This window comes from Kitasatospora sp. NPDC001547 (genome assembly GCF_042894165.1).
Taxonomy (GTDB): domain Bacteria; phylum Actinomycetota; class Actinomycetes; order Streptomycetales; family Streptomycetaceae; genus Kitasatospora.
Genome location: NZ_JBIAVL010000018.1, coordinates 57,672 through 115,342, shown reverse-complemented (window position 1 = coordinate 115,342; position 57,671 = coordinate 57,672). Strand labels below are relative to the sequence as shown.

General features: G+C 74.2%; 39 protein-coding genes and 1 pseudogene (2 of these 40 cut by a window edge). 27 read left to right on the top strand and 13 right to left on the bottom strand.

Annotation, left to right across the window (positions count from 1 at the left end; genetic code table 11):
• From fdhD to ACFY0X_RS28160, 3 genes are all read left to right on the top strand, one after another.
• A protein-coding gene (fdhD, locus tag ACFY0X_RS28170) for a formate dehydrogenase accessory sulfurtransferase FdhD (RefSeq protein ID WP_387758662.1) crosses the window boundary here: on the top strand, nucleotide 1 shows a 1-nt sliver of it. 920 nt of this gene lie to the left of the window's left edge; just 1 of its 921 coding nucleotides falls inside the window; its start codon lies beyond the left edge, outside the window; only part of the stop codon is in view: it crosses the left edge, with 1 base visible at nucleotide 1.
• On the top strand, nucleotides 2–919 hold the full coding sequence (locus ACFY0X_RS28165) for a LysR family transcriptional regulator (RefSeq protein ID WP_387758660.1): 918 nt from the start codon (nucleotides 2–4) through the stop codon (nucleotides 917–919). It begins immediately after the preceding gene.
• A 157-nt stretch (nucleotides 920–1,076) separates the two neighbouring features.
• Entirely contained in the window at nucleotides 1,077–3,398 is a 2,322-nt protein-coding gene (locus ACFY0X_RS28160; RefSeq protein ID WP_387758658.1) for an FdhF/YdeP family oxidoreductase, read from the top strand.
• A 33-nt stretch (nucleotides 3,399–3,431) separates the two neighbouring features.
• Here ACFY0X_RS28160 and ACFY0X_RS28155 read toward each other — a convergent pair whose 3' ends face one another.
• On the bottom strand, nucleotides 3,432–4,733 hold the full coding sequence (locus tag ACFY0X_RS28155) for a YhgE/Pip domain-containing protein (protein WP_387758656.1): 1,302 nt from the start codon (nucleotides 4,731–4,733) through the stop codon (nucleotides 3,432–3,434).
• A gap of 418 nt (nucleotides 4,734–5,151) precedes the next feature.
• Between ACFY0X_RS28155 and ACFY0X_RS28150 the strand changes: the two genes are divergently transcribed.
• The 3 genes from ACFY0X_RS28150 (at nucleotide 5,152) to ACFY0X_RS28140 (ending at nucleotide 8,196) form a co-directional block, all read left to right on the top strand.
• A complete protein-coding gene (locus ACFY0X_RS28150; RefSeq protein WP_387758654.1) occupies nucleotides 5,152–5,961 on the top strand; it encodes a DUF4232 domain-containing protein in 810 nt (269 codons plus the stop codon).
• A 109-nt stretch (nucleotides 5,962–6,070) separates the two neighbouring features.
• Nucleotides 6,071–7,435 carry a helix-turn-helix domain-containing protein gene (locus ACFY0X_RS28145; RefSeq protein ID WP_387758652.1) on the top strand — a complete coding sequence of 455 codons (1,365 nt, stop codon included), beginning with the start codon at nucleotides 6,071–6,073 and terminating at the stop codon, nucleotides 7,433–7,435.
• Between the two features lie 53 nt (nucleotides 7,436–7,488).
• Nucleotides 7,489–8,196, top strand: coding sequence for a TetR/AcrR family transcriptional regulator (locus ACFY0X_RS28140; protein ID WP_387758651.1), 708 nt, complete (start codon nucleotides 7,489–7,491; stop codon nucleotides 8,194–8,196).
• A gap of 162 nt (nucleotides 8,197–8,358) precedes the next feature.
• On the opposite strand, the gene ACFY0X_RS28135 is transcribed toward ACFY0X_RS28140, so the two are convergent.
• The 3 genes from ACFY0X_RS28135 to ACFY0X_RS28125 all read right to left on the bottom strand — a co-directional run bounded on the left by ACFY0X_RS28135 (nucleotide 8,359) and on the right by ACFY0X_RS28125 (nucleotide 12,892).
• Complete coding sequence (locus tag ACFY0X_RS28135; protein WP_387758649.1) at nucleotides 8,359–9,996, bottom strand: amidohydrolase; 1,638 nt, start codon at nucleotides 9,994–9,996, stop codon at nucleotides 8,359–8,361.
• Between the two features lie 52 nt (nucleotides 9,997–10,048).
• Complete coding sequence (locus ACFY0X_RS28130) at nucleotides 10,049–11,476, bottom strand: APC family permease (protein ID WP_387758648.1); 1,428 nt, start codon at nucleotides 11,474–11,476, stop codon at nucleotides 10,049–10,051.
• A 432-nt stretch (nucleotides 11,477–11,908) separates the two neighbouring features.
• A complete protein-coding gene (locus tag ACFY0X_RS28125) occupies nucleotides 11,909–12,892 on the bottom strand; it encodes a LuxR C-terminal-related transcriptional regulator (RefSeq protein ID WP_387758646.1) in 984 nt (327 codons plus the stop codon).
• Between the two features lie 338 nt (nucleotides 12,893–13,230).
• Between ACFY0X_RS28125 and ACFY0X_RS28120 the strand changes: the two genes are divergently transcribed.
• The 12 genes and pseudogenes from ACFY0X_RS28120 (at nucleotide 13,231) to ACFY0X_RS28065 (ending at nucleotide 40,668) form a co-directional block, all read left to right on the top strand.
• Nucleotides 13,231–14,535: an IS256 family transposase gene (locus ACFY0X_RS28120; RefSeq protein WP_387758645.1), complete on the top strand. Its 1,305-nt coding sequence runs from the start codon at nucleotides 13,231–13,233 to the stop codon at nucleotides 14,533–14,535.
• Nucleotides 14,536–14,720: 185 nt separating this feature from the next.
• Nucleotides 14,721–14,879: a hypothetical protein gene (locus ACFY0X_RS28115; protein WP_387758644.1), complete on the top strand. Its 159-nt coding sequence runs from the start codon at nucleotides 14,721–14,723 to the stop codon at nucleotides 14,877–14,879.
• A gap of 69 nt (nucleotides 14,880–14,948) precedes the next feature.
• A complete protein-coding gene (locus ACFY0X_RS28110; RefSeq protein ID WP_387758642.1) occupies nucleotides 14,949–15,161 on the top strand; it encodes an MbtH family protein in 213 nt (70 codons plus the stop codon).
• 498 nt (nucleotides 15,162–15,659) lie between these two features.
• Nucleotides 15,660–25,415 (top strand): amino acid adenylation domain-containing protein, encoded by a 9,756-nt coding sequence (locus ACFY0X_RS28105; protein ID WP_387758641.1) that lies wholly within the window; start codon nucleotides 15,660–15,662, stop codon nucleotides 25,413–25,415.
• 140 nt (nucleotides 25,416–25,555) lie between these two features.
• Nucleotides 25,556–32,626: pseudogene (locus ACFY0X_RS28100) on the top strand (amino acid adenylation domain-containing protein); the annotation flags it as partial.
• A gap of 111 nt (nucleotides 32,627–32,737) precedes the next feature.
• Nucleotides 32,738–33,784 (top strand): SAM-dependent methyltransferase, encoded by a 1,047-nt coding sequence (locus tag ACFY0X_RS28095; protein ID WP_387758639.1) that lies wholly within the window; start codon nucleotides 32,738–32,740, stop codon nucleotides 33,782–33,784.
• Nucleotides 33,784–34,812, top strand: coding sequence for a pyridoxal phosphate-dependent aminotransferase (locus ACFY0X_RS28090; protein WP_387758638.1), 1,029 nt, complete (start codon nucleotides 33,784–33,786; stop codon nucleotides 34,810–34,812). The genes ACFY0X_RS28095 and ACFY0X_RS28090 overlap by 1 nt, the downstream gene beginning before the upstream one ends.
• A 198-nt stretch (nucleotides 34,813–35,010) precedes the next feature.
• On the top strand, nucleotides 35,011–36,276 hold the full coding sequence (locus tag ACFY0X_RS28085; RefSeq protein WP_387758636.1) for an MFS transporter: 1,266 nt from the start codon (nucleotides 35,011–35,013) through the stop codon (nucleotides 36,274–36,276).
• Nucleotides 36,277–36,380: 104 nt separating this feature from the next.
• Nucleotides 36,381–37,478 carry a 4-hydroxyphenylpyruvate dioxygenase gene (gene hppD, locus ACFY0X_RS28080; protein WP_387758634.1) on the top strand — a complete coding sequence of 366 codons (1,098 nt, stop codon included), beginning with the start codon at nucleotides 36,381–36,383 and terminating at the stop codon, nucleotides 37,476–37,478.
• Entirely contained in the window at nucleotides 37,475–38,626 is a 1,152-nt protein-coding gene (locus ACFY0X_RS28075) for an alpha-hydroxy acid oxidase (protein ID WP_387758633.1), read from the top strand. The genes hppD and ACFY0X_RS28075 overlap by 4 nt, the downstream gene beginning before the upstream one ends.
• Nucleotides 38,627–38,691: 65 nt before the next feature.
• Complete coding sequence (locus ACFY0X_RS28070; RefSeq protein ID WP_387758711.1) at nucleotides 38,692–39,921, top strand: aminotransferase class I/II-fold pyridoxal phosphate-dependent enzyme; 1,230 nt, start codon at nucleotides 38,692–38,694, stop codon at nucleotides 39,919–39,921.
• 108 nt (nucleotides 39,922–40,029) lie between these two features.
• Nucleotides 40,030–40,668, top strand: a complete 639-nt coding sequence (locus tag ACFY0X_RS28065) for a class I SAM-dependent methyltransferase (protein ID WP_387758631.1) — start codon at nucleotides 40,030–40,032, stop codon at nucleotides 40,666–40,668.
• A 68-nt stretch (nucleotides 40,669–40,736) separates the two neighbouring features.
• Here the strand turns inward: ACFY0X_RS28065 and ACFY0X_RS28060 are convergent, their stop codons facing one another.
• Genes ACFY0X_RS28060 through ACFY0X_RS28020 form a run of 9 tightly spaced genes read right to left on the bottom strand, consistent with a single transcriptional unit; the run spans nucleotide 40,737 to nucleotide 48,909 of the window.
• Nucleotides 40,737–41,732 (bottom strand): aminotransferase class I/II-fold pyridoxal phosphate-dependent enzyme, encoded by a 996-nt coding sequence (locus ACFY0X_RS28060; protein WP_387758630.1) that lies wholly within the window; start codon nucleotides 41,730–41,732, stop codon nucleotides 40,737–40,739.
• The gene (locus ACFY0X_RS28055; RefSeq protein ID WP_387758629.1) at nucleotides 41,732–43,102 is read right to left on the bottom strand and encodes a nucleotidyltransferase family protein; all 1,371 of its coding nucleotides are present in this window, start codon (nucleotides 43,100–43,102) and stop codon (nucleotides 41,732–41,734) included. The genes ACFY0X_RS28060 and ACFY0X_RS28055 overlap by 1 nt, the downstream gene beginning before the upstream one ends.
• Nucleotides 43,092–43,592, bottom strand: coding sequence for a CYTH domain-containing protein (locus tag ACFY0X_RS28050; RefSeq protein ID WP_387758628.1), 501 nt, complete (start codon nucleotides 43,590–43,592; stop codon nucleotides 43,092–43,094). Before ACFY0X_RS28050 ends, ACFY0X_RS28055 begins: the two co-directional genes overlap by 11 nt.
• A 31-nt stretch (nucleotides 43,593–43,623) precedes the next feature.
• A complete protein-coding gene (locus ACFY0X_RS28045; RefSeq protein WP_387758626.1) occupies nucleotides 43,624–44,283 on the bottom strand; it encodes a hypothetical protein in 660 nt (219 codons plus the stop codon).
• A gap of 5 nt (nucleotides 44,284–44,288) precedes the next feature.
• Nucleotides 44,289–44,960 (bottom strand): MOSC domain-containing protein, encoded by a 672-nt coding sequence (locus tag ACFY0X_RS28040; protein WP_387758625.1) that lies wholly within the window; start codon nucleotides 44,958–44,960, stop codon nucleotides 44,289–44,291.
• On the bottom strand, nucleotides 44,957–45,904 hold the full coding sequence (locus ACFY0X_RS28035; protein ID WP_387758623.1) for a nucleoside-diphosphate kinase: 948 nt from the start codon (nucleotides 45,902–45,904) through the stop codon (nucleotides 44,957–44,959). Before ACFY0X_RS28035 ends, ACFY0X_RS28040 begins: the two co-directional genes overlap by 4 nt.
• Nucleotides 45,905–45,920: 16 nt before the next feature.
• Nucleotides 45,921–46,928 (bottom strand): acetylxylan esterase, encoded by a 1,008-nt coding sequence (locus ACFY0X_RS28030; RefSeq protein ID WP_387758621.1) that lies wholly within the window; start codon nucleotides 46,926–46,928, stop codon nucleotides 45,921–45,923.
• A complete protein-coding gene (locus ACFY0X_RS28025; protein WP_387758619.1) occupies nucleotides 46,925–47,896 on the bottom strand; it encodes a nucleoside-diphosphate kinase in 972 nt (323 codons plus the stop codon). Before ACFY0X_RS28025 ends, ACFY0X_RS28030 begins: the two co-directional genes overlap by 4 nt.
• A gap of 32 nt (nucleotides 47,897–47,928) precedes the next feature.
• Nucleotides 47,929–48,909: a diiron oxygenase gene (locus tag ACFY0X_RS28020; protein ID WP_387758618.1), complete on the bottom strand. Its 981-nt coding sequence runs from the start codon at nucleotides 48,907–48,909 to the stop codon at nucleotides 47,929–47,931.
• A 627-nt stretch (nucleotides 48,910–49,536) separates the two neighbouring features.
• On the opposite strand from ACFY0X_RS28020, the gene asnB reads away from it, so the two are divergent.
• From asnB to ACFY0X_RS27975, 9 genes are all read left to right on the top strand, one after another.
• Nucleotides 49,537–51,753, top strand: a complete 2,217-nt coding sequence (gene asnB, locus ACFY0X_RS28015; protein ID WP_387758616.1) for an asparagine synthase (glutamine-hydrolyzing) — start codon at nucleotides 49,537–49,539, stop codon at nucleotides 51,751–51,753.
• Complete coding sequence (locus ACFY0X_RS28010) at nucleotides 51,750–52,538, top strand: type II CAAX prenyl endopeptidase Rce1 family protein (RefSeq protein ID WP_387758615.1); 789 nt, start codon at nucleotides 51,750–51,752, stop codon at nucleotides 52,536–52,538. The genes asnB and ACFY0X_RS28010 overlap by 4 nt, the downstream gene beginning before the upstream one ends.
• On the top strand, nucleotides 52,531–53,307 hold the full coding sequence (locus tag ACFY0X_RS28005) for a hypothetical protein (protein ID WP_387758614.1): 777 nt from the start codon (nucleotides 52,531–52,533) through the stop codon (nucleotides 53,305–53,307). The genes ACFY0X_RS28010 and ACFY0X_RS28005 overlap by 8 nt, the downstream gene beginning before the upstream one ends.
• On the top strand, nucleotides 53,307–53,588 hold the full coding sequence (locus ACFY0X_RS28000; RefSeq protein WP_387758612.1) for a PqqD family protein: 282 nt from the start codon (nucleotides 53,307–53,309) through the stop codon (nucleotides 53,586–53,588). Before ACFY0X_RS28005 ends, ACFY0X_RS28000 begins: the two co-directional genes overlap by 1 nt.
• A 57-nt stretch (nucleotides 53,589–53,645) precedes the next feature.
• On the top strand, nucleotides 53,646–54,911 hold the full coding sequence (locus ACFY0X_RS27995; RefSeq protein WP_387758610.1) for a hypothetical protein: 1,266 nt from the start codon (nucleotides 53,646–53,648) through the stop codon (nucleotides 54,909–54,911).
• A gap of 27 nt (nucleotides 54,912–54,938) precedes the next feature.
• Nucleotides 54,939–55,130: a (2Fe-2S)-binding protein gene (locus tag ACFY0X_RS27990; RefSeq protein WP_387758608.1), complete on the top strand. Its 192-nt coding sequence runs from the start codon at nucleotides 54,939–54,941 to the stop codon at nucleotides 55,128–55,130.
• 28 nt (nucleotides 55,131–55,158) lie between these two features.
• On the top strand, nucleotides 55,159–55,674 hold the full coding sequence (locus ACFY0X_RS27985; protein WP_387758607.1) for a hypothetical protein: 516 nt from the start codon (nucleotides 55,159–55,161) through the stop codon (nucleotides 55,672–55,674).
• A 12-nt stretch (nucleotides 55,675–55,686) separates the two neighbouring features.
• Nucleotides 55,687–56,955 carry an MFS transporter gene (locus tag ACFY0X_RS27980; protein ID WP_387758606.1) on the top strand — a complete coding sequence of 423 codons (1,269 nt, stop codon included), beginning with the start codon at nucleotides 55,687–55,689 and terminating at the stop codon, nucleotides 56,953–56,955.
• Between the two features lie 293 nt (nucleotides 56,956–57,248).
• Nucleotides 57,249–57,671: the 5' end (the start) of a lantibiotic dehydratase gene (locus ACFY0X_RS27975; protein ID WP_387758605.1), read on the top strand. The gene runs 2,187 nt beyond the window's last position; 423 of the gene's 2,610 nt are visible here — the first part of the coding sequence; the start codon lies at nucleotides 57,249–57,251; its stop codon lies off the right edge, out of view.

The window sequence follows — 57,671 nt, the reverse complement described above, 5'->3', positions numbered from 1 at the left end:
GATGCTCTTCCGCCAGCTCGAGTACCTCGTCGCGCTCGCCCGCGAACGCCACTTCGCCCGCGCCGCCGAGGCCTGCCACGTCTCCCAGCCCGCCCTCTCCGAGGCCCTGCGCAAGCTGGAGGACGAGCTGAAGGTGTTGCTGGTGCGGCGCGGCCGCAGCTACCAGGGGCTGACCGCCGAGGGCGAGCGGATCGTGCTCCGGGCGCAGCGGATCCTGGCCGACCGGGACGCCCTGCGGGACGAGGTGGACGCGCTGCGCACCGGCCTGAGCGGACGGCTGCGGATCGGCTCCGTACCGACCGCCTCGGGCGCCGTCCCGCTGCTCACCGGGCCGTTCTGCGCCGCCCACCCGCTGGCCGCCGTGGAACTCTCCACCGACCTGCGCTCCGAGGAACTCCTGCGCCAGGTAAGGAACTTCGAGATCGACGCGGGCATCACCTACCTGTCCGGGCCGGGCACCGACGACCTGCGCACGCTTCCGCTCTACGAGGAGCGGTACGTCCTGCTGACCGGCCCGGCCGACGAGCTGGCCCGCCACCCCCGGGCGACCTGGGAGGAGGCCTCCCGGCTGCCGCTGTGCCTGCTGCACCCGGGCATGCAGGGCCGCCGGGTGCTGGACGAGGTGTTCGCGGGCTTCGGGCTGGAGCCGACGCCCCGGGTCGAGACGGACTCGGTGGCCTCGCTCTTCGCCCACGTCCGCACCGGCCACTGGGCGAGCATCGTGCCGTACGCCTGGCTGCACGTGTTCGGCGTGCCGCACGGGATGCGGGCCGTTCCGCTGGCGGAGCCGGCGCACAGCACGCCGATCGGGCTGGTGATCGCCGCCCGGGAGCCGGGCTCGGTGATGGCCCGCGCGCTGCTGGAGGTCGCCCGGCGCACCGAGGTGGCCGCCCTCCTCGGCAGCCTGCCGGAGGCGTGAGCACCCGGCACAGGAGCCCGGCCGCCCCGCGTCCGAACGCCCCGACCGCCCCGCGTCCGACAGCTCCGGCCGCCCGACGCGCGGCGCCCGACCACCCGGCGTAGCCTCGACCCCGACACGCCGGGTGTCCGACCTCCTGCGACGGAAGGCGACCACCGTGACCACCTCCGACGACGCCCTCACCACTCCCCCGCCGGAGCCGACGGAGGACGTCGGCCCCTCCCCCGCCGGCCGGCCCCACGCCGAGCCGTACCACCACCCGGCCGCCGGCTGGGGCGCCGCCAAGAGCGTCACCCGCTTCCTGGTCCGCGAGGGCGCGTACCTGGACGGGCCGCGGGCGGTGATGCGGATGAACCACGAGGACGGCGGCTTCGACTGCTCCGGCTGCGCCTGGCCCGACGACACCAAGGGCCTGCACCTGGACATCTGCGAGAACGGCATCAAGCACGTCACCTGGGAGATGACCCGCAAGCGGGTCGGCCGGGAGTTCTTCGCCGCCCACACGGTGACCGAGCTGTCCGGGTGGAGCGACTTCGCGCTGGAGGACCAGGGCCGCCTCACCGAGCCGATGGTCTACGACCCGGCCACCGACCACTACGTCCCGATCACCTGGAAGGACGCCTTCGAGCTGGTCGGCCACACCCTGCGCGGGCTGGACGATCCGAATCGGGCCGCGTTCTACACCTCCGGCCGGCTCGGCAACGAGGCGACCTTCCTCTACCAGCTGATGGCCCGCGAGCTGGGCACCAACAACCTGCCCGACTGCTCGAACATGTGCCACGAGGCCAGCGGCCGGGCCATGCAGGCCGCGCTCGGCACCGGGAAGGGGACGGTCGACCTCAAGGACTGGGAGGTGACCGACGCGCTGTTCATCCTGGGCGTCAACGCGGCCTCCAACGCGCCCCGGATGCTCACCTCGCTCGCCGAGGCGTACAAGCGCGGCGCGCAGATCGTCCACGTCAACCCGCTGGTCGAGGCGGCGGCGACCCGGACGATCATCCCGCACGACTTCACCGACATGGCGCTGAACCGGTCCACCCGCACCAGCACGCTGAACCTCCAGCCGCGGATCGGCGGCGACATGGCGCTGCTGCGCGGCATGGCGAAGGCGGTCCTGGAGCAGTCCGCGACCGACGAGGGGGCGCTGGACCGGCTGTTCATCGACCGCCACACCTCCGGCTTCGAGGCCTACCGCGACGTCTGCGCGGCCACGCCCTGGGAGGAGATCGAGCGCCAGAGCGGGCTGGACCGGGCCGACATCCTCAAGGCGGCCCGGGTCTACCGGGAGGCCGACCGCTCGATCTTCAGCTGGTGCCTGGGCGTCACCCAGCACGAGCACGGCGTGGACACCGTCCGCGAGATCGTCAACCTCCTGCTGCTGCGCGGCAACCTGGGCCGCGAGGGGGCCGGCCCCTCCCCGGTGCGCGGGCACAGCAACGTCCAGGGCAACCGCACCTGCGGCATCGACCACCGGCCCGGCACCGGCTTCCTGGACCGGCTCGCCGAGGTGTGCGGGATCGAGCCGCCGCGCGAGCACGGGCTGGACACCGTCGGCACGATCGAGGCGATGCTGCGCGGCGACGTCACGGTGTTCGTCGGCATGGGCGGCAACTTCGCGCTCGCCGCGCCCGACACCCCGTACACCCACCGGGCGCTGGAGTCCTGCGAGCTGACCGTCCAGGTGAGCACCAAGCTGAACCGCAGCCACCTGGTGCACGGGCGGCGGGCGCTGATCCTGCCGTGCCTGGGCCGGACCGAGAAGGACCACCAGCGGGCCGGGGTGCAGTCCACCTCGGTCGAGGACTCGATGAGCATGGTGCACCTGTCGGTCGGCATGAAGCGCCCGGCCTCGCCGCACCTGCTCTCCGAGCCCGCGATCATCGCCGGGATGGCCCGCGCGGCGCTGCCGGACAGCCCCACCCCGTGGGAGTGGTACGTCGAGGACTACGACCGCATCCGCGACACCATGGCCCGGGTGCTGGACGGCTTCGAGGACTTCAACCGCCGGGTGCGGCTGCCGCTGGGCTTCCGGATCAAGCAGCCGGCCCGCGAGCTGGTCTTCGGGACCCCCTCCGGCAAGGCCGAGTTCTCCACCGCCCCGCTGCCCGACGTCGTCCCCGAGCCGGGCACCCTGGCGCTGGGCACGATGCGCTCGCACGACCAGTGGAACACCACCATCTACTCGGACGACGACCGCTACCGGGGCGTCCGGAACCTGCGCACCCTGGTCTTCATGAACCGGGACGACATGCGCGAGCGCGGCCTGGCCGAGTTCGACCGGGTGGACGTCACCAGCACCGCCCGGGACGGCAGCACCCGCTCGGTGCGCGGCTTCCTGGCCGTCCCGTACGACATCCCGCGCGGCTGCGCGGCCGGGTACATGCCGGAGCTGAACGTGCTGTGCGCGATCGGCGACTACAGCACCCAGAGCGACCAGCCGATCATGAAGCACCTGAAGGTGACCGTCACGAAGGCCTAGGTCCGCGTCAGTCGGACGGCTCAGTCGGACGGCTCAGTCGGACGGCTGGGGCGTCCAGCGGTGCAGGCCCTTTCGGTCGTAGTAGCGGGTCATCCCGAAGCCGAACAGCAGGGCCAGCACCGCGCCGACGCCGATCATGATCCAGCCCCGGGTCAGCCCGGCGTCGGCCCGGGCGTCGAAGAAGAGGATCGCCCGGATGCCGTCGCTGAGCTGGCGCATCGGCTCGAAGACGCTCAGGAAGCGGTAGAAGCCGGGCACCGCCTGGAGCGGGATGGTGGCGCCGGAGGAGGGCAGCGCCAGCGCGATGAAGACGAACATCGACACCAGCTGCCCGATCCCGCCGAACGCGGCGTTGATCGCCTGCACCCCGAGGCCCACGGCGAGGCTCGCGCAGTAGGAGAAGATCCAGAGCAGCGCCTGGTGCGGGGCGTCCATGTCCAGGACGCCGACCGAGCAGAGCAGCACCAGCGAGCTGGTGAGCAGCATGATCCCGGCGGTCATGACCATCTTGAGCAGCAGGGTCTGGGTGCGGTTGATCGGGACGGTCGGGCGGCGGGTGTGCCAGGGGCCGATCTCGCTGTCGCTGTAGCCGAGCGCGCCGTCGACGCCGTTGTGGATGATGTTGCCGCCGATGAAGCCGGTCAGCACGGCCAGCAGGGTGTAGTAGAAGGCGCTCAGGCCGAGCCCGCTGTGGCCGCCGATCGGGTGGCCGACCTGGGTGGTGACGGCGATCGGGTCGGCGAGCAGCAGCCGGGCGGTGGCACCGGTGTCGGGGCCCGGGGCGCCGGAGGCGGGCACGGCCGCGAGCAGCTGCTTGCCGGCCGCCAGTGAGGCCTGGTGGGCGGCGTTCTGGGCGATCTGCGCGGCGATCGAGGCGCCGAGGCTGCCCATGCCGGGGTTGGTCAGCACCGTCACGGCCGGCCGTTCGGTGGCGCCGCCGGCGGCCAGCGCGGTGACGTCGGCGCTGAAGCCCTTCGGGACGACCAGCGCGCCGTAGACCTTGCCGGAGGCGAGCTGCTCGCGCAGTCCGGCCGCGTCCACCCGGCGCCAGTCGACGGTGCTGTCGGGGGTGCCGGCCACCACCGCGGCGGCCAGCCGGGCGCCGAGCGGCTCCGGCTGGCCGGGTGGCGGCGGGCCCTGGTCCTCGTTCACCAGGGCGATCGGCAGCCGGTGCAGATGGCCGCTCGGGTTGATGATGCCGCCCATGTAGAGCAGCGAGAGGACGACGGCCAGCAGGCCGCACAGGATGCTCGGGAAGAGCCACAGCTTCGGGTGCCGGGCGAGCGTCAGCGCCCGCGCCTGCCGGGGAGACCCCTGGGAGTCTGCGGTCGCCATGCCACCCCTCGGGTTCGGGCACAACCTGGTGCCGCTGCGGGTACGGCGGGAAGTCCTTCCGTGGCGGACGGACGGCCAAACCACCGTCACCCGGGTGGCGGCGTCCGGGCCGTCGCAGAGGTCCGGCGGCGGACGGCGGGACGGTTCGGCCGGCCGGCCCGGCCGGACGACAGGGCGGCGGGAGCGCGGCGGCAGGGGCGGCGGGAGCGGCGGGGAAGCCGCCGGAACGTTCCCGAGGACCGTTCCAGGGAGGTATGAAACCGCAGGTCAGAGGGGGTGAAACCGTTCCAGCGTCCCGACTCGGCCGGGAAGCCTGGCGGACCGGGGGACGGCCGAGCAGAGTTCTGCCCAGCGGTCGGCGCCGATGGCCCGCCGCCCGGTCCACTCCTTCATCCGCATCCGTTACGGGGGAACCTCCATGTCCGCTCGCCGTGCCGTGTCCGCTCGCCGTGCCCTGTTCGTCCCGGCCGCCCTCGCCCTCGGCGTCGCCCTCACCCTGACCGCCTGCCAGTCCGGCGGCGACGGCGGCGAGGCGAAGCCCGCCCAGTCCGCCGCGTCCGGCGCCCCGGCCGGCACCGCGCCCGACGGCACGGCCGGTGCCGGTGCCGCCACCGGTGCCGCACCCGCCGCCCAGCCGGCCGCCGGCGCTCCCGCCCCGGCCGCCGGGGCCCCCTCCGCCGCGGCGCCCGTCGCCGGCACCTCCGCCCGCCCCAAGAACCCCGCCGCCTCCGCTCCGGGCAGCGGGGGCGGGGCCGGTGGCGGTGAGGCCTACGCCTACTCCCACCCCTGCGAGGCCAGGAGCCTGACCGTCAAGGTGACGGCCCGGGCCGAGGCGCCCGCCCAGCGGGTGATCGAGGTGCGCAACCAGGGCACCACCGCCTGCGGCCTGAGCTACTACCCGCTCGTCAGCCTCGGCGACTCGAAGGCCGCCGACCACGGCAAGGACGTCACGCCGCTGGTGCCGAGCGGGCTGGGCGGCGCCCCGGCCTACGCGGTGGCGCCCGGTCAGACGGCGTACGCGGTGCTGGACCTCAACCCCGGCGGCGGCGGGGCGGCCGGCGTGGACCAGCTGAACGTCCTGCCCGACGGCGAGCACATGCCCACCGCCGAGACCCGGAACTTCCCGCTGGGCGTCGGTGCGAAGGCGGGCAGGCCGAAGCTCGGCCTGTACGGCGCCACCGTCGCCGAGGCGGCCGCCTCCGCCGCCACCGCCGACCGGCAGGCCTGACCTGCCCCGCTGTGCTCCCCCTGCGCCGGGCCCGCGCCCCGGGTACGGGTACCGTGATCTGCGGATCAACGGCATCCCGGGCCGGGCCGGGGTGGGGGAAGGGCGGCACATGAGTGTGGAGACCGAGGAGTTCGCGGCGATGCTGCGCGAGCTCAAGGAGCGTTCGGGCCGCAGCTACGGCGCCCTGGCCACCCGGCTGCACGTCAGCACCTCCACCCTGCACCGCTACTGCAACGGCGCCGCGGTGCCGACCGAGTACGCGCCGGTGGAGCGGCTGGCCCGGGTCTGCGGGGCGGGCGACGACGAACTGGTCGAGCTGCACCGCCGGTGGATCCTGGCCGACGCGGCCCGCCGCCGGGAGTCCTCCCCGGCGAGCGCTCCGGCCGCCGCCGCGGCGCGGCCCGCACCGACCGCCGAGCCCGCCCCCGTACCGCAGCCGGCCTCGGCCGCGGCTCCGGCCCCGGCAGCCCCGACCCCAGCGGCCCCGCCCGAGCCGGGCGCCGCCGCCGCACCGGAGGAGGAGGTGACGACCGTGCAGCCCGTGACCCCGACCGCCGAACCGCGCCTCCGCGCCCGCAGGCGGGTGCTGCTGAGCGCCACCGCCGTGGCCGCGCTGGCCACCGTGGTCTCGGTCCTCGTCCTGCGCAACACCGGTGGCACCTCGGACCGCTCGGCGACGGGTGCGTCCGGGCCGGCCGTCGCCGCCACGGCCGCGCCCACCGGCACCCCGGCCGCGACCGTCCCCACGCCGACCGACCCGGCCCCGACCGCCACGGCCACCCCGGCCGCGACGGGGTCCGCCACGGCCGCCCCGCCCGCGGCCGCCTCGACGCCCCCCGAGGGACATGCGCCCGCCCCCTTCCGCGTCACCGTCCTCACCGACAACTGGGGCAGCCCCTGCGGCCAGTGGTTCCTGTCCTCCCGCACCCCCGCCCAGGTGGGCCCGCCCCCGGACAGCACCGCCGGGATCGAGCGCTGGGCGGCCGCCCAGCACGCCGTCCCGGCCGGCCACCTGCGCCTCCAGCTGACCGCCCAGGGTTCGAGCACCACGCCCGTCGTGCTGCTCGGGGCGAACGTGCGAGTGGTCAGCACCCAGCCCGCCCCCAAGTGGAACGCCTACACCCCGGGGGCCGGCTGCGGCGGCGAGCTCACCCCGGCCTCCTTCTCGGTGGACCTCGACGCGGCGCAGCCCCGCGCCCTCCCCGCTCCGGGCCGGGAGGGCACCCGGAAGACCCCGCCGACCGACTTCCCGTACCGGGTCTCGAACAGCGACCCGCAGGTGATCGAGGTGGACGCCACCACCCGCGCCTCGGACGTCAGCTGGTACCTCGACCTGGTGTGGAGCAGCGGCGGGCAGCAGGACACCCTGACGGTGGACGACCACGGCCGTCCGTTCCGCACGGCGGGCCTGCAGGGCGCGCCCGGCTACTTCCACGACGGCAGGGCCTGGGCCCCGACCCCGACCGACGGCTGAGCCCGTCGCCGCCGCCCTGGCCCATGTCAACGGTGTTGGCATAACCTCGCCGCATGACCGACCGCGTAGTCCCCGAACCGCAACGGCGTCGGCGCCGCCCCACCCGGCAGGGCGTGGTGCTGTCCACCGAGATGATCGTCGACACCGCGATCCGGCTGATCGGCGGGCACGGCGCCGAGGCCCTCACGGTGCGTCGGCTCGGCGCCGCGCTCGGCGCCGACCCGAGCGCGGTCTACCGCTACTTCCACAGCACCGACGACCTGCTGCTGGCCGTCGCGGACGAGCTGATCGGCCGTGCCCAGCAGGGCTGGCGGCCCACCGGCGACTGGCGCGCCGACCTGCGCGCCATCGGCCTGCGCATCCACGCCAGCTACCAGGCCCATCCGCAGGCGGCCATCCTCGCCGCCCACCGCACCACCGGCCGCACCCACGAGATCGCCGCCGTCGAGGCGATCCTCGGCGTGCTGCGCACGGCGGGCTTCCCGGACCCGGAGGCCGTCCGGATCTACCACGCCTTCGTCGACCAGAGCCTCGGCTTCGCCGCCCTGGACGCCGCCATGCTCGCCCTCCCGGCCGCCGCCCAGAACGCCGACCTCCAGGTCTGGCAGGCCTCCTACGCCCGGCTCGACGCCGCCGACCACCCCCACATCGCGGCCACCGCCCACCTGCTCACCGCCGACATGCGCCGCAGCGGGTACCCGTACGCCCTGGACCTGCTGCTGGAGGCCGCCGAGGCCCGGCTGCGGGCCGTCGGCGGCTGAGGAGGGCGGCGGGGCGAGGCGGCGGGGCGAGGCGCCGGGCGTCCCGCCCGGCCCACCGGCACGACATGGCACGGCCCGGCGGGCCCCGGAACGCGCGGGCCGCCGGTGGTAGGCCCCCGTGCGCCCACCACCGGCGGCCCGTCGCCGCCCGCGCCGACCGGTTCAGTCCGCCGCGTGCACCAGCTCCCCGCCGACGTAGGTGCGCAGCACCCGGGCGCTCGCGATCTCCTCCGGCGGCCCGGTGAGGATGTCCCGGTCGAGCACCACCAGGTCGGCGAGCCGCCCGGCCGCCAGCACCCCGGCGTCGTCGTGCCCGTTCACGTGGGCGCTGCCGGCCGTGTACGCGGCGATGGCCGAGGCCAGGTCGAGCCGCTGCTCGGGCAGGAAGACCCGGCCGTCGGTGGCGCCCGGCTCCATCCGGTTGACCGCCACGTGCAGCCCCTCCAGCGGGTCCGGGCTGCTGACCGGCCAGTCGCTGCCCGCCGCCAGGGTGGCGCCGGCCCGCTGGAGGGCGCCGAACGGGTACTGCCAGGCGGCCCGTTCCGGCCCGAGGAAGGGGATGGTCAGCTCGTCCATCTGCGGTTCGTGCGCGGCCCACAGCGGCTGGATGTTGGCGACGGCGCCGAGCCGGGCGAAGCGCGGGAGGTCGTCCGGGTGGACGACCTGGAGGTGGGCGAGGTGGTGCCGGGTGCCGCGCCGGCCGTTGGCGGTGCGGGCGGCCTCGACGGCGTCCAGCGCCTCGCGCACGGCCCGGTCGCCGAGCGCGTGGAAGTGCACCTGGAAGTCGAGCGCGTCGAGTTCGGTGACGTACCCGCGCAGCGCCGCCGGGTCGACGAAGCTGAGGCCGGAGTTGGCGGTGGCGCAGCCGCAGCCGTCCAGGTACGGGGTGGTCATCGCGGCGGTGAAGTTCTCCGCGATGCCGTCCTGCATGATCTTCACCGAGCCGGCCCGGAACCGCCCGTGGCTCAACTCCTCGCGGCGCCGGACGAGCTCGGGGATCTGCTCGGCGCCCCGGTCGCGGTCCCACCAGAGCGCGCCGGTCACCCGGGCGGTCAGCGCGCCGGAGCGGGCGGCGGCCAGGTAGGCGCCGGACGGGTCCGCCATGCCGTTGAACTCGCCGAGCAACGCGTCCTGCCAGCCGGTGATGCCGAGCGAGTGCAGCAGCCGCTGGGCGCGCAGCAGCCCGTCGAGGCGGTCGGCTTCGGTGGAGGGCGGCAGCAGCCGGGCGACCAGGGCGGTGGCCCCCTCCTGGAGCGTGCCGCTCGGGATGCCGTCGGCGTCCCGCTCGATCCGTCCGTCCGCCGGGTCGGGGGTGTCGGCGGTAAGGCCGGCGAGTTCCAGCGCCCGGGTGTTGGCCCAGGCGCCGTGGTGGTCCCGGTTGGTCAGGTAGACCGGCCGGTCGGGAACGACGGAGTCGAGCAGTTGCCGGGTCGGCAGGCCGCCCTCGAAGCTCTCCATCGACCAGCCGCTGCCGGTGATCCACTCCAGCTCGGGGTTGGCCTCGGCGTACGCCCGCACGCGCGCCAGGTAGTCGGCGACGCCGACCGTCCCGGTGAGGTCGCAGGACGCCAGCTCCGCGCCGCCGCCCACCGCGTGGATGTGCGCGTCCTGGAAGCCGGGCAGCAGCAGCTTGCCGGTGAGGTCGACGACCTCCGTCCCCGGCCCGATCAGCTCCCGGACCTCGTCGTGCCCGACGGCGGCGATCCGCTCGCCGACGACCGCCAGGCCGCTCGCCCGGGTGCGGGCCGCGTCGCCGGTGTGGACGGGGCCGTGGGTGAAGACCAGATCGGCCTGGGTCATGGGTGGTGCTCCGTTCTCGCGTGGTGGTGCGTGGTGTTGCGTCGTACGGGTGTCACTCGGCCGCCGCGCCCTCCCGCAGGAAGTACGGCGAGCGCCGCCGCCAGCGGGCCCAGGCCGCCGCCGGCAGCCCGCTGACGATCATCATGATCACCACGGACAGCTCGAACCAACCGTTGTCGGCGGCGAGTTCGAAGTGGTCCGTGGAGTCGTAGAAGGTCCAGGCGAGGTAGCCGCCGACGGCCAGCAGCGCCGCCGCGCCCAGCAGCGGCCCGACCACCGCGCGCAGCCCCTCCAGCAGACCGGTGCGCAGCAGGTGGCGGAACCGGACGGCGGCGGCGACGGCGGTCAGCGCGTAGTAGAGGGCGACGACGATGCCGATCGCGTTGACCGCGGCCGAGATCAGGTCGTTGACGGTCGGGATGGCGATCGAGGCCAGCGCCAGGGCGACCGCGACGCCGGTGATCAGCAGGGTGCCGACGGCGGGCGTGGCGTGCCGGGGGTGCAGCCGGGTCCAGACCGGGCCGAGCACCCGGTCGCGCCCCATCGCGTACATCCCGCGCGCGGTCGGGATCACCGAGGACTGCAGCGAGGCCACGGCGGAGAACATCAGCGCGATCAACGGCAGCGCCGCCAGCGGCTGTTCGGCGAGCCTGGCACCGAAGTAGGTCAGCCCGTGGGCACCGTTGTCGGCCAACTCGTCGATCGGCAGCACCCGTTGGAAGGCCGTGCCGGCGAGCAGGAACAGCGCCAGCATCACCACCAGGGCCAGCAGGCCGCCGCGGGAGGCGTCCCGCGGGTCGCGCACCTCCTCGCCGACGCTGAACACCGACTCGAAGCCCCAGTAGCAGAACACCGCCAGCACCATGCCCTGCGCGACCGCGTCGAAGGAGGGGATGTCGAAGGGGTTGTACCACTGGAGCGAGAACGGCTGGTCGCCGGCGAACAGCCCGTAGCCGCAGAAGCCGAGCAGCACGACGTACTCGAAGACCAGCAGCGCCTTCTGCAGCCGCGCCGCCAGGTCCAGCCCGCGCACCGCGACCACCGCGGCGCCCACCAGCACCACCAGGCCCAGCAGGGTGCACTGGACGGTCGAGTCGGCGTCCAGCCGCAGCCCGGCGACGCTGCGCACGTGGGCCTCGTCGAGCAGTTGGATGACCGAGGAGCCGGTGACGGTCGTGGTGTACGCCATGAAGACCACGGTCCCCACGGTGTTCACCCACCCGGTCAGGAAGCCCAGCCAGGGGCTGAGGGTGCGCCCGACCCACCGGTAGCTGCTGCCCGCGTCCGGCTCGACGGCGTTCAGCCGCCCGTACCCGCCGGCGATGGCGAGCACCGGCAGGAAGGCCAGCAGCATGATCGCCGGGAGGTGCAGGCCGACCACCCCGGCCATCAGGCCCAGGCCGATCCCGATGCTGCTGGTGGCGGCCGTGCTGGAGGCGGCGATCGCCGCTCCGTCCAGCAGGCCGAGCGACTTGCGCATCGCGACGTGGGAGCCTCGCGCATCGCTTCTCGGGCCGCCGCCCGTGTCCTTCACCGTCGATGCCAACGGATCACCGCCTTGGTCGTGGGGTGCGCGTGTGGGGGAACGCCCGCACCGGTCGCAGGGGGGTGACGCGGGCGGGAAGTGCAGCCATGAAACCGGCGGTGCCGCCACACGTCAATGCCGTTGTCATAAGGGCCGACCCCGCCCCGCTGAACATCGGTGCCCACCGGTACGGGCGAGGCCCGGGCCGCGGGGCCGACGGCCTCGACGGACCACTCGCGCAGGAGGTGCCCGGATGCCCCCGGCACCGACCACCTCGGGGGCGGGTTTCTCCCCCGCACCACGACGGAGCGGGCCCGGCGGTGGTTCCGCCGGGCCCGCTCCGTCGTGCCGTCGGCCCCCGGGCTCCCCGGTCCGCGGCACCGACCCTCAGAGTTCGTCGAGGGGTTCGTCGAGGACGCCCTGGCGGGCGATGATGTAGCCGAGGTGGCCGCGGCTGCGGCTGCCGAGGAGTTCGCTGGCCTTCTGGATGTGGCTGGAGACGGTGCGGGTGCTCATGCCGAGGCGGGAGGCGATGGCTTCGTCGGTGTAGCCGTTGACCATCAGCCGCAGCACGTTCTGACGGGTGCGGGCGGTCAGCAGCCGGGGCCGGTGGTGGCCCTGCTGGTAGGTGACCGGCTCGGCGCGGTCCCACATCAGCTCGAAGATCTTGAGCAGGTACTCGACCAGCGGCGGGAGCTGGATGAGGATCGCCGCGGCCTCCCGGTCGGCGCCGGCCGGGATGAAGGCGGTGGAGCGGTCGCAGATGATCACCCGGTCGAAGACCTCGTGCAGGGTGCGCACCTGGGCGCCCTTGGCGGTGACCTGCTCGATGTACGCCAGCGTCGGGCCGTGCGAGCGCACGGTGTGCTGGTAGAGGGTGCGCTGGCGCACGCCGCGGTCGGCCAGCGCGAGGTCGCGCGGGAGCGCGTCGGCCAGTCGCTCGGGGGCGCGGCCGCCGCCGGGCTGGGCGGTGAGCAGTTCCTCGGTGCAGCCGGCGACGGCCTTCTCCAGCGCGGGGTTGATCTCCTCCCCGGCCAGCAGCCGGATCGGCAACTGCGCCCGGCGCATGACGTCCCGGTAGGCGTGCTCGGCGGCGGTGAAGGAGGTGTGCAGTTCGGCGAGCCGCTCCTGCTGGGCCAGGACGGCGAGTTCGATCGGTCGCGTTAAGCCGGTGGCGGCGATGTCGGGCGGGACGGGGGCCAGCCGCTCGCCCGAGCCGGGCAGCGGACGCAGCAGACCCATCGCGAGCAGGCATTCGGGCGCCTCACCGGTCGCTTCCCCCTCCGCCAGCGCGATGCGGTAGAACTCGATGCCCCGGTCGCAGAGCTGGGGGGTTCCCGTTTCCGCGCAATTGTCCTGGGTTGGGCACATCTGGGCATCCTTCCGGCTTCGGCATTGCGATTTCACGAATGCCCGTACCGGCTACCGCCAGGCATCCGAACCGGCAAGATGGAATCGACTGCCGTTCGGAGGCCGCCCCCCGGGCTCCGACAGCCGTGAGTGTACGCCCAATGGGCGCGGAAATCATCGGCTGACGGTAGTCGGGCGTGCACGCAAGTGGGGGAGCCGACGGTGACGGTCGCGGACACGGCCTCACCCGGCGGCGGTGACCGGGGGATTGCCGGCGCATCGCACCTGGTGTCCCGTCCGGGGCGCCGGGAGCGGGTGACCGGTGCATGGAACGGCCTACAGACGGAAGGCACCCCCAGTTGCGAGCTGACTCCGACCCGGCGGCACTGCCCGCCGCCCTCGCCGGTCTGGTGGACCAGCGCCTGGTACGACAGTTGGCGGAGGCCGCCGCCGCACAGGTCGGCTCCGGCGCCGTCCGGCTGCTGGGCGACGGCGGGATCCTCCAGGCCTTCGCCAAGCAGCTGATCGAGGGCGCCCTGGAGCTCGAACTCCAGGAGCACCTGCGCGGCTCCGGCTCCGGTACGGGTTCCGGCACCGGCACCAACGGCCGCAACGGCGCCCGGGCCAGACGGCTGCTCACCGAGATCGGTCCGGTCGAGGTGCGGGTGCCCCGGGACCGCGAGGGCAGTTTCACCCCCAAGTCCGTGCTGCCCCGGGCCCGCCGGCTGCCCGGGCTCGACCGGCTGGTGATCTCGCTGACCGCGCGCGGCCTCAGCTCGGGCGAGCTGGTGGCGCACCTGGCCGAGGTGTACGGCGTGGAGCTCAGCCGGGAGACCGTCTCGGCCATCACCGACCAGGTGCTCGACGAGCTGGCCGAGCGGCGCGGGCGGCGGCTCGACCCGGTCTACCCGGTGGTCTTCGTCGACTCGGTGCGCAGCGGCCGCTCGGGCGGGCCGCTGGTGCACCTGGCGCTCGGGATCTCGGTCGAGGGCCGGCGCGAGGTGCTGGGCCTGTGGCCGGCCGCGGACGGGGAGGAGTGGCCGCAGGTGCTGGCCGGGCTCGCCGAGCGCGGGGTGCGGGAGGTCTGGGTGCTGGTGGGCGGCACCGGCGCGGTGCTGGCCGAGGCGGCGGCCGAGCAGTGGCCGCGCACGGTGGTGCACGGTTCGGTGGCCCATCTGCTGCACGCGGCGCTGCGGCACGCGCCCGGCGAGGACTGGGGCGCGCTGGCGCGGGCGCTGCGGGAGACCTGTACGGCGCCGACCGAGGCCGCCGCGCTGGAGCGGCTCGGCCAGGCCGAGCGGGAGTGGGGGCCGAGCCACCGCGAGGTGTTCCGGGTGTGGCGGTCGGCCTGGCCGCTGCTGGCGCCCGGCTTCCGCTTCGGCCCGGAGGCGCGGCGGCTGTTGACGGGCGGGGGCGCGCTGGAGCGGTTGCACGCCCGGCTGCGCCGGATCGAGCAGGCCGCGGGCCGGGTGCAGGACGAGCGGGCCGCGCTCAAGCGCGCCTACCTGGCGACGCTCGCCCTGGAGTCGCCGTCCGGGACGGGCCGGCCGTGGGTCGAGGACTGGCCCGCGGTCCGGGAGGAACTGCGCCGGGGTTCGCTGCGGCGGGCCGGAGTGCCCGCCCCCGCGCTCCGATGTCCCCGCCATCAGAGTTCCCACCACTGATCTGACAGGGCCCGGTGGGATTTGGATCATGTCTGTCTGCTTTTGACACGATCTGCCCGGGCTTCCGGTTCCCGCATTGCGTGTTCACGATCACAGTCAGAGCTTCCAAGCACGTTTGAGCCTTCGGCAGGATGCGTTTCAGAGCGAAGAGGGCAGACCGCCCTCCTCAGGAAGAGGAATTCGCGATGCCAAGCCTTGCCGTACGCGTCCACAAGATGCTCGGGATACTCGCTGTTCTGCTGGCCGCCGTGGTGGGCCTCCAACTCCACGCCGGGCAGTCCCTGTCCACGGTCTCCGTCACCGCCCACCACGGTCCCAGCGACGACTCCGGCTGGGGTGCGTGAGCCGCGGCTCCGTCCGACCAGCCCGCTCCTCCCCTTCTCGCAACGCTCCGATCCAGAGAGGAACCGACGATGGCTAACCCGTTCGAGGACGCCGAGGCCAGCTACCTCGTCCTGGTGAACGACGAGGGCCAGCACTCGCTGTGGCCGGCCTTCAGCCCGGTGCCCGCCGGCTGGCAGCAGGTGTTCGGCGCCGCCGGACGGCAGGACTGCCTGGACTACGTCGAGCAGAACTGGCAGGACCTGCGCCCGAAGAGCCTGATCGCCCACCTGTCTGAGCACTGACCCCGGTCACCGCGCACCGACCGACGGACCGCTGAACTCCACGCGGTCCCCGTACGGGCTCCACGCCGAGCGGCCGCTCACCCGGCCACCCCGCCTCGGCGCCTGGCCCGGCCCGCCGCTCCCCCGGCGCAGCACCACGCCGGAGCCGCCCCCCACCGGCCGCTCCCCCGGTCGTCGGCCCACCGATCCGCCGGAACCCGCCGACACCGCGTCACCACACCCCCGCGACACCCCGCCGCCGCGCGGCCGCACCGTCCCGCCGTCGGCACGTTCCCGTGTCCGACGTCTACGCGCGTGCATCGAACGGCACCGGCGCGTACCCACGCTCCGCACCGCCGCACCGCACCGGTGCGCCGCGCGGCCGTCACACGAAGCACACCGCAGCACCGCACAACGACCGCAACATCGCTCCGCCGACCGTCGGGCCGACCGCCCCGGGGTCACCCAGCTCGCCGCTCCCGTCACCGCGGGGGCCAGCCGCACGAGGGAGAGAGTCACATGTCCGGGGTCCAGCAGACGCACAGATCCGAGCAGCGGCCGGAAGCGGCCGAGGTGCTGTGCCGACTGTTCGCGGAGGTGCTCGGCCGGGAGTCGGTCGACCCCGCGGCGGGCTTCTTCGACCTGGGCGGCGACCAGCCCGCCGCCGAGCGGCTGCTGGCCCGGGTGCACGCCGAGTTCGGCGTCCGCCTGGCGCCGGCCGTCCTGTCGGACGCCGCCACCCCCGCCGCGCTGGCCGCCCGGCTGGCCGGCACCGACACCCGTCCCACCCTCACCGAGCTGGTCGACGCCCAGGTCGCCCGCACCCCGGACGCCCCCGCGCTGTACGCCGAGGGCACCACCCTCACCTACGCCGAACTCGACGCCCGCGCCAACCGGCTGGCCCGGGTGCTGGCCGCCCGCGGCCTGGGCACCGAGGACGTCGTCGCGCTGGCCCTGCCGAAGTCCCCCGAGGCGATCGCCGCGATCCTCGCCGTCGCCAAGACCGGCGCCGCCTGGCTGCCCGCCGACCCGGCCTACCCGGCCGAGCGGCTGCGCCACATGCTGACCGACTCCCGCGCCGCCCTGGTGCTCACCACCGCCGCGGCCGCCGGGCAGCTGCCCGCCACCGACGCCCCCCGGCTGCTGATCGACTCCGCCGAGCACCTGGCGGACCTCGCCGCCCGGGACGCCGCGCCCTTCACCGCCGCCGAGCGGATCCGGCCGGTCAGCGCGCCGAACACCGCGTACGTCATCTACACCTCCGGCTCCACCGGCGTGCCCAAGGGCGTGGCCGTCACCCACACCGGGCTGCCCAGCATGGTCGGCACCCAGGTCGCCGCCACCGGGGTCGGCCCCGGCAGCCGGGTGCTCCAGGCCTCCTCGCTCAGCTTCGACGTCTCCGTCTCCGACCTGTCCGTGGCGCTCACCACCGGCGCCGCCCTGGTGCTGCCGAGCGACCAGAGCCAGCTGGTCGGCGAGCCGCTGGCCGCCCTGATCGACCGGTTCGGCGTCACCCACGCCGACGTCGCCACCGCGATGATCTCCACCCTGCCCGACCTGCCGATGCCCTCGCTGCGCACCCTGATCGGCGGCGGCGAGGCGGTCTCCCGCGAGCTGGCCGCCCGCTGCGGCCGCGGCCGGCTGATGCTCAACAGCTACGGGCCCACCGAGGCCACCGTCATCGTCAGCATGAGCGAGCCGCTCACCGGCGAGGAGCTGCCCCCGATCGGCCGGCCCTGCCAGGACGTGCGCATCCACGTGCTCGACGAGCTGCTGCGCCCGGTCGAGCCGGGCACCGTGGGCGAGCTGTACCTCGCCGGCCCGCACCTGGCCCGCGGCTACCTGAACCGCCCCGGCCTGACCGCCGAGCGCTTCGTGGCCGACCCGTACGGCGGGCCCGGCGAGCGGATGTACCGCACCGGCGACCTCGGCAGCTACCGCCCGGACGGCCAGCTGGACTTCCTCGGCCGGGCCGACGACCAGGTGAAGATCCGCGGCTTCCGGGTGGAGCTCGGCGAGATCGAGCAGACCCTCTCCGCCCACCCCGAGGTGCGCCAGGCCGTCGTCCTGGTCCGCGAGGACCGCCCCGGCGAGCGCCGGCTGGTCGGCTACACCGTCGGCGCCGCCGACCCGGCCGAGCTGCGGGCGTACTGCGCCGAGCGGCTGCCCGACCACATGGTGCCCACCGTCGTGGTGCTCGACCGGCTGCCGCTCACCCCCAACGGCAAGGTGGACAAGCGCGCCCTGCCCGCGCCGGTGTTCGGCGCCGGCGAGGAGGACGGCCGGGCCCCCGCCGGGGAGCTGGAGCACACCCTCGTCCGGCTGTTCGGCGAGGTCCTGGGCCTGCCCCGGGTCGGCGTCACGGACTCCTTCTTCGAGCTGGGCGGCGACTCCATCGTGGCCATCCAGCTGGTCTCCCGGGCCCGGCACGCGGGCCTCCAGCTCACCCCGCGCGAGGTGTTCCTCGCCCCGACCGTCGAGGCGCTGGCGCAGATCGCCCGTCCGCTGGAGGGACCGGTCGTCGTCGAGCCCGCCGGGGCCGGCCTCGGCGAGGTGCCGCCGACGCCGATCGTGCACTGGCTGGCGGCGCAGCACGGCGCGGTCGAGAGCTTCTACCAGTCCACCCTGCTCACCCTGCCCGCAGGCACCACCCAGGAGCACCTGACCACCGCCGTCCAGGCGCTGCTCGACCACCACGACCTGTTCCGCGCCCGCACCTCCCCGCTCGCCGAGCGCCCGTGGACGCTGCACGTGCCCGAGCCCGGCACCGTCCCCGCCGACGGCGTGCTGCGCCGCGTCGAGGGCCCGGCCACCGCGGAGGCGCTGCGCGCCGAGACCGCCGCCGCCCGCGGGCGGCTGTCCCCCGAGGACGGCCGGATGGTCCAGGCCGTGCGCTTCGACGCCGGCCCGGAGCAGCCCTCGCAGCTGCTGCTGGTGATCCACCACCTGGTGGTGGACGGCGTCACCTGGCGCATCGTCGAGGAGGACCTGCTCGGCGCGCTCGCCGCGCTCCGCGAGGACCGCGCCGTCGAGCTCGCGCCGGTGCCCACCTCCTTCCGCCGCTGGGCGCAGCGGCTCACCGCCGAGGCGCAGACCGACCGCCGGGCCGCCGAACTCCCGTTCTGGCAGGCCGCGCTGGACACCCCGGACCCGTTGCTCGGCGACCGTCCGCTGGACCCGGCGCAGGACACCTACGCCACCGAGGGCCTGCTGCGGCTGGTGCTGCCCGCCGAGACCACCCAGGCGCTGCTCACCAAGGTCACCACCGCCTACCACGCCCAGGTCAACGACGTGCTGCTGACCGCTCTCGCGCTGGCCCTCGGCCACTGGCGCGGCCGGGAGACCACCGGGCCGGACGGCGCCGTGCTGGTCACCGTGGAGGGCCACGGCCGCGAGGAGATCGTCGACGGCGTCGACCTGCACCGCACCGCCGGCTGGTTCACCTCCGTCTACCCCGTCCGGCTCGCCCCCGGGGAGCTGGACTGGTCCGAGGTCACCGCGGCCGGCCCCGAGCTCGGCCGGGCCCTCGGCCGGGTGAAGGAGCAGCTGCGCGCCGTCCCGGACAACGGCATCGGCTTCGGCCTGCTGCGCCACCTCAACCCGGCCACCGCCGCCGTCCTCGAAGCCTGCGCCGACCCGCAGATCGAGTTCAACTACCTGGGCCGCTTCGCGCCCGAGGGCGTCACCGCCGAGGACGTGCTGGACGGCACCGAGGCGATGAGCGAGGGTGCCGCGACCGGCCTCGCGCTCGGCCGGGTGCTCGGCCTGGACGCCACCACCGTGGACACCCCGCAGGGCCCGTTGCTGGTCGCCCAGTGGTCCTACGCCACCGGACTGCTCTCCGAGGAGCGGGTGCGCGCCTTCGCCGAGGCCTGGTTCGCCGCGCTGGGCGCGCTCGCCGAGCACGCCGAACGGCCGGACGCGGGCGGGCACACCCCCTCCGACTTCCCGCTGGTCACCGTCACCCAGGACGAGCTGGACGGGCTCGCCGCCCACCACGCCCCCGCCCGCCTGGCGGACGTCTGGCCCACCTCGCCGCTCCAGCAGGGCATGGCCTTCCACTCGGCGTACGACGCCGACGGCGCGGACGTCTACACCTCGGTCGTGACCTTCGACCTCACCGGCCCGGTGGACGCCGAGCGGCTGCGCGCCGCCGCCGAGGCGCTGCTGGTCCGCCAGCCGAACCTCAGGGCCGCGTTCCACCAGCGGCACGACGGTCCGCCCGTGCAGGTCGTCCCGGACGGCGTCGAACTGCCCTTCACCGTCGTCGACCTGAGCGCCCACGCCGACCCGCGGGCCGAGGCCGCCCGGATCGCCGCCGCCGAGTACGGCCGGCGCTTCGACCTCGACCGCCCGCCGCTGCTGCGCTACACCCTGCTCAGGCTCGCCCCCGAGCGCCACCAGCTGATCGCCTCCGCGCACCACATCCTGCTGGACGGCTGGTCCACCCCGCTGTTCGCCGAGGAGCTGTGGGGCCTGTACTTCGAGCAGCCGCTGGCCCCGGCGGCCCCGTACCGCGAGTACCTGCGCTGGATCTCCCGGCGCGACGGCGCGGCCGCCCGCGCCGCCTGGGCCCAGGCCCTGGCCGGTGCCGACGAGCCCACCCTGCTCGCCCCCGGCCGCTCCGCCGGCGCCCCGCAGCTGCCGCTGCGCCTGCACACCGGGCTCAGCCCGGAGACCACCGAGGCGCTGTCCCGCACCGCCCGCCGCTACGGCGTCACCCTCAACACCCTGGTCCAGGCGGCCTGGGGCGTGCTGCTGGCCCGGCTCACCGGGCGCGAGGACGTGCTGTTCGGCACCACCGTCTCCGGCCGGCCGCACGACCTGCCGGGCGTGGAGCGGATGATGGGCCTGCTCATCAACACCGTCCCGGTGCGGGTGCGCCTGGACCAGGCGGAGAGCTGGGGCCAGCTGCTGCTGCGCCTCCAGCACGAGCAGTCCGCGCTGCTGGACCACCAGCACCTCAGCCTCACCGAGATCCAGCAACTCGCCGGCATGGGCAGCCTGTTCGACACCGTCACGGTGTACGGCAACTACCCGGACCCGTCCGCCCTGGACGACGCCGACCCGAGCGGCGCCACCCGCGTCACCCTGGTCGAGGACGTCGACAGCGCCCACTACCCGCTGGTGCTCGCCCTCACCCCCGGCGACGGCCTCCAGCTGCGCCTGGACCACCAGCCGGACGCCTTCGGCCCCGAGGAGGCCCGCGCCTTCCTGGACCGCTTCCTCGCGCTGCTCGACCGGATCGTCGCCGACCCGGCCGAACTCGTCGGCACCGTCGAGGTGTTGACCGAGGCCGAGCGCGCCGAGCTGGTCACCGGGTGGAGCGGCACCAGCAGCCCGCTGCCGGAGGGCTCGCTGCCCGAGCTGTTCGAGGCCCGGGTCGCCGCCGACCCGGACGCGATCGCGCTCACCGCCGACGACGCCGAGCTCACCTACGCCCAGCTCAACGCCCGGGCCAACGGCCTGGCGCGGCGGCTGGTCGAGGCCGGGGTCGTCCGGGAGACCCCGGTCGCCCTGATGATCGACCGCTCGGCCGCTCAGATCGTGGCGATCCTGGCCGTGCTCAAGGCCGGCGGCCTGTACGTGCCGCTGGACGACGCCCAGCCGACGGACCGGCTGCGGACCGTCCTCGCCGACGCCGGCGCCGAGCTGGTGCTGGCCGACGCCGCGCACCGCGACCACCCCGCGCTGGCCGGGCTGACGGTGCTCGACCCGCACGCCGAGGAGCACCCGGAGAACCTCGGACTGCCGCAGCGGGCCGACCAGTTGGTGTACGTGATGCACACCTCCGGCTCGACCGGCGTGCCCAAGGGCATCGCCATCACCCACCGCGCCGTGGTGGACCTCGCGCTCGGCGGGCAGTTCACCGGCGGCGGCCACGAGCGGCTCCCGGTGCACGCCCCCTCCGCCTTCGACGCCTCCACCTACGAGATCTGGACCCCGCTGCTCTCCGGCGGCCAGCTGGTGATCGCCCCGGCCGGCCGGCTGGGCATCGCCGAGCTGGTGGCGGTGATCGGCCACGAGCGGACCACCTCGGCCTGGATCAGCGTCGGCCTCTTCAACGTGCTGGCCGCCGAGGCCCCGGAGACCTTCGCCGGGCTGCACGAGGTGTGGACGGGCGGCGACATCGCCTCGCCGGTCGCCATGCGGCGGGTGCTGGACACCTGCCCCGGACTGCGGCTGATCAACGTCTACGGGCCGACCGAGACGACCACCTTCGCCACGCACTTCCCGATGACCTCGGCCGCCGAGGTGCCGAACATCGTCCCGATCGGCCGGCCGCTGCCCAACAACCGGCTGTACGTGCTGGACGCCGGGCTGCGCCCGGTGCCGGTCGGCGTGGCCGGCGAGCTGTACATCGGCGGCTCCGGCCTGGCCCGCGGCTACGTCCGCCGCCCCGGCCTGACCTCCGAGCGCTTCGTGGCCTGCCCCTTCGGCGAGCCCGGCGGGCGGATGTACCGCACCGGCGACGTGGTGCGCTGGACGCCCACGGGCGAACTGGAGTTCGTCGGTCGAGCGGACGACCAGGTGAAGCTGCGCGGGTTCCGGATCGAACTCGGCGAGGTGGAGGCGGCGTTCACCGCCCACCCGGCGGTCGGCCAGGTCTGCGTGGCGGTCCGCCAGGACCAGCCGGGCGACAAGCGCCTGGTCGCGTACGTCACCGGCGAGGTGCGGTCCGAGGAACTGCGCGACTTCGTCACCGAGCGGCTGCCCGGCTACATGCTGCCGGCCGCGATCGTGGTCCTCGACGAGCTGCCGGTGAACCCCAACGGCAAGGTGGACCGCAAGGCCCTGCCCGCGCCCGACTACAACGGCGCCGACGGCGGCCGCGAGCCGCGCAACGCCGCCGAGCAGGCCCTGTGCGGGCTGTTCGCCGAGGTCCTGGGGCTCACCCGGATCAGCATCGACGACAACTTCTTCGACCGCGGCGGCCACTCGCTGCTCGCCACCAAGCTGGTCAGCCGCATCCGGGCCGGCCTCGGCGCCGAGCTGCCGATCCGCACCCTCTTCGACAACCCGACGGTGGCCCTGCTGTCCGCCGCGCTGCCCGACTCCGCGGCGGCCCGTCCGGCCCTGCGGCCGGCCGAGCGGCCGGAGCGCGTGCCGCTCTCCTCGGCGCAGCAACGCCTCTGGTTCATCGAGCAGTTCGAGGGTCCGAGCGCGCTCTACAACACCCCGGTCGCGGTCCGGCTCACCGGCGCCGTCGACGTCCCCGCCCTGGAGGAGGCGGTCCGGGACGTGGTGCGCCGGCACGAGGTGCTGCGCACCGTCTTCCCGACCGTCGACGGCCGCCCGCACCAACTGGTGACCGACGCGGACGGGTTCTCCCTGCGCCAGGTGCGGGTGGCGGACGAGGCGGAGCTGCGGACCGCGCTGGTCACGGCCGGCGAGGAGGTCTTCGACCTCGCCCACGACCTGCCGGTGCGCGCCACCCTGCTGTCGCTGCCGCACGACGAGCACGTCCTGCTGGTGCTGATGCACCACATCGCCACCGACGGCTGGTCGACCGCCCCGCTCTTCCGCGACCTCGCCGAGGCCTACCAGGCCCGCCGCACCGGCAGCGCGCCGGACCGCGCGCCGCTGCCGGTGCAGTACGCCGACTACACCCTCTGGCAGCGCGAACTGCTCGGCACCGAGGAGCAGCCCAGCGCCCTGCTGACCGACCAACTCGCCTACTGGCAGCAGGCCCTGGCCGACGCCCCGGAGGAGCTGGCGCTCCCCTACGACCGTCCGCGCCCGACCGTGCCGGGGCACCGGGGCGGCCTGGTGGAGGTCGCCGTCGACGCCGACCTGCACAGTGCTCTCGGCGAGTTGGCGGCAGCGCAGAACGCCAGCCTGTTCATGGCGCTGCAGGCCGCGGTCGCCGTCCTCTACACCCGCCTCGGCGCCGGCACCGACCTGCCGCTCGGCACCCCGGTGGCCGGCCGCACCGACGAGGCCCTGGACGACCTGGTCGGCTTCTTCGTCAACACCCTGCTGCTGCGCACCGACACCAGCGGCGACCCGACCTTCCGGGAACTGCTCGACCGGATCCGCCGCACCGACCTGGACGCCTACGACCACCAGGACATCCCCTTCGAGCGCCTGGTCGAACACCTCAACCCGACCCGCACCCCGGCCCGCCACCCGCTCTTCCAGACCCTGGTGGCCCTGGAGAGCCGGGTCACGGTGCCGGACTCCTTCGGCGGCCTGGGCTGCGCGGAGCACCCCTTCGAGCTGGACGTGGCCAAGTTCGACCTGTCCTTCCGCTTCACCGAGCAGGGCCCGCAGGCGGGTCTGACGGTGGCGGTCGAGTACGCGGTCGACCTCTTCGACCACGCCACCGCCGTCTCCGTCGCCGAGCGGCTGCTGCGGGTGCTGCGCGCCGCCGTCGCCACCCCGGACGCGCCGATCGGCGGCATCGAGGTCCTCGCCCCGGCCGAGCGCGAGCAGCTGCTCACCGGCTGGAACGACACCGCCGCGCCCTTCCCGGACGCGACCCTGCCGGAGCTGTTCGAGGCGCGGGCCGCCGCCACCCCCGACGCGCCGGCCGTGGTCGCCGAGGACGGCACCCTCAGCTACGCCGAACTGGAGTCCCGGGCCGAGCACCTGGCGGCCCACCTGGCCGGCGCCGGGGTCGGCGCCGAGACGCCGGTGGTCCTGCTGATGGACCGCTCCGCCGACCTGCTGACGGCGATCCTCGCGGTGGCCAAGGCGGGCGGCACCTATGTCCCGCTGGACGACCGCCACCCGGCCGAGCGGCTGCGCCGGATCACCGCCGAGACGGCCGCCGCGCTCGTCCTGGTCGACCCGGCGCACCGCGACCACCCGCTGGCCGCCGACGCCCCCTGCCCCGTCCTGCCGCTCACCCCGGGCTGGTTCGACGGTCCGCGCGAGCGGCGCGCCCACCGGGCCGCGCCCCACCCGGAGCAGCTCGCGTACGTGATGTTCACCTCCGGCTCCACCGGCGAGCCCAAGGGCATCGCGATCAGCCACCGGGACGTGGTGCAGCTCGCCACCGACCCGTGCTGGCGGCACGACGAGGGCCTGCGGGTGCTGTTCCACGCGCCGCACGCCTTCGACGCCTCCACCTACGAGATCTGGGTGCCGCTGCTCTCCGGCGGCCAGGTGGTCGTCGCGCCGCAGGGCGACCTGGACGCGGCCGCCATCCGGCAGCTGGTCCGGGTCCACGCGCTCACCCACGTGCACGTCACCGCCGGCCTGTTCCGGGTCATCGCGGAGGAGGACCCGGGCATCTTCGCCGGTGTGCGCGAGGTGCTGACCGGCGGCGACGTGGTCTCCGCCCCGGCCGTGCGCCGGGTGCTGGAGGCCGTCCCGGGCATCGCGGTGCGGGCGCTCTACGGGCCCACCGAGACCACCCTGTGCGCCACCCAGTACCCGATGCCCGACGCCGCGGCGGTGCCGAGCACGGTGCCGATCGGGCGCCCGCTGGCCAACACCCGGCTGTACGTGCTGGACGCCGGCCTGCAGCCGGTGCCGGCCGGGGTGGCGGGCGAGCTGTACATCGCCGGAGCCGGCCTGGCCCGCGGCTACGTCGGCCGCCCGGCGCTCAGCGCCGAGCGCTTCGTCGCCTGCCCCTTCGACGGGCCGGGCAGCCGGATGTACCGCACCGGCGACCTCGCCCGCTGGACCGCCGACGGCGTGCTGGAGTTCCTCGGCCGGGCCGACGACCAGGTGAAGATCCGCGGCTTCCGGATCGAACTCGGCGAGGTGGAGGCGGCGTTCACCGCCCACGAGGGCGTCGGCCAGGCGCTCGCGGTGGTCCGCGAGGACCAGCCGGGCGACAAGCGCCTGGTGGTGTACGCCACCGGCAAGGCCACCGACGGCGAACTGCGCGCCTTCGTCGCGGACCGCCTGGCCGGCTACATGCTCCCGGCCGCCGTGGTCGTCCTGGACAGCCTGCCGGTCACCGCCAACGGCAAGGTCGACCGCCGCGCCCTGCCCGCCCCCGAGTACGCCGGGGCGGCCGAGGGCCGCGCCCCGCGCACCGAGCGCGAGCGGGAGCTGTGCGCCCTGTTCGCCGAGGTGCTGGGCGTGCCCACGGTCAGCATCGACGACCGGTTCTTCGACCTCGGCGGCCACTCGCTGCTCGCCACCCGGCTGGTCAGCCGCATCCGCGCCACCCTCGGCGCGGAGCTGCCGATCCGCACCCTGTTCGACGCGCCCACGGTCGCCGCCCTCGCCGCCGTCCTGCCCGGGGGCGAGGAGGCGCCCGCGCCGAAGAAGGCCCGCCCGGCCCTGCGACGGATGCGCCGCCCCGGCCAGGACTGACCGCAGGCGGGACGCGGGCCGCCCACCGGTGGCGGCCCGCCCCCGCCGTACGACCGCCCTGCCGCACGACCGCCCCGCCGCACCAGACACCACCGCCCCACCAGCCCCAGCAGCCGTACGTCGCCAGTCGGAGGCAGACCTTGATCCCGTTGTCGTTCGCCCAGCAGCGGCTCTGGTTCATCGAACAGTTCGAGGGCCCGAGCGCCCTCTACAACACTCCGTTCGCCCTCCGGCTGACCGGCGAGCTCGACGCCGCCGCCCTCGAGGACGCGCTCGGGGACGTGGTGGACCGGCACGAGGTGCTGCGCACCGTCTTCCCCACCACCGACGGCCAGCCCCACCAGCACATCCTCGCCGAGGGCCGCCCGCCGCTGCACCGGGTGCCGGCGGCCGACGAGGCCGAGCTGCACGAGCTGATGCGCGAGGCGGCCGGGCAGGTCTTCGACCTCGCCGCCGACCTGCCCCTCCGGGCCTGGCTGTACGCCCTGCCCACGCCGGACGAGCACGTCCTGCTGCTGCTCACCCACCACATCGCCAGCGACGGCTGGTCGGTCGCCCCGCTCTTCCGCGACCTCGCCGAGGCCTACCGGGCCCGGACCGCCGGCGCCGAGCCGCGGTGGGAGCCGCTGCCGGTGCAGTACGCCGACTACACCCTCTGGCAGCGCGAGCTGCTCGGCGAGGAGGACGACCCGGAGAGCGTCGTCTCGCTGCAACTCGCGCACTGGCAGAAGGAGCTCTCCGGCCTGCCGGAGGAGCTGGCGCTGCCCTACGACCGGCCGCGCCCGGCCCTGCCGAGCCGCCGCGGCGGCGCCGCCGAGTTCGAGCTCGACGCCGAACTGCACGCCGCGCTCACCGAGTTGGCCTCCAGCCGGCACGCCAGCCTGTTCATGGCGCTGCAGGCCGCGGTCGCCGTCCTCTACACCCGCCTCGGCGCCGGCACCGACCTGCCGCTCGGCACTCCGGTGGCCGGCCGCACCGACGAGGCCCTGGACGACCTGGTCGGCTTCTTCGTCAACACCCTGCTGCTGCGCACCGACACCAGCGGCGACCCGACCTTCCGGGAACTGCTCGACCGGGTCCGCCGCACCGACCTGGACGCCTACGACCACCAGGACATCCCCTTCGAGCGCCTGGTCGAACACCTCAACCCGACCCGCACCCCGGCCCGCCACCCGCTCTTCCAGACCGTCGTCACCCTGAACGCGGAGCGGGCCGAGGACCTCGTCTTCGGCGCCGCGGTGGGCACCCCGGTCGAGGTCGGCGAGGCCCAGGCCCAGTTCGACCTCAACTTCAACTTCGTCGAGCGGCTCGCGGCCGACGGCACCTGCCTGGGCGTGCGCGCCGCCGTGGACTACGCGGCCGACCTCTTCGACCACGCCACCGCCGACTCCGTCGCCGAGCGGCTGGTGCGCGTGCTGCGCGCCGCCGTCGCCACCCCGGACGCGCCGATCGGCGGCATCGAGATCCTCGCCCCGGCCGAGCGCGAGCAGCTGCTCACCGGCTGGAACGGGCCGGCCGCCCCGGTCGCCGAGCAGAGCCTGCCCCGGCTGTTCGAGGCCCAGGCCGCCGCCACCCCCGACGCCGTCGCCCTGGTCTCCGACACCGAACAGCTCGACTACGCCGAGCTGAACGACCGCGCCAACCGGCTCGCCGCCCTGCTGCTGGAGCGCGGCCTGACCACCGAACAGCCGGTCGCGGTGCTGATGGAGCGCTCCGCCGGACTGCTCACCGCCGTCCTCGCGATCGCCAAGGCGGGCGGCACCTACGTCCCGCTGGACGACCGCTACCCGCTGGACCGGCTCCAGCACATCCTCGCCGACACCCGTACCGGCCTGCTGCTCGTCGACCCGGCCCACCGGGGCCACCCGGTGCTCGCCACCGAGGGCTTCGCCACCCTGGAGGTCACCGACGCGCTGCTCGCCGGGGCCCCGGCGGCGGGCAACCCGGGCGTGCCGGTCCTGCCCGGCCAGCTGGTCTACGTGATGTACACCTCGGGCTCGACCGGGGTGCCCAAGGGCGTCGCCGTCACCCACCGCAACGTGGTGGACCTGCTGGGCAACCCGCAGTTCCGGGCCGGCCACCACGAGCGGGTGCTGCTGCACTCGCCCACCGCCTTCGACGCCTCCACCACCGAGATCTGGGCGCCGCTGGTCACCGGCGGGGCGATCGTGCTCGCCGAGCCCGGCGAACTGGACATCCGCCGCCTCGCCGAGACCGTCACCACCCACCGGGTGACCCTCGTCCAGGCCCCGTCCGGCCTGCTGCGGCTGATGGCCGACGAGGACCCGGCCGCCTTCCGGCACGTACGGCAGGTGTGGACCGGCGGCGACGTCGTCCCGCCGGAGTCCGTCCGCCGGATCCACCGGGCCTGCCCGGACACCTCCGTGGTCGCGGTGTACGCGCCCACCGAGACCACCGCCATCAAGACCACCTTCACCATGGAGCCGGGCGAGCCCGTCCCCGCCGTGGTGCCGATCGGCCGCCCGCTGGCCAACACCCGGCCGTACGTGCTGGACACCGCGCTGCGCCCGGTGCCGGCCGGCGTGGCCGGCGAGCTGTACATCGCCGGGGCCGGCCTGGCCCGCGGCTACGTCGGCCGCCCCGGCCTGACCTCCGAGCGCTTCGTGGCCTGCCCGTTCGGCGAGCCCGGCAGCCGGATGTACCGCACCGGCGACCTGGTCCGCTGGACCGCCGACGGCGTGCTGGAGTTCCTCGGCCGGGCCGACGACCAGGTGAAGATCCGCGGCTTCCGGATCGAACTCGGCGAGGTGGAGGGCGCGTTCACCGCCCTGCCGACCGTCGGCCAGGCCTTCGCCGTGGTCCGCGAGGACCAGCCGGGCGACAAGCGCCTGGTGGTCTACGCCACCGGCGAGGGCACTCCCGCCGAGCTGCGCGCCGCCGTCGCCGACAGCCTGCCCAGCTACATGCTGCCCGCCGCGGTGGTCGTCCTCGACGCCCTCCCGGTGACCGCCAACGGCAAGGTCGACCGCCGCGCCCTGCCCGCCCCCGACTACACCGGGGCGGCCGAGGGCCGCGCCCCGCGCACCGACACCGAGCGCGCGCTCTGCGAACTGTTCACCGACGTCCTCGGGTTGGACCGGATCGGGATCGACGACAGCTTCTTCGACCTGGGCGGCCACTCGCTGCTCGCCACCAAGCTGGTCAGCCGCATCCGCACCGCGCTCGGCACCGAACTGCCCGTCCGGGCACTGTTCGACGCCCCCAGCGTGGCCGCCCTGGCCGCCGCCCTGCCCGCCCCGGGCGCCGCCCGTCCGGCGCTGCGGCCGGTCCAGCGGCCAGAGCGCGTCCCGCTCTCGCCCGCGCAGCAACGCCTCTGGTTCATCGACCAGTTCGAGGGCCCGAGCGCGCTCTACAACACCCCGTGCGCGGTCCGGCTGACCGGCCGGATCGACACCGCCGCCCTCCAGGCGGCCCTGACCGACCTGCTCGACCGCCACGAGGTGCTGCGCACCGTCTACCCGACCACCGACGGGCAGCCGCACCAGCTGCTCCTGGAGAACCCCGGACTCCCGCTGCACACCGTGCCGGTGGCCACCGAGGAGGAGCTCGCGGCGGCGCTCGCCGAAGCCGGCTCGCAGGTCTTCGACCTCGCCCGCGACCTGCCGGTGCGCGCCACCCTGCTCTCGCTGCCGGGCGACGAGCACGTCCTGCTGGTGCTGATGCACCACATCGCCACCGACGGCTGGTCCGTGGTCCCGCTGCTGCGCGACCTCGCCGAGGCGTACCGGGCCCGGACCGCCGGCACCGCCCCCGACTGGCGGCCGCTGCCGGTGCAGTACGCCGACTACACCCTCTGGCAGCACGAGCTGCTCGGCACCGACGAGCGGCCCAGCGCCCTGCTGACCGACCAGCTCGCCTACTGGCAGCGGGCCCTGGCCGACCTCCCGGAGGAGCTGACGCTCCCCTTCGACCGCCACCGCCCGGCCGCCCCGAGCCGCCGCGGCGCCGCCGTCGAGCTCCGGATGGACGCCGGACTCCACGCCTCCCTGGTCGAGTTGGCGCAGCGGAGCCGGGCCAGCGTGTTCATGGTGATGCAGGCCGCGCTGGCCACCACGCTGGGCCGGATCGGCGCGGGCACCGACCTGCCGATCGGCACCGTGGTGGCCGGGCGCACCGACGAGGCGCTGGAGGACCTGGTCGGCTTCTTCGTCAACACCCTGGTGCTGCGCACCGACACCTCCGGCGACCCGACCTTCCGGGAGCTGGTGGAGCGCGTCCGGGTCACCACCCTGGACGCCTTCGAGCACCAGGACGTGCCCTTCGAGCGGCTGGTCGAGCTGCTCAACCCGGTGCGCTCCACCGCCCGCCACCCGCTCTGCCAGGTGATGCTGACCTCCGGCGGCGACGCCGAGGGGATCAGCCTCGGCGGCCTGCCCGGCCGGGTCGAGCAACTGGACTCGGACCTCGCCAAGTTCGACCTGACCTTCGCCTTCAGCGAGAGCTTCGACGCGGCCGGCGCGCCCGCCGGGCTGGGCCTGACCGTCGAGTACGCCGTCGACCTGTTCGACCGGGCCACCGCCGAGGCCACCGCCGCCCGCTTCGAGCGCGCCCTGCGCGCGGTGCTGGCCGACCCGGACCAGCGGGTGGGCCGGGTCGAGGTGCTGGCGCCGCAGGAGCGCGAGCAGCTGCTCACCGGCTGGAACGACACCCTGGAGGGCCTCCCGCTCGGCACCTTCCCGGCGCTGTTCGAGGCGCAGGCCGCCGCCCGCCCGGACGCCGTGGCGCTCTCCTTCGGCACCGAGCGGGTCACCTACCGCGAGCTGAACGAGCGCGCCAACCGCTTCGCCCGGCTGCTGATCGAGCACGGCGCGGCCCCCGAGCGGTTCGTCGCGATCGCCCTGGAGCGCTCGATCGAGCTGATCGTCGCCCAGCTCGCCGTGCTCAAGGCCGGCGCGGTCTTCCAGCCGCTGGACCCGCGCTACCCGGCCGACCGGATCGCCTACATGCTGGACGACGCCCGGCCCGCGCTGGTCCTCACCAGCAAGGCGCTGGTCGACGACCTGCTCGCGGACAGCACCGTCCCGCGGCTGCTGATCGAGGACCTGGACGCCTCCGGCCACCCGGCGCACGACCTCACCGGCGTCGCGATCACCCCGCACTCGGCCGCGTACGTCATCTACACCTCGGGCTCCACCGGCCGCCCCAAGGGCGTGGTGGTCACCCACACCGGCCTCGCCGCCATGGTGGAGAGCCAGCGCCGGGGCCTGGCCGTCACCCCGGACAGCCGGGTGCTGCTGTTCGCGTCGCCGTCCTTCGACGCGGCCGTCTGGGAGCTGGGCATGGCGCTGCTCACCGGCGCCCGGGCCGTCCTCGGCCACGCCGACGACCTGCTGCCCGGTCCCTCGCTGACCGCGCTGATCGCCGAGCAGGGCGTCACCCACCTGACCCTGCCGCCGACCGCGCTGGCCGTCCTGGCCCCGGACGCGCTGCCGGAGGGCGGCACCCTGGTGGTCGCCGGCGAGGCCTGCCCGCCCGACCTGGTCGAGCACTGGTCGGCCCGGCTGCGGATGGTCAACGCCTACGGCCCGACCGAGTCCACCGTCTGCGCCAGCATGAGCAGCCCGCTCAGCGGCCGGATCGCCCCGCCGATGGGCCGGCCCGTGCTGGACACCCGGCTCTACGTGCTGGACGCCGCGCTCCAGCCGGTCCCGGCCGGGGTCGAGGGCGAGCTGTACATCGCGGGCGCCGGCCTGGCCCGCGGCTACCTCAACCGGCCCGGCCAGAGCGCCGAGCGCTTCGTCGCCGACCCGTACGGCGCGCCCGGCAGCCGGATGTACCGCTCCGGCGACCTGGTCCGCCGCCAGGCCGACGGCACCCTGGAGTACCTGGGCCGCACCGACCACCAGGTCAAGATCCGCGGCTTCCGGATCGAGCCCGGCGAGATCGAGGCGGTGCTCGCCCGGCACCCCTCCCTGGCCCAGGCGTTCGTGCTGGTCCGGGAGGACCGCCCGGGCGACCGCCGGCTGGTCGGCTACGCCGTCGCCCACCCCGGGCGGACGGTCGACCAGGCCGAGCTGCGGGCCCACGTCGGCGCGTCCCTGCCGGACTACATGGTGCCCTCGGCGATCGTCGCCCTGGACGCCCTGCCGCTGACCGCCAACGGCAAGGTGGACCGCAAGGCCCTGCCGGCCCCCGACACCACCTGGCTCGGCTCCGGGCGGGCGCCCTCGACGCCCCAGGAGGAGCTGCTCTGCGGCCTGTTCGCCGACCTGCTCGGGCTGGAGAAGGTCGGCGTGGACGACAACTTCTTCGAGCTCGGCGGCCACTCGCTGCTGGCCAGCCGGCTGGTCGCGGGCCTGCGCGAACTGGTCGGCGAGGACTCCGCGGTCGGCGTCCGCACGCTGTTCGAGGCGCCGACCGTCGCCCGGCTGGCCGAGCGGCTCGCCCAGGGCCCGGCCGCGGAGACCTTCCCCGTCCTGCTGCCGATCCGCACCCGCGGCTCGCGCCCGCCGCTGTTCTGCGTCCACCCGGCCGCCGGCATCAGCTGGGTCTACACCGGCCTGCTCCGGCACACCGACGCCGAGCAGCCGGTCTACGGCCTCCAGGCTCCCGGCCTGGCCGACCCGACCGCCCACCCGGCCTCGGTCGAGGAGCTGGCCCGGACCTACCTCGCGCAGATCCGCGCCGTCCGCCCCGAGGGCCCGTACGCCCTGCTCGGCTGGTCCTTCGGCGGGGCCGTCGCCCACGCGATCGCCGCGCTGCTGCGCCGGCAGGGCGAGGAGGTCCGGCTGCTGGCCCTGCTGGACGCCTACCCGGGCACCGGCGAGCCGGGGCCCGAGCGGTGGCGGGACGACCCGGCGCAGCTCGCGGTGATCCTCGACTCGCTCGGCCACCCGGCCGGGGAGGTCACCGCCTGGCCGGCCGACGAGGACGGCTACGCCGCGCTCGTCCAGGGCGACGAGGGTCCGCTCGCCGGCCTCAGCGGCGCCGGGGTGGCCCGGGTGGTCGCGGTCTTCCAGGCCAACGCCGAGCTGTCCCACGAGCTCCCGCTGCCCGGCTACGACGGCGACGCGGTGTTCTTCACCGCCGCCAAGGACCGGCCGGCCGACGCCCCCGACCCGGAGGGCTGGCTCCCGTACCTGGGCGGCCGGCTCGACGTCCACGAGGTGCCGAGCACCCACGGCGCGATGACGAGCTCCGAGGCGCTCGCCGTCATCGGCCCGGTGCTCGCCGCCCACCTGACTCCCTGACCCACCGGCACCACCGACCCACCGACTCAGCACCCCTACCGACCGCAGGCGACCGACCTGCGCACACCACGCGGACCGCACCCGGCCCGCCCACGGAGAAACGGACCCACCATGACGACTGCGGCCATCCCCGACACCTGGCGTGGCATCACCCCGTCGCCGCTCACCTCGACCGACGCCTACAACGGCTTCATCGCCGCCAACGTGATCTTCGCGCTGGACCGGATCGGCCTGCTGGAGCAGATCGGGCGCGGCGAGCCGCTCTCGGCCGCCGAGGCCACCGCCCAGGCCGGCGACACCGCCCGGACCGAGGCCGTGCTGCGCGCCGCCTCCGACTACGGCTACCTCAAGGCCGACGGCGACGCCTACCTGCCGACCGAGGCGGGCCTGGAGATCGCCGCCGCGCGCGGCTACTTCACCTGGGCCGTCGGCGGCTACCACGACGTGTTCGGCCGCGCCGGCCACCTGAGCGCCGGCACCCACCAGTACGACAAGGACGTCTTCCGCGACGAGGCGATGGTCGCCCTCGGCTCCGCCCAGTGCGACCAGTCGCTGTTCGCCGCCCAGCTGACCGACGTGCTCAACGGCATCGACTTCCGCACCATCGCCGACCTGGGCTCCGGCACCTCCGCCCGGGTGCGCCGGGTGGTCTCGCAGCGCGAGGGCACCCGCGGCCTGGGCATCGACATCAGCCGCCCGGCCACCGACATCGCCCGCCGCGACATCGTCGAGGCCGGCATGCAGGACCGGGTCACCGCCGTCCGCGCGGACGTGCTGGGCCTGCTCGGCACCCAGATCGACAACGACGCCGAGGCCGCCGAGGTGGCCGAGGTCGACACCGTGATGAGCTTCTTCCTGCTGCACGACCTGCTGGCCGACCCGGCCACCCGCTCCTCGATCTTCACCCGGATGCGGGAGGCCTTCCCGAAGGCCCGCACCTTCGTCCTCGGCGACACCATGCTGCGCGACCCGGGCACCTCCGACGGCGCCCAGCCGGTCTTCTCGGTGGGCTTCGAGCTGGCGCACGCGATGATGGGCGTCCCGCTGCACACCAAGGCCACCTACGAGGAGCTCTTCACCGACGCCGGCCTGCGGATCGACCGCGTCGAGGCGCTGGCCACCCCGCACTCCTGGCTCTACGTCCTCCAGGCCGACTGATGGCCGCCCCGTCGAGCGCCAGATACCTGCTGGCGCAGAACGAGCACCCGTACCCGCCGCTGCCGTCGGTGCTGGCCGCGCTGGCCGAGGCCGCTGCCGACCTGCACCGCTACCCCGACTTCCGTCCGGAGCGGATCGCCGGGATCATCGCCGACTGGCAGGGCGTCCCGGCGGGGCAGGTCGTGGTCGGCCACGGCTCGGCGGGCGTGGCGCTGGACCTCTTCCACACGGTGGTCGAGCCCGGCGACAACGTGGTGCACTCGGCGCCCTGCTTCGACGCGTACCCGCTGTTCTGCGAGATCGCCCGGGCCGAGGCCCGGCCGGTCCCGCTCGGCCCCGACGCCCGGCACGACCTGGCGGCGATGGCCGGGCGGATGGACGAGCGCACCCGGATCGTCGTGCTGTGCAACCCGCACAACCCGACCGGCACGGTCTACTCCTGGGCCGAGCTGACGGAGTTCTTCCGCCGGGTGCCGTCCACCGCGCTGATCCTGCTCGACGAGGCGTACGTCGACTTCGCCCGGGACTGGCAGGCCCCGGACGTGCCGGCCCGGATCGCCGAGTGGCCGAACCTGGTGGTGCTGCGCACCCTCTCCAAGTCGCACGGCATCGCCGCGCTGCGGATCGGCTACGCGCTGGCGGAGGAGTCCCTGGCGCAGCGGGTGCGGGACCACCAGGTGCCGTACGCGGTGAACAGGCTCCAGGAGGCGGGCCTGCTCGCCGCCGTCGCCGCCGAGGACGAGATGACGCGGCGGATCGAGGAGATCGCGGCGGAGCGGGCCCGCACCGAGGCCGAACTGCTGCGGCTCGGCTGGACGGTGGCGCCCAGCGTCACCAACTTCCTGTGGGTCGACGCCCCCGGCGACCAGCTCCCGCTGCGCGCGGAGCTGGAGCGCCTGGGCGTGGCCGTCCGCTACTACCCCGGCCAGGGCATCCGGGTCGCCATCGGCGAGAAGGACGCCAACGACGCGGTGATCGAGGGTTTCGCCGCCGTCGCTCCGCTGGCCCCGGCCCACCCCGTCGCCTGACCGCCCGGCGCCCTGAGCACCCCGCGTGCGTCAGGGCGCACCCCGGGCACCCGGGGCGCCCACGGGCGCCCCGGCCCCCGCACCACCGCACGAACCCGCACCACCGTGCGTCCCTGCACCGCCGCACGCTCCGCACCACCGCACGAACCGCATGCACCCGCACACCCGAAGCGCCGTCGGCGCAGCGAAGGAACCGCCATGCACCCGCTGTTGGCCCGCCCGGAGTTCCGGCGCTACCTCGCCGGGCAGACCCTGTCCGTCCTCGGTGACAGCGCCCTCTCCATCGCCCTCGGCATCTGGGCCAAGGTGCTGACCGGCAGCAACTCCGCCGCCGGTCTGGTGCTGTTCTGCTTCTCCGCGCCGCTGCTGCTGCTGCCGCTGGGCGGCCTGCTCGCCGACCGGGTCCGCCGCAAGCCGCTGCTGGTCGGGGTCAACCTGGCGGTGGCGGCCTCGCTGCTGCCGCTGCTGCTGGTCGACGGCCGGGACACCGTCTGGATCATCTACTGCACCGCCACGGTCTGCGGTCTGGCCGGAGCCGTCCTGGCGCCGGCCCAGAGCGCGCTGCTGCGCAGCATCCTGACGGAGCGTCAGGACTTCGGCGCGGCGGCCGGGTTGACCCAGAGCGCCCGGGCCGGCACCACCCTGGTGGCGCCGCTGCTCGGCTCGGGCCTCTACGGCTGGTTCGGCGGGCACGTGGTGGCCGTGGCCGACCTCGCCGTGCTGCTGCTGGCGGCGCTGAGCTTCCTCACCCTGCGGGTGGCGGAGGTCAAGCCGGAGCCCTCGGGCCTGCGGTGGCGCACCGAGGTGCTGGCGGGCTTCGTCCACCTGCGCTCCTCGGTCGGGCTGCGGCCGCTGGTGGTGGCCACCGCCGCCGCCGGCTTCGTCCTGAGCCTGCTCCAGCCGGTGCTGTTCGCGCTGACCCAGCACGGGCTGCACCGCTCGCCGCAGTTCCTCGGCGTGCTGGAGACCACCGAGGCCGTCGGCGCGCTGGCCGGCTCGGTGGTCGGCGGCCTGCTGATCGGCCGGCTCGGGCCGCGCCGGACGGTCATGGCCGGTTCGGCGGTGTTCGGCCTCGGGACCGTCCTGCTGCTCGCGCCGTCGCTGTACGTGGTGTCGGCCGGCCTGGTGATCGCGGGCGCGGGCATCCCGGCCGCCCTGGTCGGACTCGCCACCGCCGCCCAGGCGTCCACCCCGCCGCAGCTGATGGGGCGCGCCCAGGCGGCCGTCAACCTCTCGCTCACCGCGCCGCAGGCGCTGGCCGTCGGCGTCGGCTCCGGCCTGGTGGCCGCCCTGGACTTCCGGGTGGTGCTGGGCGTGATGGTGGTCGGCGCACTGCTGGCGGCCGCCCACCTGATCGGCAAGCCGGAGGCCCCGACGGAGCCCCCGGAGACCGGGCCGCAGGCCCAGGGCGAGGGCGACGGCCCGGCCGAGCCGCAGGACGCCAAGGACCTCCAGCCCACCTGACCGACGCCGGCCCGCACCACGCCGCACACCCGCACCACCCCGCACGCCCGATGTCCGACCGCCCTTCGGCACCTCCCGTTCCTCCTCACGAGAGAGCTCCTCAGATGACCGACCGTTCCTCTCCCACCGTCACCCCGATCCCCGTCGAGCTGGACCACGTCGAGTTCTACACGGCCGACCTGGGCGCCGAGACCACCCGGCTGACCGAGGAGTACGGCTTCGAGCTGCTCGTCCCGCCCACCGAGCGCGGCGAGGCCGCCGAGCGCTGCCTGTCCGCCCTGTTCGGCCAGTCCTCGATCCGGCTGCTGGTCACCCAGCCGCTGGCCGCCGGCCACCCGGCCACCGACTACCTGGAGCGGCACGGCGACGGCGTGGCCGCCCTCGGCCTGCGGGTGCCGGACGCCGCCGACGCGTTCCGGACCCTGACCGACCGCGGCGCCGCCGCGCTGCGCCCGCCGCTGGCCGCCGACGGCTGCGTCACCGCGGTGGTCGACGCCTTCGGCGACGTGGTGCACACCCTGGTCGAGCGCGGCCCCGGAACCCCGGCCGGCCGCATCCCCGGCCTGCCGGACCCGCTCCCGCTGACCGGCGAGGGCGAGGTCGGCCTGCGCTCCGTCGACCACTTCGCGGTCCTGGTCCCGTTCGGCGAGCTGCGCACGACCGAGCACCGCTACCGCGAGGTCTTCGGGTTCCGGACGATCTTCGAGGAGCGGGTCGAGTTCGGCACCCTCGGCATGGACTCGGCCGTCGTGCAGAGCGCCGACCACAGCGTCACCCTCACCCTGATCGAGCCGCTCGCCGCGGACGCGGGCGGCCAGATCGCCTCCTTCCTGGCCGGCCACGGCGGCGCCGGGGTGCAGCACGTCGCCTTCGCCTCCGAGGACGCGGTGCACTCCGTCTCCACCATGGCCGAGCGCGGCGTGCCGTTCCTGCGCACCCCGCAGACCTACTACGACGCCCTGCCCGGCCGCCTGACCCCGCTGCGCCACTCCACCGACCAGCTGCGGGAGCTGAACCTGCTGGTCGACCAGGACCACGACGGCCAGCTGTTCCAGATCTTCACCCGCTCCCAGCACCCCCGGAACACCTTCTTCTTCGAGGTGATCGAGCGCATCCGGGCCCGCAACTTCGGCAGCAACAACATCCGCGCCCTCTACGAGGCCGTGGAGCTCCAGCGCAACGCCAGCGAAGTGGCCGGATGAGCGCGTCCGTCCGCGACGAACCACCGACCGACCCGGCCGACGGGCGCCCGGCGCTGTCCGTCGCGGAGTACGCCGACCGGGCCCGGGCCGTGCTCGCGCCCGAGGTCTGGGAGTGGCTGGAGGGCGGCGCCGAGCGCGAGCTGACCCTCGCCGCCAACCGGACCGCCTTCGACCGGGTGGGCCTGGTGTCCCGGGTGCTGACCGACGTCAGCACCCGGGACACCGCCGCCACCCTGGTGCGCAGCCGGGCGACCCTGCCGGTGGCGGCGGCACCCGTCGCCTACCACCGGCTGTTCCACCCCGAGGGCGAACTGGCCTCGGCCCGCGCCTGCGCCGCCGCGGGCGTGCCGTTCACCGTCGGCACCCTCAGCAGCGTCGGCTTCGAGGAACTGGCCGGGACCGGTGCCACGCTCTGGTTCCAGCTGTACTGGCTGCGCGACCGCGGCCGGCTGCTCGACCTGGTCAAGGCCGCCGAGCAGGCCGGCAGCGAGGCCCTGGTGGTCACCGCCGACGTGCCGTACATGGGCCGCCGGCTGCGCGACGCCAGGAACGCCTTCGCACTGCCCGGGGACGTCCGCGCGGCGCTGCTGGAGGACGGCGCCGCCGGGCGGGCGCACGAGTCCACCGCGGCCGTCTCGGCGGTCGCCGCGCACACCGCCGAACTGCTCTCCCCCGGCGTCACCTGGGCCGACCTCGAGTGGCTGCGCGGGCAGACCGCGCTGCCGCTGGTGGTCAAGGGCGTGCTCGACCCGGGCGACGCGCGCCGGGCCGCCGGGCTCGGCGCCGCGGCCGTGGTGGTCTCCAACCACGGCGGCCGCCAGCTCGACCGGGCCGTGCCCGCGCTGACGGTCCTGCCGGCCGTCGCCGAGGCGCTGGCCGGCGAGGACTGCCAGGTGCTGATGGACAGCGGGGTGCGCGGCGGCTCGGACGTGCTCACCGCGCTGGCCCTCGGCGCCTCCGGGGTGCTGCTCGGGCGCCCGCTGATCTGGGGCCTGGCGGCCGGCGGCGAGGCGGGCTGCACCGAGGTCCTCGACCTGCTCGCCGCCGAGCTGCGGCACGCGCTCGGCCTCGCGGGCTGCGCCGACCTGCGGGCCGCCGCCGACCTGCGCACCACCACCCTGCCCTGCCCCACCTGGAGCACCCCGTGACCACCATCGCCGCACCGCACGACCTGCTGCTGGCGGGTCTGCACACGTCCCTCGCCGACCCGGCGATGACCTCGATGAACCTGCTCAACGAGATCTCCATCCGGTACCCGGAGGCGGTCTCCTTCGCGGCCGGCCGCCCGGCCGAGCAGTTCTTCGAGCTGGACGCCGTCCACCGCCACCTGGACCGCTACCTCGACCACCTGCGCACCGAGCGCGGGCTGACCGAGGAGGCGGCCCGCCGCCAGGTGCTCCAGTACGGGCGGACCAAGGGGATCATCCACGACCTGATCGCCACCCACCTCGCCACCGACGAGGGCATCGAGGTGCCCGCCGAGTCGATCGTGGTGACGGTGGGCTGCCAGGAGGCGATGTTCCTGGTGCTGCGGGCGCTGCGCCGCGGCCCCGAGGACGTGGTGCTGGCCGTCTCCCCCACCTACGTGGGGCTGACCGGCGCGGCGCTGCTGGCCGACCTGCCGGTACGGGCGGTCGCCGACGGCCCGGACGGCGTGGACCTCGCCGACCTGCGCCGCCGACTGGCCGCCGCCCGGGCCGAGGGGCTGCGCCCGCGGGCGCTCTACCTGGTGCCGGACGTGGCCAACCCGAGCGGGGCCAGCCTGCCGCTGGAGCTGCGCCGGGAGCTGCTGGCGCTGGCGGGCGAGGAGGACTTCCTGCTGCTGGAGGACAACCCGTACTGCGTGTTCGCCGGCGAGGAACGGCTGCCCTCGCTCAAGGCGCTGGACACCGACCGGCGGGTGGTCCACCTCGGCTCCTTCGCCAAGACGGCCCTGCCCGGCGCCCGGGTCGGGTACGTGGTGGCGGACCAGCTGGTGGACGACGGTCAGGGCTCCACCGTGCTGTTCGCCGACCTGCTCGGCATGATCAAGAGCATGACCACGGTGAACACCTCGCCGATCGCCCAGGCCGTGATCGGCGGCGCGCTGCTGGAGCACGGCCACAGCCTGCGGGCCGCCAACGCCGAGGTCGCCGCGCTCTACCGGCGCAACCTCTCGCTGGTGCTGGAGGGCCTGGCCCGGCGCTTCCCGCCCGGCGGCGGGGTGACCTGGAACGAGCCGCGCGGCGGGTTCTTCCTGGTGCTCACGGTGCCGTGCGTGGTGGACGACGCGCTGCTCGAACGCTCGGCCTCGGAGTACGGGGTGATCTGGACGCCGATGTCGCACTTCTACCCGGGCGCGGGCGGGGAGCACCAACTGCGGCTCTCCGTCAGCCAGGTCGACCCGGCCACCCTCGACCGGGGGCTGGACGGACTGGCCGCGCTGCTCGCCGCACAGTCCTGACCCGCCCGGAAGGGGCGTCCCGCCGGGGGCGCCCCTTCCGGCTCGTTCCGGCGTCCGTTCCGGCCGGTTCGGGCCCGTTCCGGGCCCCACGAGGGTAGGTTCCCAGGCATGCTTGACTACCTCTCACGCACCATCGCCGCCTACGAGCACGGCGTCGAAAAGTACGAATCCGCCACCAAGGGCATGGTTCCGGACGAGGAGCTCGACCGCTTCACCCGGATGCTCCCCGATCCGGCCGGGCCGGTCCTGGACGCCGGGTGCGCCTTCGGCCGCGACACGGCCCTGCTGGCGGCCAGGGGCGTGGCGGTGACCGGGGTCGACCTGAGCGAGCCCTTCCTCGCCCGGGCCCGGGAGCTCCACCCCGCGCTGGACTTCCGGCGCATGGACGTGTGCGCGCTGGACTTCCCCGACGCCTCCTTCGCCGGCGTCTGGTCCCAGGCGACGCTGCTGCACCTCAAGGACGAGCAGGTGGCGGCCGCGCTGTCCGAGTTCCGCCGGGTGCTGCGGGCCGGCGGTGCGCTCTTCGTCAGCTTCAAGGAGGGCGAGGGCGAGGAGGAGTTCGTCGAGTCCTTCAGCGCCGACGCCGCCCGCTTCTTCCGCTACCAGACCGCGGACCGGGTCCGCGGCCTGCTGGAGGCGGCCGGCTTCCCCGGGCCCGACGTGCGCGTCGTCAACGAGCGGCAGCGCTACGGCGCCGGGCACCGCGACCTCGACTGGCTGACCGCGTACGCCCGCGCCGCCCGCTGATCCGTCCGACAACGGAACCGCCCGGCGGTGGACCGGCCGACAACGGAACCGCCCGGCGGTGGACCGGCCTACCCGCCGGGCGCCAGCGCTCCGGCCGTGCGGGCCGCCAGCCGGGCCACCCGGTCGGCGGCCCGCACCGCCTCGTCCGCGTCGACGCCGGAGAACGCGAGCCGCACCGATCCGGGCGGCGCGTCGAAGGCGGAGCCGGGCCCGACCGCGAGCTCCAGCTCGGCGAACTCGGCCAGCACCCGTTCCTCCGCGGCACCGCGCCAGGACAGCAGCAGGGACATGCCACCCCCGGTGAACTCCCAGCCCAGCAGGTCCCCGAGCCGGTCGGTGAACAGCCGGCGCGCCTCCAGCGTGGGTTCGACGCACGCCCGGACCAGCGAGTCGAGCGCGGACGGCTCCAGGAACCCGGCCCAGGCCCGCTGCCAGGTGGTGGCGGGCCCGGCGGCGCGCAGCGTCGGGAGCGGGGCGGCACCGACGGGCGGGGTCGCCCAGCCGAGCCGGCTGCCGCCGCCGCACAGCTTCGCCAGGGACGTCACGCCCCAGCAGCCGTCCGGCGGGTCCTCCGGCGGGGCGAACCACCGGTAGACCTGGTTGACCACCACGTGGTGGCCCTGTGCCGCGAGTTCCGCCAGGACCGCGCGTTCGGCGGGGCCGAGCGACCGGCCGTCGGGGTTGCGGTGCGGGCTGGTCACCCAGACCGTCGCCGGCTCCGGGCAGCCGCGCGCCGCGCCGGGGAGCTCCTCCCAGGTCAGGGCGCGGACCCCGGCGGCCCCGGCGAGCACCGTCCCGATGTCGGCGAAGCCCGGCCGTTCCACCACCGCCGTCCGGGTGCGCCCCGCCCAGCTTCCGGCGAACTGGCGCACCCCGCCGGTGACCAGCGTCCGTTCCGGCGGGGCGCCGAACGACTCGGCCAGCCGTTCCAGCAGTTCGGGGTCGCCCTGCGCGGGCGGGGTGCTCCAGCGGTCCGCCCGGTCCAGGGCCCGGTCGTGCGCCGCTCCGAAGCGGCGCACCAGGTCCGTCGGCCAGGGGCGGGGCGGACCGCCGAGGTCGATCATCAGGCCGGGCCCGCGGCGGCCGCGCGGGCGCCGGCGATCAGCTCGCCCGGCAGGCGGTAGTCCACGGTGGCGAGGAAGGTCTCGTCCTCGATCCGCACGTACTGCCCGTACGGGGTGTCGAGCCGCTGGATGCCCCGGTCCGCCGAGAGCGCCTTGGGCCGGGCGGGGACCGCCGGGTCCGGCACGGCCGGCTCGCCCTCGAGCAGGGCCTCGGCGATGTCCACCGGCACCAGCCGGACGCAGGTCCACGGGTTCAGCGCGAACGGCCGGGCGGTCTTCCCGCCGGTCGGCCGGACCACGCTCAGCGACAGCCGACCGCGGTAGTAGCCGTACGCGTCGGCCGCCAGCTTCGCCGCGCCGACCAGCCCGCCGCGTCGGCGCCCCTCCTCGAAGGCGTGCACGGTGGTGCCCAGGCAGCGCCGCTCCCAGTGCGGCGCCCGCGGGTCCGGCGCCGGCTCCAGGGTGCGCACCGCGGGCAGGGTGCGCAGCCGCTCCTCCTGCGCCGCCGTCAGGGCGGTGCCGGCCCGCAGCTCGGCCACGATGAAGCCGAGGAAGCCCTCCAGGCCGGACTGACGCAGCCGGGCGGTGAAGCGCGGGACGTCGAACTCCGGCAGCGAGAGCGCCATCAGCAGGTCGTTGGTGTCCTTGGCCGTCACGAAGTAGTCGCCCGCGGCGTTGTTGACGACGCAGGCGAGGTTCTCCTCGGGCGCGAGGACCCGGACCCCGGGCTCCCCGGCGGGCAGCTGCGGGGTCAGCCCGAGCCGGCTGCTGTGCCGCACCGAGTAGTCGCCGAAGTGGATGTCCACGTTCAGCAGGTCGTCCGCGCCGTCCGGCGCGACCAGCGGGAACTGCCCGTACACGAGGTTCTCGGTCGGGTCGTACTTGATCCAGGGCAGCTCGGCCTTCAGGTACTGGTAGCCGTGCTCCAGGCGCAGCGCCCGTACCAGGACGCTGGCCTCGGCCCGGGTCCGGACGAAGATGTCCAGGTCGCTGAAGTCGCGCACGCCGGGGTCGGTGTACGTCGCGCGGGCGCCGAGCCCCTTGATCGCGAAGAACTGGAGGCCCGCGTCGCGGGCGATCCGCTCCAGCATCTCCAGGTTGGCGTCCAGGACCTTGTGCATCCGCTTGAGGCTGTCCGCCTTGGGGCGCATCGCGGCCATGCAGCCGCGCACGCCCGGCCGGTCCTCGTACGGGGCGAGCCGGGACATCACCAGCGTGCGCATCCGCAGGGTCTCCAGGAAGCGGGCCGCCTCCTGCGCGCCGATCGTGGCGATGGCGGCCAGCGAGCGCTCCGTGCTGTACAGCGGCTGGAGGCTGGAGAGGCTCCGCAGGGCGGCCAGGTCGTCGGGGTGGGGGAAGTCAGTTCCCATGGTGGTCGGTCCTCGTGCTCTCTTCGTGCGTGGGAATGCCGCGGGTCGACAGCGACCGGTTGAGGTAGCCGACCACGCCCGTGATGTCCTCGCCCACCCAGCCGGGGGGCGTGTACTGCCGTGCCTCCTCGACGGAGGGGAACTCGACCTCGGCGGTGCACAGTCCGTGCAGCGCGCCGTGGTAGACGTCGACGACGACGGTGTGCGGGCCGTCCGCCAGCCGGTAGCGGTCCTTCTCGATCCTGGCGGCCGCGGTCGTGGGCCACAGGGCGTCGAACTCCTCGCTGCCGATCTCCCGTTCGACCTCCACCCGGACCGGACCGGTGCCGCTCTTGACGGTCAGGGTGTGCCGGCCCGAGGCGCGCCGGATCCGGACCTCGGTGCCCTCCTCGGTGATCGCGACGTAGCCCTGCCGGACCTGCTGCGCGGTCGCGTCCGCCGGCGGGACGAAGTCGTGGACGAGGAACTTCCGCTCGATCTCTTGGGTCATGGGTGCGCTCCGGGAGTCGGGGTGGCCGGGGTCAGTGGAGGACGCCCTGGCGCACCAGCAGGTCGCGGATCCCGGAGACCTTCTCCGCGCCCAGGCGCCGCTTGGCGATCTCCGCCTCGTCCTCGACCGCGTGCCCGTACTGCCACCAGGCCTCGCCGGTGTCGCTGTTCATGACCACGAAGCGGTCCTTGGCGGCCGGGCCGCGGACGATCAGCGAGGTGGTGTCAGGCACCGCGGCGACCGAGTGGACCAGCGTGTGGCGGATCACGTAGCCGGTTCCCGGCGTCTCGTCCCGGACCATGAAGGGCTCGCCGATCTTGGTGTCGGTGGTCAGCTCGTCGTAGTCGCCGTACAGGTAGTGGCGGTAGCTGCCGGCCAGCACCCGGTTGCCGAAGGTCCAGCGGTGGTTGTGCGGGCGGTCGAACTCGCGGTCGCGGAACACGTGCAGCCGCACCCGCACCCCGCTGGCGGCGTCGTTGACGAGGACCACCCGGTCCAGTTCCTGCAGCCGCTCGCTCTGCACCAGCAGCTCGGGCGTGGCCAGGACGTGGTCGAAGGCCGCGTTGAGCCACTCCTCCGTGCTCAGTTCCTCCAGCAGCTCGGCGAGCTGGTCGTGGAGGACCGGCAGGTCCTCCCAGGCGAGCCCGGCCAGCCGGGCGGAGTCGATGAGCTGGTCACCGATGGCGGTCACGGCGGTCACTGTTCCTTTCCCACGTACGCGTGTTGGTCCTGCTGAGCGGCGAGCCAGCGGCGCGCCCGGTCCTGGATCTTGGGAAGCATCTGCGGCGCCGTCAGCATCAGCGGCAGCAGCTCCGGCTCCGTGGTGATCGCGCGCAGCATCAGGTTGACGGTGACCCCGTGGCCGGGGCGCTCGACCACCTCGACCGGATCGCCCGGTGAGACCTCGCCCTCGGTCAGGACCCGCAGGTAGGCACCGGGCGCCCCGTTCGCGATGAAGCGCTTGACCAGGTCCGGGACGTCCCAGAAGCCCGCGAAGACCCGGCAGGGCTTGCGCGGGCGGATCACCTCGAAGACCGCGCCGCCGATCCGCCAGCGCTCGCCGATCTCGGCGTGGGTGACGTCGACGCCGACGGTGGAGAGGTTCTCGCCGAAGTTCCCCGGTGCCACCGTGCGGCCGAGCTCCCGCTCCCAGAAGCCGGCGTCCTCGCGCGCGAACGCGTACACCGCCTTGTCGACGCCGCCGTGCGCCCTGGTGTTGACGATCAGGTCGCCGTCGAGCCCGCCGGCCCGGGCCATGACCGGGCCGGGCACCGGTCGCTTGTCGATGCCGCTGCGCCCGTTGGAGGTCCACGGCCCGGTGCGTTCCACGCCGAGGTTGACGGTGAGCAGCCGGCCCGCCGCGCTCACCGCGGCCCGCCCCAGTCCGCGGTGACGTTCGGCACGCTCGTCTCCACCCCCGGGAGGTTCATCTCCGTCAGCAGGTGGGTGATCACGGTCAGCAGGTCCCAGCGGTTGGGGTGCTCGTACGGGATGCCGCGGGTGACGGCCAGGACCTCGCCCAGCCCGACCGGGCCGCCGGCGGCCCGGCGGGCGGCCAGCTCGCCCGGCGGGCCCGGGACCCGCAGCAGGCGCTCCCAGCTGAGCTCGTAGTCGAAGTCGTGGGCCGGGTGGCGGCCCTCCAGGGCGTCGAAGACGGCCAGCACCTCGGGGAGGGCGTCGTGGTCGGCGAGGATCCGTTCGCGCATCGTGGCGCGGCGGTCGTCGTCGCACAGCACGGCGATCTCCCGGAACACGTCGATCGGCTCGTCCGAGCAGTGCATGAAGTTGAACAGGCCGTTGACGACGCCCAGTTGGTGGCGGAGGTGGTCGGGGCGCCGCTGGGTCGGGTCGGCCGGGCCCTTGAGGGAGTTCAGGCGGATCGCGGCCGGCAGCCCGCCGGGCGCCCACCTGGTGTCCTTGAGCACCAGGCAGACCGTGTCGATGCTGGGCAGGATCAGGTCCATCGCCTCGACCCGGTCCCGGGTGGCGATGTTGAAGTGGTGGCGCCAGACCTCGCGGATGGTCTGCCGGTCGTGCCTGAAGACCACCACGTCGACCGGCACGAAGCCGGCGTCGGCCAGGGCCCGGACGGCGCGGCGCAGCCGACGGCCCGCCGTGGCCTCGGCCTTGAGCATGCACAGCGTGACGCCGAGCATCTCCGGCAGGTCCCCGCCGAAGGTCCAGCAGCTCTCCCGGAGGTACTGCTCGACGGAGTACATCCGGGCCTTCTCCGCGGACCAGGTGAGCTGGTCGAGGACGTCCTGGTCGACTTCGCTGAGCCGCTCGTGGTCTGGCAATGCTTCGGACAGCACGTGTGCTTCCCTCTCTTCAGGAAACCGGTGCCGCGCTGGACGGCCCTGCGTGGACACCGGGACGGTCGCCGAGGACCCCGGCGACGAACTCGACCTCCGCCCGGCGCTGGTAGCCGTTGGGCTCGGCGTGGCCGGCGAACGGCCACACCCCGATCCGCTTCGGTCCGGCGTAGTGGTGGTACGTGGTGGCGACGGAGGCCGGGGAGCAGACCTGGTCCCGCATCGCGAGGGAGAACAGCGCCGGGCAGTCGGCGCGTTCGGCCAGCGCGACGCCGTCGAAGTAGGACAGCGTGTCCATCGCGCGGGCGACGTGCTGCGGATGGAACTGGCAGAACCGCAGCAGTTCGCGGTAGGGCTGGCGGTCCGGCAACAGCGCCGGGTCGGTGACCTCGCACAGGAACGGGGACTCGACCAGCGCCGCCGCCACCCGGTCGTGCAGCGCCGCGGCGGCGAGCGCCAGCAGGCCGCCCTGGCTGCATCCGGAGACGACGATCCGCCCCGGATCCACCGCCGGGTGGGCGATCGCGGTGTCCACCGCGCGCACCGCGTCGACGTAGGCGTCCCGGTAGTAGTACTCGGCCGGATCCAGCAGGCCCCGGGTGACGAACCCCGGGACCTGCGGGTGCGTCGTGCCCACCGGATCGGGGGTGCTCCCCGGGCGCAGGTTCGCGCCCCCCTGGCCCCGGGTGTCGACCACCAGCACGGCCCGGCCGACCGCCGGCCACAACAGCCAGTCCAGCGGAGCCCCGCGGCCCTCACCGTAGCCCAGGAACTGCACCACGCACCCGACGGCCGCCGAAGCGTGCCGGGGCACGATCAGCCAGGCCGCGATGCGGTGGCCCCGCGAGCCCGCGAAGGACACGTCGTACACCGTGGCGGCGGTCAGCTCGGCGGCGACCTCGGTGAACACCGGGTCCAGCGGGTGCGCCGCCGCGTCCAGGGTGTCCTTCCAGAAGGCGTCGAAGTCCGCGGGGGGCCGCCGGGCGGAGCGCAGCCCGGCGAGCGCCTCGGGGAGGCCGTTCACGCCCGGACCCCGTCGGTGTGCTGCCAGGACTCGAGCAGGACGTTGGGGAAGATCCGGCCGATGCCCGGTTCGTTGAAACGCAGGGTGTGCGTCAGCACGCTGAGCAGGTCCCAGTGCTGGGCCGGGCCGTCCGCGCCGGCGCGCAGGGCCGCGGCGATCCGCCCGACCGGGACCTCGCGGCCGGCCGCGTGGTCGCGGGCCAGGTCTCCGATCGGCCCGTCGGCCGCGGCCAGCCGGCGCCGGCTGTTGTCCAGGTCCAGGTCGTGCGCGGGGGTCTCGGCCTCCAGCTCCGCGAAGGCGGCGAGGGCCTCGGGCACCGCGTCGTACCCGCTGCGCACCCGCGCGTGCAGCAGCCGGCGGCGCTCCTCGTCGCACACGATGGCGATCTCGCGCATCACGTCGATCGGCTCGTCCGAGGTGTGGGTGAAGTTGAACAGGCCGTTGACCGCGCCGAGCCGGCTGCGCAGGTGCTCGGGGCGGCGCTGCGCCGGGTCGGACGGTCCCTTGAGGGCGGTCAGCCGGACGGCGGCCGGGACGTCGCCGGGGGTCCAGCGCTCGTCCCGGAGGACCAGCATCACCGAGTCGGACGTGCCGAGGACCAGGTCCATCGCGTCGATCCGCTCCCGGCTGGCGAAGTTCAGCTGGAAGCGCCAGGTCTCCCGGACGGTGAGCCGGTGGTGGCGGAAGCGGACCGCGTCGACCGGGCGGAAGCCGTTCTCGCGCAGGGCGTCGAGAGCCGGGCGGTAGCGCCGGCCGGCGGCCGCCTCGGGCTTGAGCACGCACAGGGTGGTGCGCAGCACGTCGTCGAGGTCGTCGCCGAAGAGCCAGCTGCTCTCCCGGAAGTAGTTGTCCACCCCGTACAGCCGCGCCTTGGCCGGCGACCGGGTCACCGTCCGCACCAGCTCGGCGGGGATGTCGTGGAGGATCACCCCGGGGGCCGCCGCCGTCTCGAGGTCTTCTGTCTTCACCGCGGTGCCGTCCTTCTGGTTCGTTCGTCGGCTCACAGGGAGAGCCCGTCGGTCAGTCCGGCGGCGTGGAAGGCGTCCAGGGTCCCCGGGTCGTCCAGCGCGCCGATCTCGACGAAGTAGCGGGTGGTCGTCCGGCCGGCCTCGGCGATGGAGGCCCGCACCTCGGCGGCCGGGTACGACTCGGCCATGACGGTCTCCGCCTCGCCGGTGGTGAGGCCGGCGGCGAGCAGGGAGCGCGCGACGGCCGGGTAGTCCGGTTCGAGGAAGACCGTGATCAGCTCGGGCAGCCATGGCCCGAGCAGTCGGCGCTGCCGGGCGCTCAGCGAGTGCCAGAAGTACTTGAGCACGCTGTGGAAGTAGGCGTGGTGCTTGCCCTCGTCCTCGGCGTGGTCGCGGACCAGGTCGCGGACCGCGGTGGGCAGCCGGCGGTCGCGCGGGAGGTCGGACAGGATCGCCGAGATCAGCGTCTCGCTGACGATGCAGAAGGCGAGCGACTGGGTGCCGCGCAGCTCGGGCTGCATGAGCGCGCGGATCTCCTCCAGCCGGCGGATGAAGGCGGGTTCGGCCAGCTCCAGGGCGATGCCCGCCTCCGCTGCCACCTGGGTCAAGAGGTCGCGGGAGAACTGGGCGTGCCAGGCCTCGTCCGTCGAGATCTTGAACGCGTCCTCCCGCATGGCCGCGACCAGGTCGAGGTCGTCCCGGCCGCGGCTGAGGGCCACGGTCACCGGGAGCACGGCGACGGACTCCAGTTCCGTGGTGAAGTGCAGGTAGTGGCAGAGCCGCTCCACGAGTATGCGGCGAACCGTCCCGGGTGCGGCATCGCGCACGATCGGGTGGGATACCACGGGAACCAGTTCCGGCGGGAAATACACCTGGCCGTCCGAAGGCTGCGCGAGTACGCGGATCGGTTTTATACGAACGCTCGCTCGCTGATCCCAATTACCGAATTTGCTTTGATACTCGTCCGCTACCGACGACTCCGGGCAGGCAATGACTGACCGTTTTGCGGGCATGGGCCGACCATAGATCAGGCCCGCCCGACAAGTAAAGGAGAAAACTTCCCGGGGCGGCCGGCCCGAGTATCCAGCAGTTTTCGCCCGCAAAGGGGACACACCCCCCGTCACACCCCCCGGGAGAGGAATTCGGGCAAACCGGCCGGATCGTCCGCCAGGGGAGCCGACGGAGCCTCAGAAGTCGCCGTACTCACAGGCCGATCAGGGTTGACCGCGGCTCCTCAATCGCGATAGGAAGTTAACGCAGCGGTTACGGAGATGACTCCGAACCGCCCGGTACGGGGGTACCAGCGCCGCACTTCTCGCTCATTCCGAGCGCTGCGGGTGTGCTGATGAGAGTTTCGGTGGGATCGATGGTGGCGCGTTCACCGTTGTGACACATCGCGTTGCGTCAACGCACCCACGCGGAACTGAATCCTCCAAATCCATGCCAAGGAGGAGGTGAAAGTCATGAAGAAGTACATCAAGCCGTCTGCCAAGAAGGTCGGCACGGGCACCATCCTGTCGAACGGCGTCTGATGACGCGTTGTGCGCCACGCCCGGAAACGGGCGTGGCGCACCTTTCGGGGCCTCCGGTCGATTTCGAGTGGCTCGCTTTCCTGTTTTTCAGCGGACGGAGTGTGGAGAATGTGTGGCATCGCCGGGGTGGCCCGGATCGACGGGACTGCCCTGCCCGAGGAGGCCGGTGGACTCCTGGAGGCGTTCGCCCGCACACTCGCCCACCGCGGACCCGACGACCGGCGACTGCTCTGTGACGGCCCCGTGGGCATGGCCTTCAACCGGCTCTCCCTGGTCAACCCGGAGGACGGCGCCCAACCACTCGTCAGCTCGGACGGCAACCTCGTCCTGATCGCCAACGGCGAGGTCTACAACCACCGGGAACTCGCCGCCGGCCTGCCCTCCGGCACCCGGCTGAGCACCGGCTCCGACTGCGAGGTGCTCCTCTACCTCTACCAGCGCGACGGTCTGCGCTTCCTCGACCGGGTGAACGGCATGTTCGCCTTCGTCCTGTGGGACCGCGCCCGCGGCGTCCTGCTGATGGGGCGCGACCGCTTCGGCATCAAGCCGCTCTACTACCACCGCAACGACGAACGCGTCGTCTTCGCCTCGGAGATGAAAGCCCTGTTCGCGGACGGCGCCACCCCGCGCCGGGTCGACTGGAGCCGCGCGCTCAGCGAGTACGACATGAACGCCACGCCCGGGTTCGTGCACGGCCGCATCACCACCTGGTTCGAGGACATCCGGATCGTGGCACCCGGAACGATCCTGCAGATCCGCCTCCAGGACGGCGCCACCAGCGAGCACCGCTACTGGGAACTGCCCGGCCCCGACGCCCACTCCGACATGACGGACGAGGACTACGTCGCCGAGTTCCGCGACCTGCTCGCCGCTTCCGTCGCCGACTGCGCCACCGCCGACACCGAGCTCGGCCTCTTCCTCAGCGGGGGCATCGACTCCGCCGCCGTCGCGGCGCTCGCCCCGGGCGGCGGCCTCCAGACCTTCACCGCGCTGACACCCGGCACCGCCCTCAACGGCGACGCCCGTGGCGGCCACCGGACCGCCGAGCTGCTGGGTCTGACGAACCACCAGGTGCTCATCGGCTCCGACCGCGTCCCCGGCCCGCAGGAGTGGCGCGACCTCGTCTGGCTGGCGGAGACCCCGATGGTGGGCCCCGAGGTCTTCTACAAGTTCGAGATGCACCGCTTCGCCCGGCAGAACTTCCCCGAGATCAAGGGCATGCTGCTCGGCGCCGCCGCCGACGAGATCAACGGCGGCTACATCCCGAACTTCGCCGGCGAGGGCGGCGACTGGGACTCCTTCGAGGCCAACCTGCGCGACCTGCACCGGCGGCAGGCGCTGGAGCGCAACCCGAAGCTCGGCCACTGGTGGGAGCACGAGGGCGTCCCACTGCTCAACGACGCGGTCATCGACCCCTCCTCGCCGTACGCGGACGACCACTACGCCGGCTACTTCGCCTGGCAGTACCGCACGTTGGAGCAGTACAACGTCTGGCACGAGGACCGCACCGCCGCCGGCAACGGGGTCGAGGCCCGCGTCCCGTTCCTCGACCACCGCCTCGTCGAACTCGTCGCCCGGATCCCCGCCGCCCGCCGCTCCGCGCTGCTGTGGGACAAGCGCATCGTGCGCGAGGCGATGAAGGGCATCCTGCCCGAGGAGATCCGTACCCGCCCCAAGGGCTACTTCTTCTACGGCGAGGGCGCCCGGCACACCAATCGCGTCCTGACCCGGATCCTCGCCCAGGACGGCGCCGCCCTCCTCGAGGAGGCCCTGTCCAGCGACAACGCGCGCCGCCACCTCAACGCCGACGGGCTGCGCACCACCCTCGACCGGCTGGTGCGCAGCCCCAGCACCGGCAGCATCGAGCTGCTGCTGCGGATCGTCAACCTCGGCCTGCTGGAGGCGATGACCGCGCAGCTGCCAGCCGCGCCGTCGCTGGCCGCCGCCCGTCCCACCCCGGTGGAGCTGAAGGTCGACGACTGGGAGCGCGAGGCCCCGGAGATCCTCGCCCGGGTCGTCAGCGAACCGGAGATCGACCGCCAGGCGGTCTACGCGCTGGCCGACAACGCCCTGCTCGCCACCGTGCCCGCGCAGCCGGACTCGTGGTTCGTGGTGGTCGACGGAAGCTTCGAGTACGAGATCTCGGCCTCCGAGGACGCCGCGTGGCTGGCCCTGCTGCAGTCCCTCGACGGCACCCTCACCCTGGCCGAGACGCTGGCCAAGACCGGTGGCGAACTCGCCGAGGTGGCCGAGCTGTTCCAGGAGGCCCTGGCCGTCGGTCTGATCACCGTGGAGTCCGGGGCCGGGGAGCCGGTCCTGCGATGAGTACGCCGCCCTCGGCGCCCGCGGCCGCCGGCACCGGCTTCCTGGCCCGCGCATTCGACCGCGCGGCCTGGCCGCCGCAGCTCGTGCGCCTGCTGTCGGCGGCCGTGATGGTCGCCTTCGCGGTGGCGCTCTGGTCCCAGGGCGGGACCTGGCGCGCCGCCGCCGCGCTCGTCGCCCTGGACGCCCTGGCCGGACTGCTGCCGTGGCGGATGCCGCGGACCCTGCGCACCGGCGCCGCCTACTGGAGCGAGAACGCGATCGCCGTCGCCGTCCCGATCTCCTTCATCGCGGTCGCCGCCGCCACCGACATGCCCTGGCTCACCCGGGGCACGGCCTGGTGGTGGTACGCCGTGGCGCTCGCAGTGGCCGCGGTCCTGCTGCTGGCCGGCGGGATGAACTTCCGGCTGCTGCTCTCCGGCGACCTGGCCTTCCTCGTCGGCCCGTCCACCCCGCTCCAGGCGCGGACCAGGGTGGCGACGGGCATCCTGGCGCCCTTCGGTGAGGAGGCGCTGTACCGGTCGTTCGCCGTCACGGCGGCCGGGCCGGCCGGCCTCGTGGTCCCGCTCCTGGGCGCGGCCGCGTTCATCGCCCGCCACCACGTCGGCGACAGCCACTGGCGCAAGGCGCCGCGGGTACTGGCCGTGGAACTCCTGGCCGCCCTCTGCCTGCTGGCCCTGGTCGCGCTGTCCGGCTCGATCCTCCCCGCGCTGCTGGCCCACCTGGTCAACAACGCGCCGTCCGTCCTGCTCGAGCACCAACGTTCAGAGAAAGAGAGCCATGGCTGACAACTCGTCCTCCTGCCTACCGGAGTTGCGCGCCCAGGGCCTCCTCCCGGACGCCCCGCTCTGCATCTTCCAGGCGGGCTCCATCGTGCGCGGCTGGGGCAACCCGAGCAGCGACATCGACCTGTTCGTCATCACCGAGGAGCCGTGGAGCGGCAGCCTCGGCGGCGCCCCGATCCCGTTCGGCGCGGACGAGTTCCGCTCGATCGAGACCTACGCGGACGGCACCCGCTGCGACCTGCGGTACCTGACCGACAAGCAGATCGACACCGTCCTGTCGAAGGTCTCGCACCAGGCCTTCGAGAGCGCCGTGGGCGAGGGCGTCCAGCTCGACCGCCAGGAGACGGTCACGCTGGAGTGGCTGCGGCACGGCCAGGCGCTCGAGAACGTGGACTGGCTGACCCGGCGCGCGCAGGAGCTCAAGGACTCCGCCTTCGGCTCCGTGCTGGTGCAGCGCGGCCTGAACTACGCCGACACCCGCGTCGAGGACGCCGTGGGGCAGATGGCGATCGGCGACCTGGAGAGCGCGGTGCTCTCGGCCCGCGTCGCCCTGGAGTACGCCGTGGACGCGCTGCTCGCCTCGCACGCCGAGTACGGCCAGAACGCCAAGTGGCGGGCCAGGCGCTTCCGGGCCGTGGAGCAGTCGGTGCTCTCGTTCGACGAGTACTGGGCGCTGGAGACGATGCAGTCGTTCGACCCGGCCGACCCCGCGGCGTGGGTCAACGAAGTGCTGCCCGTGTGCCGCCGGATCTCGATGAGCGTGGTCCTCTGATGGCAGACCAGCCCGACCTCTCCGTCGACCAGGTTCCGTCGTACCGGCCCGACGTCCGGGTCCGCAACCTGCGCGGCAAGTTCCTCGTGGCCGTGGGCAAGGACGCCTTCGAGCTGTCCGAGACGGCCAGCTTCATCTGGAAGCAGATCGACGGACGGAACTCGATCGCCGACATCGGCCGGCTGCTGGCCGCCGAGTACGGCATCGATGCGGAGACCGCCACCGCAGACACCAAGGAAATTCTGGAATACCTCGCGACGACCGGCTCCGTCGTCTTCTGACGCCTGCACCAGGTCGGACGTGGCGGTGGACCGCGAGATGGACTCGATAGGAAAGAGATGAAGACCACCATGCTCACAGCGAACACCTCGCTGTCTCCCGAGCGCACCCGACCCCTCTCCGTGACCTGGAGCGACGGCCGGCTGTCCGTGTCCGACGCGCCGAACGCCGACGCCGGCTCCGACGGCTACTTCGTACCGAGCCTGCCGGTCGAGGTCCACTGCCACGGCCTGGGCAACGTCGACTTCTCCGACTTCAGCCGGATGGACCTGAAGGAGCTCGACGAGGCCGCCCGGGCCGAGGGGATCGTCTGCATCCCCACGCTCTACCTCCGCCAGGAGCGCCTCGACGGCTTCGTCGGGTTCATGGGCGAGTTCTCCCGGATGCGCGCCGACGGCGAGCTCCCCCACATCGGGGCGATCGCCCTGGAAGGCCCGTTGGTCGCCAGCTTCGGCGGCACCCCGGCCAGCTCGGTCTGGGCGCCGTCCCGCGCGGAGTGGGAGAAGCTCGCGTCCTGCGGTCCGCTCGGCCTGGTCTACCTCATGGTCTCGCCCGACGCGCTGACGCCCGGCTCGTACCTCGCGCCGGCGCTGCCGGCGGGCTACCCGGACCTCGAGTGGATCGTCACCACCCTGGTGGAGCGCGGCGTCCGACCGGCGCTGGGCCACTTCACCCGGGAGGACCCCCAGCTGGGTGCCGACTGCGTGGAGACCGCGATCAGCGCGGCCGAGGCCGCGGACTTCCCCGGCCGGGGCGTCCGGGTCATCACGGACCACCTCTTCAACGAGATGCCGCTGCTGGTCAAGCACGCGTTCCGCACGTCCCGGGCGAAGGCCGAGCGCGACGCGGTCATCGCCTCGTACGACCTGCCCTCCTGGTCGCTCGCGGACCTGCACGAGCAGGTCGGCCCGGTGCCCGCCGCGATCATCCGCGCCGCGCACGCCGGCCGGATCACCGCCTGCCTCAACTTCGACGGCGAGCACGTCGACTTCGCGATCGCCAAGCGGGCGGTCGAGCTGGCCGGTCCTTCGAACATGATGCTGATGACGGACCGCAGCGACACCCCGGACCTGGGCGGCCAGCACCTCCACCGCGACGCCGAGAACTCCCTCTGGTACCAGCACGAGGGCGTCGTCGCGGCCGGCACCCAGCCGATCGACCAGCAGATCGCCAACGTCCGCGGCCTGGGCGTCTCGGAGTCCGACATCTGGCACCTGGTGTCCTTCACCGCCCACCGCACCTTCTTCCCGGACGTCGATCTGCTCGCCCGCGAGCCGGAGCGCGGCTGCTTCGTCATCGACGGCAAGCGGATCGCGGTCGGCTGATCCGACGGCTCGCAGGGGGGCTCGACCATGACCGTGTACGACCCCGACCCCGACTGCATCGTGTGCGTGTGCCGAGCGGTCTCCGAGGCGGAGATCGTCGCCGCGATCCGGGCGGGAGCGCACTCGCCGGCCGACATCGGCGCCCGCTGCCTGGCGGGCACGGGCTGCGGCGGCTGCGGTGAGGCACTCCAGGAACTGATCGAGGACTTCGGTCACTGACCACACCGAGGAACGGGGAAGGGCATTCATGGACACACCCGTCAACGAGGCGGTCCTGCAGGCATTCATGGGCACGCTGCCGCCGACCCCGCACATCCGGGTGGCCGAGTTCACCCCGGGCCGCCGGGAACTCGACACCGGCCGGCTGGAGGGCATGGAGACCATCTATGCCAAGGTCACCGGTCGGCGGCCGTCCATCGCCCTGGACCAGACGCAACCCGACCCCGCGGCATTCGGGGACGGGGAGCTGAACGGCATCTGGTGCGGCCGCAAGGAACCGTTCTCCGCGCCCGAGGAAGCCCTGGCGGTGCTGAACGGCTACTGCCGGGCGCTGGTCCCGCACGGCGCCCTGCACCTGGACATGGACCGTCCCCGCTGGGAGGACGGCGACACCGCCGACGAGTTCCTCGGCCTCCTCGCCACGACGGGGTTCCACCCCGAGCGGGTCGAGTGCGAGCCGGCCCGCATCCGCGTCCTCGCGATCAGGAAGTGGCGCTGCTGCGCTGACGGCCCCCGCCGACTGTACGACACCCACGCCGTCTAGTAGGAGCCCACCATGACGTCCCCGACGCAGCCCGCACCGCCCGACCGCTCGGTGTTCTGGCGGATCTGGACCGCGCACAGCACCAGTGCCTTCGGCACGGCCGTCACCACCGTCGCGATGCCGCTGGTGGCCGTCCTCGAACTGGACGCCAGCACCTTCGAGACGAGTGTGGTGGCGGCTGCGGGCATGTGCGCCTGGCTGCTGTTCGGGCTGCCGGCCGGGGTGATCGTGGACCGCCTCCCGCTGCGCCCCGTCCTCGTCGGCGCCGACCTGCTCAGGGCCGCGGCGCTGGTGTCGGTGCCGACCGCCGTCTACCTCGACGTGCTCACCCTCGCCCAACTCGTGATCGTCGCCTTCGTGATCAGCGTGGCGAGCGTGATCTTCGAGGTGGGCTACTCGACGTACCTGCCGGCGGTGGTCGCCAAGGAACGGCTGATCGCCAGCAACAGCATGATCCAGGGCAGCGAGTCGGTCTCCCAGATCGCGGGCCCGGCCCTCGGCGGCAGCCTGGTCCAGGCGCTCGGCGCCGCGTACAGCCTGATCGCGGACGTGGTCAGCTACGTCGTCTCGGCGACGCTGCTGATGACCGTCCCCTCGCCCCGCGGCGGCGGGGCGCGGAAGGCCGAGCGCAACATGGCGGCCGAGATCCGCGAGGGCATCGAGTACGTCCGGCGGCACCCGGTGATCAGCCGGCTGGTCTTCGTCGGCACCGGGTTCAACTTCGCCACCGCGGCGATCGACGCGCTCACCGCCGTCTTCCTCGTCCGCACGGTGGAGGCCGACTCCTACGTCGTGGGCTTCCTGATCGCCGGCCTGGGCCTGGGCGGGGTCCTCGGCGCGGCCGTCACCACCTCCCTGGTCAAGTGGCTGGGCGCCACCCGGGCGGCGGTCCTCACGCTGTTCGTCGCCCCGCTCTCCGCGCTGCTCATGCCGTTCACCTCCTCGGGCTGGGGCCTGTCCCTGTTCCTGCTGGGCAACGTGGGCTGGGGCGCCTGCACCGTCACCTTCGCCATCATCGGCCGCACCTACCGCCAGACGGCCGTCGCACCGGAGCTGCTGCCGCGCGTGGTGGCCACCGTCCGGTTCGTCTCCTGGGGCGTCTTCCCCATCGGCGCCCTGCTCGCGGGCGTGCTCGGCGAGGCCGTCGGCAACCGCACGGCCCTGTTGGCCTGCTGCCTGTGCACCCTGCTGATCCCCGTGCCGGTTCTCGCCTCCCCGCTTCGCAAGCGGCGCGACTTCCTCGACCCCGAGCCCGCCGCACCGGTCGAGCCCGTACGGTGAGCGGGCCCGCGCGGCGGGAGCCGTACGGTGCGTGACCCCTCCAGGAGCCGGAGCCCGGTTCCCGGAGGCCGTGCCGCCCACCGCGATTTGAGACAGCGTCAATTTCCGGCCCGATAGGGTCGATCGCGGCCATCCCAACGTCAGGCCCCTGCCACACCACCTCGGATTTCGGTTGGCCGCCGGTCAATCTTGGCCGGAAATCGGCGTGGTGACCGCATCGTTATTGAAAGCCCCCTCGACACGTTGTTATGGTCACGAACTGTCGTGATCAAGTCACACAGCTGGGGGCGATCTTGAACGAGACGACGCGGCGCCTGGACGACACGCGGCCTCCCGAGGAAGCCGCCCCGGGAGCCGGCCGCACCCCGGGAGCCGACGCGGACGGCGGCACCGGCTGGTCGCTCGCCCCGGTCGCGATGCTCCGCCACGCGGGCTACCCGCTCTCCCTGCTGGACCGCGTCGTCGCCCCCTCGACCACCCGCGCCGCCGACACCGCGCTCACCCTGCGGGACGAAGCCGCCGAGCTGGGACGCCGGTTGAAGGCGGCGCTGCGCGCGGAGCGGGCCGGCACCCGGGGCGACCTCGCCTCCGGCGTCGGCATGCTCCGCCCCTTCCCGCCCGCCGACCTCGCCCGGCTCGAAGCCGAACTCGGCCCGGCCGCCCTGGACCTCGCCAAGCGCTACCAGGACGCGGCGCAGGCCCTGGACGCCCACTGG

Coding starts and splice junctions, on each gene's coding strand:
- ACFY0X_RS27985 (WP_387758607.1), top strand. CDS start 55,159: ATGGACACACCCGTCAACGAGGCGGTCCTGCAGGCATTCATGGGCACG.
- ACFY0X_RS27990 (WP_387758608.1), top strand. CDS start 54,939: ATGACCGTGTACGACCCCGACCCCGACTGCATCGTGTGCGTGTGCCGA.
- ACFY0X_RS27980 (WP_387758606.1), top strand. CDS start 55,687: ATGACGTCCCCGACGCAGCCCGCACCGCCCGACCGCTCGGTGTTCTGG.
- ACFY0X_RS28090 (WP_387758638.1), top strand. CDS start 33,784: ATGGCCGCCCCGTCGAGCGCCAGATACCTGCTGGCGCAGAACGAGCAC.
- ACFY0X_RS28155 (WP_387758656.1), bottom strand. CDS start 4,733: ATGGCGACCGCAGACTCCCAGGGGTCTCCCCGGCAGGCGCGGGCGCTG.
- ACFY0X_RS28130 (WP_387758648.1), bottom strand. CDS start 11,476: ATGCGCAAGTCGCTCGGCCTGCTGGACGGAGCGGCGATCGCCGCCTCC.
- ACFY0X_RS28085 (WP_387758636.1), top strand. CDS start 35,011: ATGCACCCGCTGTTGGCCCGCCCGGAGTTCCGGCGCTACCTCGCCGGG.
- ACFY0X_RS28150 (WP_387758654.1), top strand. CDS start 5,152: ATGTCCGCTCGCCGTGCCGTGTCCGCTCGCCGTGCCCTGTTCGTCCCG.
- ACFY0X_RS28000 (WP_387758612.1), top strand. CDS start 53,307: ATGGCAGACCAGCCCGACCTCTCCGTCGACCAGGTTCCGTCGTACCGG.
- ACFY0X_RS28145 (WP_387758652.1), top strand. CDS start 6,071: ATGAGTGTGGAGACCGAGGAGTTCGCGGCGATGCTGCGCGAGCTCAAG.
- ACFY0X_RS27995 (WP_387758610.1), top strand. CDS start 53,646: ATGAAGACCACCATGCTCACAGCGAACACCTCGCTGTCTCCCGAGCGC.
- ACFY0X_RS28125 (WP_387758646.1), bottom strand. CDS start 12,892: ATGTGCCCAACCCAGGACAATTGCGCGGAAACGGGAACCCCCCAGCTC.
- ACFY0X_RS28165 (WP_387758660.1), top strand. CDS start 2: ATGCTCTTCCGCCAGCTCGAGTACCTCGTCGCGCTCGCCCGCGAACGC.
- ACFY0X_RS28095 (WP_387758639.1), top strand. CDS start 32,738: ATGACGACTGCGGCCATCCCCGACACCTGGCGTGGCATCACCCCGTCG.
- ACFY0X_RS28060 (WP_387758630.1), bottom strand. CDS start 41,732: ATGATCGACCTCGGCGGTCCGCCCCGCCCCTGGCCGACGGACCTGGTG.
- ACFY0X_RS28065 (WP_387758631.1), top strand. CDS start 40,030: ATGCTTGACTACCTCTCACGCACCATCGCCGCCTACGAGCACGGCGTC.
- hppD (WP_387758634.1), top strand. CDS start 36,381: ATGACCGACCGTTCCTCTCCCACCGTCACCCCGATCCCCGTCGAGCTG.
- ACFY0X_RS28005 (WP_387758614.1), top strand. CDS start 52,531: ATGGCTGACAACTCGTCCTCCTGCCTACCGGAGTTGCGCGCCCAGGGC.
- ACFY0X_RS28115 (WP_387758644.1), top strand. CDS start 14,721: ATGCCAAGCCTTGCCGTACGCGTCCACAAGATGCTCGGGATACTCGCT.
- ACFY0X_RS28010 (WP_387758615.1), top strand. CDS start 51,750: ATGAGTACGCCGCCCTCGGCGCCCGCGGCCGCCGGCACCGGCTTCCTG.
- ACFY0X_RS28070 (WP_387758711.1), top strand. CDS start 38,692: ATGACCTCGATGAACCTGCTCAACGAGATCTCCATCCGGTACCCGGAG.
- ACFY0X_RS28055 (WP_387758629.1), bottom strand. CDS start 43,102: ATGGGAACTGACTTCCCCCACCCCGACGACCTGGCCGCCCTGCGGAGC.
- ACFY0X_RS28105 (WP_387758641.1), top strand. CDS start 15,660: ATGTCCGGGGTCCAGCAGACGCACAGATCCGAGCAGCGGCCGGAAGCG.
- ACFY0X_RS28050 (WP_387758628.1), bottom strand. CDS start 43,592: ATGACCCAAGAGATCGAGCGGAAGTTCCTCGTCCACGACTTCGTCCCG.
- ACFY0X_RS28020 (WP_387758618.1), bottom strand. CDS start 48,909: ATGCCCGCAAAACGGTCAGTCATTGCCTGCCCGGAGTCGTCGGTAGCG.
- ACFY0X_RS28075 (WP_387758633.1), top strand. CDS start 37,475: ATGAGCGCGTCCGTCCGCGACGAACCACCGACCGACCCGGCCGACGGG.
- ACFY0X_RS28140 (WP_387758651.1), top strand. CDS start 7,489: ATGACCGACCGCGTAGTCCCCGAACCGCAACGGCGTCGGCGCCGCCCC.
- asnB (WP_387758616.1), top strand. CDS start 49,537: ATGTGTGGCATCGCCGGGGTGGCCCGGATCGACGGGACTGCCCTGCCC.
- ACFY0X_RS28110 (WP_387758642.1), top strand. CDS start 14,949: ATGGCTAACCCGTTCGAGGACGCCGAGGCCAGCTACCTCGTCCTGGTG.
- ACFY0X_RS28135 (WP_387758649.1), bottom strand. CDS start 9,996: ATGACCCAGGCCGATCTGGTCTTCACCCACGGCCCCGTCCACACCGGC.